58 protein-coding genes, 1 tRNA gene and 1 pseudogene (2 of these 60 running past the window's edge) are annotated in these 56,000 nt (G+C 62.8%); 32 read left to right on the top strand and 28 right to left on the bottom strand.

All coding sequences use genetic code 11. The features are described from left to right. The 3 genes from CG51_RS19005 to CG51_RS00850 all read right to left on the bottom strand — a co-directional run. A protein-coding gene (locus tag CG51_RS19005; RefSeq protein WP_051929957.1) for a hypothetical protein crosses the window boundary here: on the bottom strand, positions 1–65 show its beginning. It extends 868 nt beyond the left edge of the window; the window shows 65 of its 933 coding nt (coding positions 1–65); its start codon is at positions 63–65; the stop codon falls past the left edge of the window. A gap of 91 nt (positions 66–156) precedes the next feature. Then, complete coding sequence (locus CG51_RS00855; protein WP_035740832.1) at positions 157–1,515, bottom strand: TolC family outer membrane protein; 1,359 nt, start codon at positions 1,513–1,515, stop codon at positions 157–159. A 60-nt stretch (positions 1,516–1,575) separates the two neighbouring features. Beyond that, on the bottom strand, positions 1,576–2,229 hold the full coding sequence (locus CG51_RS00850; RefSeq protein ID WP_035740830.1) for a protein-L-isoaspartate O-methyltransferase family protein: 654 nt from the start codon (positions 2,227–2,229) through the stop codon (positions 1,576–1,578). A 320-nt stretch (positions 2,230–2,549) separates the two neighbouring features. Here CG51_RS00850 and CG51_RS00845 point away from each other — a divergent pair, with 320 nt between their 5' ends. From CG51_RS00845 to CG51_RS00830, 4 genes are all read left to right on the top strand, one after another. Beyond that, positions 2,550–3,653: an ABC transporter ATP-binding protein gene (locus CG51_RS00845; protein WP_035740828.1), complete on the top strand. Its 1,104-nt coding sequence runs from the start codon at positions 2,550–2,552 to the stop codon at positions 3,651–3,653. A gap of 79 nt (positions 3,654–3,732) precedes the next feature. Continuing rightward, positions 3,733–4,806: an ABC transporter substrate-binding protein gene (locus CG51_RS00840; protein WP_035740826.1), complete on the top strand. Its 1,074-nt coding sequence runs from the start codon at positions 3,733–3,735 to the stop codon at positions 4,804–4,806. Between the two features lie 107 nt (positions 4,807–4,913). Further along, on the top strand, positions 4,914–6,191 hold the full coding sequence (locus CG51_RS00835; RefSeq protein WP_084694967.1) for an ABC transporter permease: 1,278 nt from the start codon (positions 4,914–4,916) through the stop codon (positions 6,189–6,191). A gap of 9 nt (positions 6,192–6,200) precedes the next feature. Then, positions 6,201–7,121 (top strand): ABC transporter permease, encoded by a 921-nt coding sequence (locus tag CG51_RS00830; RefSeq protein WP_035740825.1) that lies wholly within the window; start codon positions 6,201–6,203, stop codon positions 7,119–7,121. Positions 7,122–7,201: 80 nt separating this feature from the next. On the opposite strand, the gene CG51_RS00825 is transcribed toward CG51_RS00830, so the two are convergent. The 8 genes from CG51_RS00825 to CG51_RS00790 all read right to left on the bottom strand — a co-directional run bounded on the left by CG51_RS00825 (position 7,202) and on the right by CG51_RS00790 (position 13,175). Further along, a complete protein-coding gene (locus tag CG51_RS00825) occupies positions 7,202–8,062 on the bottom strand; it encodes a D-amino-acid transaminase (protein ID WP_035740823.1) in 861 nt (286 codons plus the stop codon). 1 nt (position 8,063) lies between these two features. Then, complete coding sequence (dgcA, locus tag CG51_RS00820; RefSeq protein WP_035740821.1) at positions 8,064–9,029, bottom strand: N-acetyl-D-Glu racemase DgcA; 966 nt, start codon at positions 9,027–9,029, stop codon at positions 8,064–8,066. A gap of 2 nt (positions 9,030–9,031) precedes the next feature. After that, positions 9,032–10,033, bottom strand: coding sequence for an N-acetyltransferase DgcN (gene dgcN / locus CG51_RS00815; RefSeq protein ID WP_035740820.1), 1,002 nt, complete (start codon positions 10,031–10,033; stop codon positions 9,032–9,034). A gap of 78 nt (positions 10,034–10,111) precedes the next feature. After that, the gene (gene trhA / locus CG51_RS00810; RefSeq protein WP_084694989.1) at positions 10,112–10,792 is read right to left on the bottom strand and encodes a PAQR family membrane homeostasis protein TrhA; all 681 of its coding nucleotides are present in this window, start codon (positions 10,790–10,792) and stop codon (positions 10,112–10,114) included. A gap of 66 nt (positions 10,793–10,858) precedes the next feature. Continuing rightward, positions 10,859–11,293, bottom strand: a complete 435-nt coding sequence (locus CG51_RS00805; RefSeq protein ID WP_035740819.1) for a CoA-binding protein — start codon at positions 11,291–11,293, stop codon at positions 10,859–10,861. A 180-nt stretch (positions 11,294–11,473) separates the two neighbouring features. Further along, positions 11,474–12,019, bottom strand: coding sequence for a YHS domain-containing (seleno)protein (locus CG51_RS00800; RefSeq protein WP_051929956.1), 546 nt, complete (start codon positions 12,017–12,019; stop codon positions 11,474–11,476). 94 nt (positions 12,020–12,113) lie between these two features. Then, positions 12,114–12,917, bottom strand: a complete 804-nt coding sequence (rlmB, locus tag CG51_RS00795; RefSeq protein WP_035741257.1) for a 23S rRNA (guanosine(2251)-2'-O)-methyltransferase RlmB — start codon at positions 12,915–12,917, stop codon at positions 12,114–12,116. A gap of 174 nt (positions 12,918–13,091) precedes the next feature. After that, a tRNA-Tyr gene (locus tag CG51_RS00790) sits at positions 13,092–13,175 on the bottom strand. 153 nt (positions 13,176–13,328) lie between these two features. Between CG51_RS00790 and CG51_RS00785 the strand changes: the two genes are divergently transcribed. Continuing rightward, positions 13,329–14,288, top strand: coding sequence for a DMT family transporter (locus tag CG51_RS00785; protein ID WP_051929955.1), 960 nt, complete (start codon positions 13,329–13,331; stop codon positions 14,286–14,288). Here CG51_RS00785 and CG51_RS19335 read toward each other — a convergent pair. Then, positions 14,170–14,871 (bottom strand): thiamine diphosphokinase, encoded by a 702-nt coding sequence (locus CG51_RS19335; RefSeq protein ID WP_035740818.1) that lies wholly within the window; start codon positions 14,869–14,871, stop codon positions 14,170–14,172. The two genes, CG51_RS00785 and CG51_RS19335, sit on opposite strands and share 119 nt — an antisense overlap. A 141-nt stretch (positions 14,872–15,012) precedes the next feature. Here CG51_RS19335 and CG51_RS00775 point away from each other — a divergent pair, with 141 nt between their 5' ends. Beyond that, positions 15,013–15,804 carry a hypothetical protein gene (locus CG51_RS00775; RefSeq protein ID WP_035740817.1) on the top strand — a complete coding sequence of 264 codons (792 nt, stop codon included), beginning with the start codon at positions 15,013–15,015 and terminating at the stop codon, positions 15,802–15,804. A 6-nt stretch (positions 15,805–15,810) separates the two neighbouring features. Here CG51_RS00775 and CG51_RS00770 read toward each other — a convergent pair whose 3' ends face one another. Beyond that, positions 15,811–16,047 carry a DUF2842 domain-containing protein gene (locus tag CG51_RS00770; RefSeq protein ID WP_035740816.1) on the bottom strand — a complete coding sequence of 79 codons (237 nt, stop codon included), beginning with the start codon at positions 16,045–16,047 and terminating at the stop codon, positions 15,811–15,813. After that, positions 16,047–17,339, bottom strand: a complete 1,293-nt coding sequence (locus CG51_RS00765; protein ID WP_035740815.1) for an adenylosuccinate synthase — start codon at positions 17,337–17,339, stop codon at positions 16,047–16,049. Before CG51_RS00765 ends, CG51_RS00770 begins: the two co-directional genes overlap by 1 nt. 150 nt (positions 17,340–17,489) lie before the next feature. Here CG51_RS00765 and secG point away from each other — a divergent pair, with 150 nt between their 5' ends. The 13 genes from secG to CG51_RS00700 all read left to right on the top strand — a co-directional run bounded on the left by secG (position 17,490) and on the right by CG51_RS00700 (position 30,467). Next, entirely contained in the window at positions 17,490–17,864 is a 375-nt protein-coding gene (gene secG / locus CG51_RS00760) for a preprotein translocase subunit SecG (protein WP_035740814.1), read from the top strand. Between the two features lie 200 nt (positions 17,865–18,064). Then, the gene (gene pyrG / locus CG51_RS00755; RefSeq protein ID WP_035740813.1) at positions 18,065–19,708 is read left to right on the top strand and encodes a CTP synthase; all 1,644 of its coding nucleotides are present in this window, start codon (positions 18,065–18,067) and stop codon (positions 19,706–19,708) included. A gap of 168 nt (positions 19,709–19,876) precedes the next feature. Further along, complete coding sequence (locus tag CG51_RS00750; RefSeq protein WP_035740812.1) at positions 19,877–20,341, top strand: hypothetical protein; 465 nt, start codon at positions 19,877–19,879, stop codon at positions 20,339–20,341. A gap of 58 nt (positions 20,342–20,399) precedes the next feature. Then, a complete protein-coding gene (locus CG51_RS00745; RefSeq protein ID WP_035740811.1) occupies positions 20,400–20,846 on the top strand; it encodes a tellurite resistance TerB family protein in 447 nt (148 codons plus the stop codon). A gap of 137 nt (positions 20,847–20,983) precedes the next feature. Then, entirely contained in the window at positions 20,984–21,760 is a 777-nt protein-coding gene (locus CG51_RS00740; RefSeq protein ID WP_035740809.1) for an ABC transporter ATP-binding protein, read from the top strand. Positions 21,761–21,797: 37 nt separating this feature from the next. Next, positions 21,798–22,520, top strand: a complete 723-nt coding sequence (locus CG51_RS00735) for a transporter substrate-binding domain-containing protein (protein ID WP_035740807.1) — start codon at positions 21,798–21,800, stop codon at positions 22,518–22,520. Between the two features lie 62 nt (positions 22,521–22,582). Continuing rightward, positions 22,583–23,461 (top strand): ABC transporter permease, encoded by an 879-nt coding sequence (locus CG51_RS00730; protein WP_035740805.1) that lies wholly within the window; start codon positions 22,583–22,585, stop codon positions 23,459–23,461. Then, entirely contained in the window at positions 23,458–24,297 is an 840-nt protein-coding gene (locus tag CG51_RS00725) for an ABC transporter permease (RefSeq protein WP_035740804.1), read from the top strand. Before CG51_RS00730 ends, CG51_RS00725 begins: the two co-directional genes overlap by 4 nt. Before the next feature lie 3 nt (positions 24,298–24,300). After that, the gene (locus CG51_RS00720; RefSeq protein WP_035740801.1) at positions 24,301–25,635 is read left to right on the top strand and encodes a glutamine synthetase family protein; all 1,335 of its coding nucleotides are present in this window, start codon (positions 24,301–24,303) and stop codon (positions 25,633–25,635) included. Between the two features lie 58 nt (positions 25,636–25,693). Further along, positions 25,694–26,389, top strand: a complete 696-nt coding sequence (locus CG51_RS00715; protein WP_035740800.1) for a type 1 glutamine amidotransferase — start codon at positions 25,694–25,696, stop codon at positions 26,387–26,389. Beyond that, the gene (locus CG51_RS00710; protein WP_035740798.1) at positions 26,382–27,737 is read left to right on the top strand and encodes a glutamine synthetase family protein; all 1,356 of its coding nucleotides are present in this window, start codon (positions 26,382–26,384) and stop codon (positions 27,735–27,737) included. Before CG51_RS00715 ends, CG51_RS00710 begins: the two co-directional genes overlap by 8 nt. Beyond that, on the top strand, positions 27,734–29,035 hold the full coding sequence (locus CG51_RS00705; protein ID WP_035740796.1) for an NAD(P)/FAD-dependent oxidoreductase: 1,302 nt from the start codon (positions 27,734–27,736) through the stop codon (positions 29,033–29,035). Before CG51_RS00710 ends, CG51_RS00705 begins: the two co-directional genes overlap by 4 nt. 64 nt (positions 29,036–29,099) lie before the next feature. Next, the gene (locus tag CG51_RS00700) at positions 29,100–30,467 is read left to right on the top strand and encodes an aminotransferase (protein WP_035740794.1); all 1,368 of its coding nucleotides are present in this window, start codon (positions 29,100–29,102) and stop codon (positions 30,465–30,467) included. A gap of 42 nt (positions 30,468–30,509) precedes the next feature. Here CG51_RS00700 and phaR read toward each other — a convergent pair whose 3' ends face one another. From phaR to CG51_RS00685, 3 genes are all read right to left on the bottom strand, one after another. Beyond that, positions 30,510–31,055, bottom strand: a complete 546-nt coding sequence (gene phaR, locus CG51_RS00695; RefSeq protein WP_035740792.1) for a polyhydroxyalkanoate synthesis repressor PhaR — start codon at positions 31,053–31,055, stop codon at positions 30,510–30,512. A gap of 127 nt (positions 31,056–31,182) precedes the next feature. Further along, positions 31,183–31,647: a phasin family protein gene (locus CG51_RS00690; protein WP_035740790.1), complete on the bottom strand. Its 465-nt coding sequence runs from the start codon at positions 31,645–31,647 to the stop codon at positions 31,183–31,185. A gap of 117 nt (positions 31,648–31,764) precedes the next feature. Next, positions 31,765–33,519 carry a PHA/PHB synthase family protein gene (locus CG51_RS00685; RefSeq protein ID WP_051929982.1) on the bottom strand — a complete coding sequence of 585 codons (1,755 nt, stop codon included), beginning with the start codon at positions 33,517–33,519 and terminating at the stop codon, positions 31,765–31,767. A gap of 206 nt (positions 33,520–33,725) precedes the next feature. Here CG51_RS00685 and phaZ point away from each other — a divergent pair, with 206 nt between their 5' ends. Next, positions 33,726–35,054, top strand: a complete 1,329-nt coding sequence (phaZ, locus tag CG51_RS00680) for a polyhydroxyalkanoate depolymerase (RefSeq protein ID WP_035741252.1) — start codon at positions 33,726–33,728, stop codon at positions 35,052–35,054. Between the two features lie 47 nt (positions 35,055–35,101). On the opposite strand, the gene CG51_RS00675 is transcribed toward phaZ, so the two are convergent. Together CG51_RS00675 and CG51_RS00670 are read right to left on the bottom strand one after the other, a co-directional pair. Further along, the gene (locus tag CG51_RS00675; protein WP_035740788.1) at positions 35,102–35,839 is read right to left on the bottom strand and encodes an alpha/beta hydrolase; all 738 of its coding nucleotides are present in this window, start codon (positions 35,837–35,839) and stop codon (positions 35,102–35,104) included. Positions 35,840–35,901: 62 nt separating this feature from the next. Further along, positions 35,902–36,459, bottom strand: a complete 558-nt coding sequence (locus CG51_RS00670; protein WP_035741250.1) for a cysteine hydrolase family protein — start codon at positions 36,457–36,459, stop codon at positions 35,902–35,904. A gap of 146 nt (positions 36,460–36,605) precedes the next feature. Here CG51_RS00670 and thrS point away from each other — a divergent pair, with 146 nt between their 5' ends. Next, the gene (gene thrS, locus CG51_RS00665) at positions 36,606–38,570 is read left to right on the top strand and encodes a threonine--tRNA ligase (RefSeq protein ID WP_035740786.1); all 1,965 of its coding nucleotides are present in this window, start codon (positions 36,606–36,608) and stop codon (positions 38,568–38,570) included. A gap of 188 nt (positions 38,571–38,758) precedes the next feature. Next, a complete protein-coding gene (locus CG51_RS00660) occupies positions 38,759–38,965 on the top strand; it encodes a cold-shock protein (protein ID WP_035706451.1) in 207 nt (68 codons plus the stop codon). Between the two features lie 246 nt (positions 38,966–39,211). On the opposite strand, the gene CG51_RS00655 is transcribed toward CG51_RS00660, so the two are convergent. Continuing rightward, complete coding sequence (locus CG51_RS00655; RefSeq protein ID WP_428829758.1) at positions 39,212–39,535, bottom strand: arsenate reductase family protein; 324 nt, start codon at positions 39,533–39,535, stop codon at positions 39,212–39,214. After that, positions 39,532–40,446, bottom strand: a complete 915-nt coding sequence (gene thyX, locus CG51_RS00650; RefSeq protein ID WP_035740785.1) for an FAD-dependent thymidylate synthase — start codon at positions 40,444–40,446, stop codon at positions 39,532–39,534. Before thyX ends, CG51_RS00655 begins: the two co-directional genes overlap by 4 nt. A gap of 135 nt (positions 40,447–40,581) precedes the next feature. Between thyX and CG51_RS00645 the strand changes: the two genes are divergently transcribed. After that, on the top strand, positions 40,582–41,004 hold the full coding sequence (locus CG51_RS00645) for a VOC family protein (RefSeq protein WP_035740784.1): 423 nt from the start codon (positions 40,582–40,584) through the stop codon (positions 41,002–41,004). Between the two features lie 4 nt (positions 41,005–41,008). On the opposite strand, the gene CG51_RS00640 is transcribed toward CG51_RS00645, so the two are convergent. Together CG51_RS00640 and CG51_RS00635 are read right to left on the bottom strand one after the other, a co-directional pair. Continuing rightward, positions 41,009–41,509, bottom strand: a complete 501-nt coding sequence (locus tag CG51_RS00640; RefSeq protein ID WP_051929954.1) for a MarR family winged helix-turn-helix transcriptional regulator — start codon at positions 41,507–41,509, stop codon at positions 41,009–41,011. Positions 41,510–41,587: 78 nt separating this feature from the next. Then, entirely contained in the window at positions 41,588–41,854 is a 267-nt protein-coding gene (locus tag CG51_RS00635; protein WP_035741245.1) for a succinate dehydrogenase assembly factor 2, read from the bottom strand. A gap of 76 nt (positions 41,855–41,930) precedes the next feature. Between CG51_RS00635 and CG51_RS00630 the strand changes: the two genes are divergently transcribed. Next, positions 41,931–43,133 carry a pyridoxal phosphate-dependent aminotransferase gene (locus CG51_RS00630; protein WP_035740783.1) on the top strand — a complete coding sequence of 401 codons (1,203 nt, stop codon included), beginning with the start codon at positions 41,931–41,933 and terminating at the stop codon, positions 43,131–43,133. Positions 43,134–43,347: 214 nt separating this feature from the next. Beyond that, on the top strand, positions 43,348–44,706 hold the full coding sequence (locus CG51_RS00625) for a dicarboxylate/amino acid:cation symporter (protein ID WP_051929953.1): 1,359 nt from the start codon (positions 43,348–43,350) through the stop codon (positions 44,704–44,706). Positions 44,707–44,737: 31 nt separating this feature from the next. Here the strand turns inward: CG51_RS00625 and CG51_RS00620 are convergent, their stop codons facing one another. The 4 genes from CG51_RS00620 to CG51_RS00605 all read right to left on the bottom strand — a co-directional run bounded on the left by CG51_RS00620 (position 44,738) and on the right by CG51_RS00605 (position 47,694). Then, positions 44,738–46,093: an MATE family efflux transporter gene (locus CG51_RS00620; protein WP_035740781.1), complete on the bottom strand. Its 1,356-nt coding sequence runs from the start codon at positions 46,091–46,093 to the stop codon at positions 44,738–44,740. 62 nt (positions 46,094–46,155) lie between these two features. Then, positions 46,156–46,473: a TraR/DksA family transcriptional regulator gene (locus CG51_RS00615; protein ID WP_035740779.1), complete on the bottom strand. Its 318-nt coding sequence runs from the start codon at positions 46,471–46,473 to the stop codon at positions 46,156–46,158. 86 nt (positions 46,474–46,559) lie between these two features. Continuing rightward, positions 46,560–47,192 carry a peptidylprolyl isomerase gene (locus CG51_RS00610; protein WP_169742240.1) on the bottom strand — a complete coding sequence of 211 codons (633 nt, stop codon included), beginning with the start codon at positions 47,190–47,192 and terminating at the stop codon, positions 46,560–46,562. Continuing rightward, complete coding sequence (locus CG51_RS00605; protein WP_035740777.1) at positions 47,185–47,694, bottom strand: peptidylprolyl isomerase; 510 nt, start codon at positions 47,692–47,694, stop codon at positions 47,185–47,187. Before CG51_RS00605 ends, CG51_RS00610 begins: the two co-directional genes overlap by 8 nt. Before the next feature lie 158 nt (positions 47,695–47,852). Between CG51_RS00605 and CG51_RS00600 the strand changes: the two genes are divergently transcribed. The 3 genes and pseudogenes from CG51_RS00600 to CG51_RS20655 form a co-directional block, all read left to right on the top strand. Then, on the top strand, positions 47,853–49,046 hold the full coding sequence (locus CG51_RS00600; protein ID WP_035740775.1) for a phosphoglycerate kinase: 1,194 nt from the start codon (positions 47,853–47,855) through the stop codon (positions 49,044–49,046). 102 nt (positions 49,047–49,148) lie between these two features. After that, positions 49,149–50,036 (top strand): fructose bisphosphate aldolase, encoded by an 888-nt coding sequence (locus CG51_RS00595; protein ID WP_035740774.1) that lies wholly within the window; start codon positions 49,149–49,151, stop codon positions 50,034–50,036. A 225-nt stretch (positions 50,037–50,261) separates the two neighbouring features. Further along, positions 50,262–50,416, top strand: a pseudogene (locus CG51_RS20655) (pyruvate dehydrogenase (acetyl-transferring) E1 component subunit alpha); the annotation flags it as partial. A 283-nt stretch (positions 50,417–50,699) separates the two neighbouring features. On the opposite strand, the gene CG51_RS00590 reads toward CG51_RS20655, so the two are convergent. Next, positions 50,700–52,298, bottom strand: a complete 1,599-nt coding sequence (locus tag CG51_RS00590; protein WP_035740773.1) for an acyl-CoA dehydrogenase family protein — start codon at positions 52,296–52,298, stop codon at positions 50,700–50,702. A 170-nt stretch (positions 52,299–52,468) separates the two neighbouring features. Between CG51_RS00590 and CG51_RS00585 the strand changes: the two genes are divergently transcribed. The 4 genes from CG51_RS00585 to CG51_RS00570 form a co-directional block, all read left to right on the top strand. Continuing rightward, entirely contained in the window at positions 52,469–52,774 is a 306-nt protein-coding gene (locus CG51_RS00585; protein WP_035740772.1) for an FtsB family cell division protein, read from the top strand. A gap of 160 nt (positions 52,775–52,934) precedes the next feature. Beyond that, a complete protein-coding gene (pdhA, locus tag CG51_RS00580) occupies positions 52,935–53,924 on the top strand; it encodes a pyruvate dehydrogenase (acetyl-transferring) E1 component subunit alpha (protein WP_035740771.1) in 990 nt (329 codons plus the stop codon). 13 nt (positions 53,925–53,937) lie between these two features. Continuing rightward, complete coding sequence (locus CG51_RS00575) at positions 53,938–55,317, top strand: pyruvate dehydrogenase complex E1 component subunit beta (RefSeq protein WP_035740770.1); 1,380 nt, start codon at positions 53,938–53,940, stop codon at positions 55,315–55,317. An 11-nt stretch (positions 55,318–55,328) separates the two neighbouring features. Continuing rightward, a protein-coding gene (locus tag CG51_RS00570; protein ID WP_035740769.1) for a pyruvate dehydrogenase complex dihydrolipoamide acetyltransferase crosses the window boundary here: on the top strand, positions 55,329–56,000 show its 5' portion. 642 nt of this gene lie beyond the right edge of the window; the window shows 672 of its 1,314 coding nt (coding positions 1–672); it begins with the start codon at positions 55,329–55,331; its stop codon lies beyond the right edge, outside the window.

Below are 56,000 nucleotides of genomic sequence, written 5' to 3'. Positions count from 1 at the left end.
GCAAGAAGACGGCGGATCGCCGTCAGCACGTCTTCGATCTCGCCACGTTTACCGGAGTCAGACATATCGCCTCGATCCTTCTGTCCGCTAGACCATCGAGCCGCCCTACGTGGCTTGGCAAGCCCACGACTCACACGCCATGATGACAGGAAATAGTTACTTTTTCCCCATGCTCTGAAGCACGCGGTCAAGTTTCTGGCCTTGAATGGAAGTATAGGGAGCCTCGCGCACCGCATTGTAGTACGCGGCCGGATCGTACGTGGGGATACCGAGCTTCAGGTGATCCACAGTGAGAAGGCCCATCGCGGACAGCACCGAATAGGCAGCAACATATTGTTGCGACTGTGCCGAAATCCGGCTTGCCCGAGCGTTCAGCAGTTCCTGCTCCGCATCCAGGACGTCGAGCGTGGTTCGCGCACCGAAGCGGGCCTCCTCCCGGACACCATCATACGCGACCTGTGCCGCCCGGATCTGTTCGTCGATGGACGCCAAAGAGGCACGCGAAACCTGCAGTTGCGACCAGGCTGCGCCAACCTGGTAGGCCACGTTCACAGCCGATTGCTGAAGCGCAGCGCGCGCCTGATCGCGGCTGGCGATCGCCTGACGATGCAGGGATGACAATGCTCCCCCCTGATAGATTGGCTGGGTCAGCGAAAGGGTAAGGGCCGAGGCGTCATCCCCACTCTGATCCCGCGCGACGGAGCCGGTAGCAGAAACTGTCGGCAGGCGCTGCGCCGCCGCAAGGGAGACGTTCAGTTCCGCCACGTTAACCTGACGCTGCGCCTGACGCACATCTGGATGGGTACGGACGCCGACCGCCTTTGCATCATCCACCGATGCCGCGCTGCGGGGCGGCGTCGGGGGCGTGGCGAGACTGCCCGGGTACTGCCCGGTCGCGGCCTTGTAGGCTTCCCGCGCCGTGGTCAGATCGCCTTGGGCGCTGGAAAGTTGCGCGCGCGCCGAGGCCAGCCGAGCTTCGGCCTGCGAGACATCGGTGCGCGTGACCTCGCCAACCTCGAATCGATCCTGCGCGGCTCGAAGCTCCTCACCGATCACACGCACCGAATTCTGGTTCAGCGAGACATATTCAATCGCACTGCGCACGTTCATATAGGCCTGAACTGCATTCAGCAGCACCTGCTGCTCGACCCCGACCAACGCTTCGCGCGTGGCAAGCACCGATTCGCGCGCGATCTCGATCCCAAGACGGTGCCGGCCCGAATCATAGAGTGTGAGACTCGTGGAAAGTCCAATGGTGCTCGTAAGCCGCCGCGTCAGAACGGGATCGACCCAGCGCGACTGGGCTACGAAGGAAAGCGTCGGGCGCAACGCTGCGACGGCAGTAGCCACATCTTCGTCCGCTGCACGGAGAACGGCCCGGTTCTGCTCAAGAAGGTTGGAGTTGCGATAGGCCGCGATGAGCGCGTCCGTCAGCGTCTCGGCCCGAACTGAAGTAACGGACAAACCTGCCGCGAATAACGCCGCGAAAAACCTGACCTTCGATCGCCCTGCCATGTCCCGCCTCGTTCCTGATCTTTTTTTCATTAGTCAGGCGGTGTCCTGTCCAGATCCAGTCTAGAACACGAAACCCCGCTCTGCCGCAAAGCCCGGAAGGACAGGTGCGGAAGCATTGAAAGCATAGCGCCAAGTCATCTCGCCGTCGATCTTGTATCCGATGCGACAGACGCCAAGTGCGCGCTCCATGAACAGGCAACCGATACGGCCACCATCCTTGAGCTGGGCGAGGATCTTTTCCGGAACGTCTTCGACAGCTCCTTCGAGGATGATCACGTCGAAAGGCCCGTGTTTGGGAGAGCCTTCGGCAAAGTCACCCTTGACCATTACGGCGTTGTCCACGCCCTGCGCCGCAAGCAGATCCTGAGCATCGGCGGCGAATTCCTCATCCTGTTCGATGCCGACGACAGCTTCGGCAAGCCGTGCGATCACCGCGGTCGAATAGCCGAGACCCGCACCGATATCGAGCACGAGGTCACCTGCCCCGATGTCCAGAGCATCAAGGAGCTTGGCCAACGTGCGGGGTTCCAGCAGGAAGCGATCACGCCCGATATAGACGTTCTCGCCGACATAGGCGGCTTCGCGCAACGGAGAAGGAACATAGACCTCGCGCGGAACGCTCAGCATCGCATCGATAATCGGGTATTTCGTCACATCAGCTGGGCGGATCTGAGTGTCCACCATCACCGTGCGGCGGCTCGCGAAATCCGACATTGCCTGTTCCCGTCCAGTCCTGCGTCGGAGGTGTCTTGCCACAGAAAATCAGCGGCGGCAACAACGCCCGTTGTATCTCATTGTGGCCGAAACCTCGACCTTGAACTCGCCATAATCGTCGTATCGGGGCCACAAAGTCGGCGATTCTCTGGGCATAGTTTTGAATTATGCCGCAAGTTTATGCAGAAATGTCGAGAATTGACCGGGATTGTCGCAAACGACCTAGCGCCATAGCGCGCCGCTGGTCGTGATACGCACTCATGGCTCCGATGGAGCTATAGAAGAACGAGCGGCCCGAGCCGCCAGCCAGGGAGACTTACGTGGAACCAGCCCAGAGCCGCGACCGGTTCGTGGAGTTCGAGCACGTTCAGAAGAGCTACGACGGCGAAAACCTCGTCGTCAAAGATCTCAATCTCACGATCTCGGAGGGAGAATTCCTCACCATGCTCGGACCCTCTGGTTCGGGCAAGACCACCTGCCTCATGATGCTGGCGGGGTTCGAGACCGCGACTCATGGAGAGATCCGGCTGGACGGCCGCCCCATCAATACCGTGCCGCCGCACAAGCGCGGCATCGGCATGGTGTTTCAGAACTACGCGCTCTTTCCCCATATGACCGTGGCCGAGAATCTGGCCTTCCCGCTCGAAGTGAGGGGAATGGGAAAAGCGGAGCGGGAAGCAAAGATCGGCCGTGCGCTGGACATGGTGCAGATGGGCGCATTCGGGGCGAGGCGCCCGGCCCAGCTTTCGGGCGGTCAGCAACAGCGCATCGCCCTCGCCCGCGCGCTGGTGTTCGATCCGAAGCTCGTGCTGATGGACGAGCCGCTGGGCGCGCTGGACAAGCAGCTCCGCGAGCACATGCAGTTCGAGATAAAGCGCCTGCACCACGAGCTTGGGATCACCGTCGTCTATGTGACCCACGATCAGGGTGAGGCGCTGACCATGTCTGACCGGGTCGCCGTGTTCAACGACGGTCGCATCCAGCAACTCGCCCCCCCCGATGAGCTTTACGAACGGCCCAAGAACAGTTTCGTCGCCCAGTTCATCGGCGAGAACAACCGCCTTCCGGGAAGGGTCGAAAAGCTCGGCCCGGACAAAGCTCTCATTCGGCTCGCGACAGGCGAGGTAATCGACGCAACCCCCGTCAACCTGCGCCACGAAGGGCAGGAGACGCTGGTTTCCATCCGCCCGGAACGGGTGGAGTTCAAGCCGGAGATGATGCCGAAGGACGCCCACATGATCGACGCGGAAGTGATCGAGGTGATCTACATGGGCGACGTTCTCCGCACCCGGATGAAGGTCGCGGGGTCGGACGATTTCGTGATGAAATGCCGCAACACGTTGAGCCAGACAAAACTCTCGCCAGGGCAGCAACTCAGGATCGGCTGGGCACCGCAGGATGCGCGCGCACTCGATCCGGTCTGACTCCGGAAGCGGCAACGAACAGAACAAGGCGGATTTCCGTAGAAACCGCCGGATAACAGGGCAAACAGGGAGCCTGAAGATGAAGAAGATACTTGCGCTGACGACGGCGCTTTCGGCGGCGGGCCTTGGCACCGCACAGGCCGAGGTCGTGGTGATGAGCTGGGGCGGCGCCTACGGCATGGCGCAGACCGAGGCACATGTGAAACCCTTCGAGAAGGACACCGGCATCAAGGCGACGATGCTGGATTCCGACAACCCCGCCGCGCCAATCAAGGCGATGGTGGAGGCGGGCAACGTCACCGTGGACATCGCGTCGCTCGAATATTCCGACGCGGTGCGACTTTGCGACGAAGGGCTGCTGGAGGAGATCGACGTCTCCAAGCTCGCCGCCGCACCCGATGGCACCGCTGCCGCGGACGACTTCTTCGAGGGCGCCGTGACGGACTGCCTCGTCGCCACCGACGTCTGGGCCACCATCTATGCCTATGACGAAACCAAGTTCCCCGGCGAGAAACCCACGACCGCCGCCGACTTCTTCGACACTGCGAAGTTCCCCGGCAAGCGCGGTATGCGCAAATCGCCCAAAACGGTGATCGAACTCGCCATGATGGCCGACGGCGTGCCGGCGGCCGAGGTCTATGACGTACTGGCCACCCCGGAGGGGCTGGACCGCGCGTTCAAGAAGCTCGACACGATCAAGAAGGACGTCGTCTGGTGGGAAGCCGGCGCCCAGCCGCCGCAGCTTCTGGCGGATGGCGAGGTTTCCATGACGATGGCCTATAACGGGCGCATCTTCAACGCGGTGATCGGTGAGGGCAAACCCTTCGTCACCGTCTGGGATGGCATGCAGTACGAGTTCGAAGGCTACGTCATCCCGAAAGGTGCCCCGCATCTTGAAGACGCGATCAAGTTTCTCGACTATTCGACCTCGCCCGAGAAGCTCGCCGACATGACGCAATACATCAGCTATGGCCCGACGCGGAAATCCACCGCGACCATGGAGCGGACCTACAAGGACGGCAAGACCGTCATGGCCCCCTATCTGCCCACCACCCCGGCCAACATGACCAATGCGGTCGAGACGAACTTCGAATTCTGGGTCGATCACGACGCGGATCTTAAAGAGCGTTTCAACGCCTGGCTCATCAACTGACCTGAATAAACCCACCCGGCCCCGCCGCTGCGGGACCGGGCATCCAGTCTATCCGGCGGCGGGATTTCAGCGCACGCCTGCCGCCAATCCAGAGGCTTTGAAGCAAGATGGTCGAAACCACCGCGGTATATCCGCCCGGACGACAGCCCGACAGTGTCCTGCCGGAAGAGAGCGGCAAAGCGCTCAGACGCTCGCTGGCACGGTCGCAGAGGAGCGCGCGCCGCAAGGCACTGCTGCTCGTGCTGCCATTGCTGCTGTTCATCGTCGTCACTTTCGTGATGCCAATCGGCCAACTTCTGCTCCGCTCTGTCTATAACGACGGCTTTTCGGCCAACATGCCCACGGTCTCCGGCTGGCTGGACGATCACCCGGGTGCGGAACCCGACGAGAGCGCCTTTGCCGCGCTCGCCACCGACATCAGGAATGCGGGAGAAGCCAAGACCCTCGGCACCGTCGCCACGAGGGTGAACTACGACTTGCCCGGCACACGTTCGCTCTTCACCTCCGCGGGGCGCAAGTCGCGCGACTGGCAACCGCCCTACCATGAGACGATGGTGGCCGAGGATGCCAGATGGGGCGACCCCGTGCTCTGGGGGGTGATGCGTCAGGCCGCGCATCCCTATACCGCCAACTTCTATCTCGCCGCGATCGACATGCAGCGCAATGACGCCGGCGCGATCGAGCGCGTGCCGGAGGACCGCCGCATCTATGTGCCGCTCTTCCTGCGCACCTTCTGGCTCTCTGCCCTCATCACCGGCATCTGCCTGGTTCTGGCCTATCCCATCGCACATCTGCTGGCGACGCTGCCGCTTCGTAAGTCGAACCTTCTGATGATTCTCGTCCTGCTGCCCTTCTGGACATCACTCCTTGTCAGGACGACCGCGTGGATGGTGCTCCTGCAGGAACAGGGGGTGGTCAACAACATGCTCGTCGCACTGCGCATCATCAACGACGATCAGCGCCTGCCGATGATGTACAACCAGTTAGGCACGATCATCGCGATGACGCATATCCTGCTGCCCTTCATGGTATTGCCACTCTACTCCGTGATGCGGCCGATCAACCCTTCCTATGTCCGCGCGGCGCGAAGCCTTGGCGCGACGTCCTGGACGGCCTTCCGAAGGGTCTACTTTCCCCAGACCCTGCCGGGGATCGGGGCGGGGTCGCTGCTCGTCTTCATCCTTGCGGTCGGCTACTACATCACCCCCGCACTGGTCGGCGGGGCAAGCGGGCAGCTCATCTCCAACCTGATCGCCTATCACATGCAGGGCAGCCTGAACTGGTCGATGGCCGCAGCTCTGGCGGCGATCCTGCTGGCGGCGGTGCTGCTGCTCTACTGGCTCTACGACCGCCTGATCGGCATCGACAACATGAAGCTCGGCTGAGGAACGAAGATGGCCCTTCCCGTCTATGCAAGCCCGCTCGAACGCGTCTGGCACTACGTCTATCTGACGCTCTGCGCGCTCATCTTCCTGTTTCTGATCGCGCCGATCCTTGTCGTCATCCCCCTCTCGTTCAACGCAGAACCCTACTTCACGTTCACGGAGAAGATGCTGGCCTTCGATCCCCAAGGCTATTCGATGCGCTGGTACGACATGCTCGTGACCTTCGGCATGCAAGCCCCGGATGCTCCGCGGACGAGCGCCTTCTGGGCAGACGTTTGGCAAAACGCTACATGGGTGAAGGTCGCCAAGAACTCGATCATCGTCGGCTTCTTTGCGACGCTGGTCGCCACGACGCTCGGCACCATTGCGGCGCTTGGCCTTTCACGACCCGAAATGCCGTTCCGCCGGTCGATCATGGCGCTGCTTATCTCACCGATGATCGTACCGGTCATCATCACCGCAACGGGGCTGTTCTTCTTTTACTCGCGTATACAGATCCAGCAGTGGGGCGTGCCTTACCTCGGCCTTGTCCTGTCCCACGCGACGCTGGGGATCCCTTTCGTCATCATCACGGTGACGGCGACGCTGGTTGGGTTCGACCGGTCACTCACCCGCGCGGCGGCGAGCCTCGGTGCGTCTCCCGTACGAAGCTTCTTCAAGGTGACCCTGCCCATCATTCTGCCCGGGCTGATCTCCGGAGCGCTCTTCGCCTTCGTGACTTCTTTCGACGAGGTGGTGGTCGTGCTGTTCCTCGCCACTCCGGACGAGCAAACCATTCCCCGCCAGATGTGGAACGGTATCAGGGAGCAGATCAGCCCCGCCATTCTTGCCGTGGCGACCATTCTCATCGTGGTCTCCATCGGTCTTCTGAGCACGGTCGAACTCCTGCGCCGTCGGTCGGAGCGCCTCCGTGGCCTCAGCCCCGGCTAAAGACAGCGACCGGAAATGAAGCGGGACGCAAGCCATCGCCTGCGTCCCGCCCGAATTGTCGAAGATATGCCGCCCGAGGGTCAGAGCGCCGCTTTGCGCATCTCGTCGAGATAGATTTCCCGAAGGCGTGCTGCCACTGGCCCCGGTTTCCCGCCACCGATCACAGCCCCGTCGATCTCGACCACAGGCATGACAAAAGCGGATGCGGAGGTGAAGAACGCCTCGTCCGCAGCCTGCGCTTCCTCGATCGTGAAAAGCCGCTCCTCGACTTCCATCTGTGCCTCGGCTGCGAGACGGATCACTGCGGCGCGGGTGATACCATGCAGGATTTCTTCGGACAGGGGCCGGGTAATGATCCGCCCGCCTTTCACGATATAGACGTTGTTGGACGATCCCTCCGTCACGAAGCCATCCTCCACGAACCATGCATCGTCCACCTCCGCCTTCTTGGCCATCATCTTGGCCATGCTCGGATAGAGAAGCTGCACCGTCTTGATATCCCGGCGTCCCCACCGAATATCCGGGACGGAGATCACCTTCGCGCCGATCTTCGCCTGGGGACTGTCCGCCAAACCGGGTTTCGACTGGGTGAACAGCACCAGCGTCGGCGTTACACTCTTGTCGGGAAAGGCAAAGTCACGGTCGCCCGGATTACCGCGGGTGACCTGAAGATAGACCATGCCATCCTCCACCCCGTTGCGCGCGATAAGTTCCCGGTGGATCTCCAGAAGCTCATCGTCCGAAACGGGCGCGGCAATCTCCAGCTCCCCCAGCGAGCGTGCGAGACGCCTTGTATGACCGTCGAAATCCACCAGCTTACCGCCGAGGACGCTCGTCACCTCATAGACACCGTCCGCCATGAGGAAGCCACGATCAAAGATGGAGACACGCGCCTCCTCCTCCGGCAGATAGTCACCATTCACATAGACGATGCGGCTCATGTTACCCCCAAAGCTCGGCGTCGGACGGATGCACGCCCGTAGCGTCGTAAAGCAGCGGGCTGGCGCGGTCTTCGGCCAGAAGCAGCGGCCCGTCAAGATCGACAACAGCTGCGCCCTGCGCCACCAGCACAGCAGGTGCCATGGCAAGGGATGATCCCACCATGCAGCCGACCATGATGCCATAGCCCGCCGCATGCGCCGCATCACGCAGCGCCAGCGCCTCCGTCAGCCCGCCGGTCTTGTCGAGCTTTATGTTTACGAGATCGTATTTGCCCGCAATGTCGTCCAGCGAATGCCGGTCATGACAGCTTTCGTCGGCGCAGACCGGCAAAGGACGTGCCATTTCCGCCAGCATCTCGTCTGCGCCTGCGGGGAGCGGCTGCTCCACCAGTGCCACGCCGAGCCGTACGAAATGGGGGGCAAGGTCGCGATAGACATCCGCCGTCCAACCCTCGTTCGCATCGACGATGATCCGCGCTTCCGGGGCACCACGCCGCACTGCCTCGAGCCGGCCCATGTCATCGGCGGTGCCGAGCTTGATCTTCAGCAAGGGGCGGAAGGCGTTCCGGCGCGCCGCAGCCTCCATCCGCTCCGGCGTATCCAGTGACAGGGTGAAGGCGGTGATCATCGGCTCTGGCCTCGGCAGCCCCGCCATGTCCCAGACACGCCGGCCCGCATGTTTCGCCTCCCAGTCCCAAAGTGCGCAATCCACCGCGTTCCGCGCGGCGCCCGGCGGCAGCATGGCCTGCAGCTCCGTCCGGCTTACGGGGAGCGCAAGCCCCTCGATCTGCCGGGTCACGCTCTCCAGGCTTTCGCCGTAGCGGGCATAGGGCACGCATTCGCCCCGCCCGGTGATGCCATCCTTCTCCACCGTGACGGTCAGCACCTTGGCCTCCGTGCGGGAGCCGCGCGATATGGTGAACACCTCCGCCAGGCGGAAGGTATCGGGGGTTACGGTAAGCTTCATGGTCAGGACGCCATCAACGCATCGACCAGCCGGCCCGCACCATGCCGGAACGGATCGACCGTTGGCAGGCCCATCTGCTGCTCCACGTTCTGAAGATAACGCACGGCGTCCTCCTCACTCATGTGCTGGGTGTTGACGGAGATTCCGACGACCTTGCACTCCGGGTTGCCCACGCGAGCGAGCTGGAGCGACACGTCCCGCAGTTCCTCCAGGCTGGGCAGTTTGTAGCCCGGAAGGCCGCGCATATGCGGCCGCGTCGGCTCATGGCAGAGCACCAGCGCATCGGGCTGGCCGCCATGCACCAGCGCCAGCGTCACCCCGGAATAGGAGATGTGGAACAGGCTGCCCTGCCCCTCGATCATGTCCCAATGGTCCTCGTCATTGTCCGGCGTCAGGTATTCCACCGACCCCGCCATGAAATCAGCGACCACAGCGTCAAGCGGCACGCCCCCACCGGTGATCAGGATACCCGTCTGTCCGGTTGCCCGGAAATCGGATTTCAGGCCGCGCTCCCGCATTTCCTTGTCCATGGCAAGGCAGGTGTACATCTTGCCGACCGAGCAATCGGTGCCCACGGCCAGCATCCGCTTGCCGGAGCGCTTCTTGCCGTTGGCAATGGGATAGTCCACGACCGGAACCCGGACATCATGAAGCTCCCGCCCGAACCGCTCCGCGGCGGCAACCAGCAGCGGCTCATCCCGGAGCAGGTTGTGCAGCCCGGAGGCGATGTCGAATCCCTCCTCCAGTGCCTCGACCAACACCTTGATCCAGCTGTCCGAAATCACCCCGCCACGGTTCGCCACGCCGACGACCAGCGTCTTGCAGCCCGCCGCCTTCGCCTCCGCCAGGGTCATGTCGGGGAGTTTCATGTCGGCCTTGCAGCCCTCCATGCGGAACTGCGCCACGGCGAATTCGGGGCGCCAGTCGCGGATGCCCTGCGCCACCTTTGCCGCCAACGGGTCGGGTGCGTCACCAAGAAAAAGGAGGTAGGGCGTCTTTATCATGGGGAACCTCGGAGATTGAACACCCCCATGATGACGCGCCGCCCCGCAGGCGCAACCCCCGATCAGACAGGCATTCCGCTACCGGAAGCAGGCGAGAATGGCCGCATAGTGCATCGCCGCCGCCGTCACCACGAACCCGTGCCAGATCGCCGTCTGAAAACGCAGCTTTTCCCAAAGGAAGAATATGACGCCCAGCGAATAGACCACCCCCCCAGCCAGGATCAGCACCTGCGACAAGAGAGGAATACTCTGCATCACCGGGGCCGCGATCAGCAGACCGCTCCATCCCATCGAGAGGTAGAGGATCAGCGACAACCACCCATACCCAACGGGAAAAATCCACTTGCTCGCAACTCCGGCGATGGCCATCAGCCAGATCGCACAGAGCATCACCACGGCGGAATAATGGCTCGCACTCCGCTCAAGAAAAGGCGTGTATGTCGCTGCAATCAAAAGAAAAATTGATGAATGATCAAAGCGACGAAGAACCAGCTTCACCGCTCCTTCGGGCCAGAGGTTGTAGGCGAGCGAAACTGAGAGAGCCACAACCAGGATAAAGCCGTAGAGCGCGGCAGCCAGTTGCCCGCTCCACCCCGCGCCCGAGGCCGAGACGACGAGAACGACCGTACCAAGAAGAGCCAGCGCCACTCCGACGCCATGCACGACCCCATCCGCGATCAGCTCGTCACGGCGCGGCCGCAGGCGCGGCACACCACCGGGCAGACCGGAGGGCAGATCGGAGGGAGCGGACTCTGTCATCTGTGGCATGGCCTGAGTGTGCCAGTGATCGCACGCCCTGCCAAGCGACGCTTGTGTGACAGAATGTCAGCGTGCCGCGAGCAGGCGGGGAAACTCTATCGCGGGGCAGCGATCCTCCACCACATCGACACCCCTGGCGCGGGCAAGCACCGCCGCGTGGGGCGCGGTGACGCCAAGCTGCATCCAGACCGTCCTGAGATTGGGCAGGGCGGCGAGCGCCTCCTCCACCACGGCACCCGCAGCGTCCGAGCGGCGGAAGATGTCGATCATGTCGATGGCACCAGGATCGGGGATATCGGCAAGGCTGGCCACCACTGTCTCCCCAAGGATGGTTTCCCCTGCATGACCCGGGTTGACCGGCACAACCCGCCATCCCAGGCTCTGCAGAAAGCGGGCCACGCCATAGCTGGGACGCGTCGGATTGGGTGACAGGCCGACGACGGCGACATTTCGCGTATCGCGCAGGATGCGGGTGAACAGGGCGGATTCGCTCTGGACCATGACTGTGTCTCCAGAATAAAAAAGCGCCCAGTCACGAAGACCGGGCGCCAGTCGCGGAACGAGGGACAGTGAACCGAAGCACGGAGGTTCCGATTCCGCGCTTCTGACTGAGCAGATAGAGACCCTTTCCCGCTTTTAAAGGGGGGAGTCGCGAATCTGTGAACATATTCAGAACGAATGCTAATTTCCGGATGCGATGGATTGCTCCTCCGCTGTGGCAGTTTTGTCGATCCCGGTTGTCGCGGCGGCCCAGACCGTCAGTTCATCGGCGCTGCGGAACAGGTATAGACGCCCGTCCTGAATAGCGAAAATCTCGGGGTCGGAGGCTACTTTGCGGCCCCCGCTCTCCATCGCCCGACTGCACCATCCGCCGAACTGCGGTGCATAGGCGCGAGGATCCGCTTCGAAAGCCAGAAGATTTTCATGCGAGGCAAACAGCCAGATCGCACCTTTCCACTTCAGGGCATATTGCGTCTTGCCCTTCAGAGGATGCCCATCACTGAAATAGGATACCGGATCGCGGCCTGCGAGGGCGATGCCGCCGGGCGCAAAGATGCGGCGATTTGTCCCCGCGAGCGCGGGCACAGCCCCGGACAAGGCCACCATCCCGCAGGCACCCAGAAAGAACAGTTCCCGGCGACCTATCCGGCAACCCGTCGCGCGCGGGGCTCCGCGGCGGTCTGAAAGGCTGTGCGGCAAAGCGCCGGGTGCGGCGAGCACCGTCATGGCGCGCTCCTTCAGTCGGTCAGTTGTCCATCACAGATGACATGGTCCAAGGGCGCGGAAAACCCGCGCTCCCGCAACCGTGATGGCGCAAGGCCTACTCTCCCGAACCTGTGCCCAACCGGCCACGGTGACCAGCGGCATAGAGCGCCACCGCAGCCGCGTTGGAGACGTTGAGAGAGCCGAACTCCCCCGCCGCGGCAATGTGGACGATCACATCGCAGGTTTCCCGTGTCTTTTCACGAAGCCCCGGGCCTTCCGCGCCAAGCACCAGCGCCACCGGGCGGTCACCGAGATCGGAAAGCGCCGCATCCAGGGCGACAGTCGCCTCCCCGGCAAGACCGATCAGCGTGAACCCCATGTTGCGCAGCGTCTCCATCCCATCGGAAAGGTTACGGATGCGCAGATAGGGCTGGCGCTCCAGCGCGCCGGACGCACTTTTCGCAAGCGCTCCCGTCTCCGGGGCGGAGTGCCGTTGGGTGCCGATGACGGCCCGCGCACCGAAAACCTCTGCAGATCGCAGGATAGCGCCCACGTTATGCGGATCCGTTACCTGATCGAGGAGGACGACAAGCGGTGCCCCTTCTCCCGAAATGGCAACATCCTCCAGTCGGCCCCAGTCGAGAGGCTTCACCTCAAGGGCTGCGCCCTGATGAACGGAGCCCGGATCGATCGGAACGTCGAATTTTCTCGGATCGGCGATCTCCGGCGTCATACCGCTTTCGGCGATGGCATCCCCAAGCCGGTCCGCGGCGTTCTTGGTCACGACAAGCCGCAGCCGGGTGCGTCTGGGGTTGAGCAGCGCATCACGCACTGCGTGCAACCCGAATAGCCAGACGGTTTCCGCCGCAGCGGCCCGTTTGGCCCGCTCCTTATCAATGACCCAAGCCGGTTTTTTCATGACACGCCCCGCACAGACAACCGGTTGCAACCGGCGTTCAAAAAGCCCCCGGACCGCGTCCACGGCCTAATGATGAAAGAGGGAAACATGCACATATCCCATGCCAAAGGCATGGTCCATGCCACCTGTCGCGGAACCACCACTCCATTGATTTCCCGAAAAAATTTTTGGAAGTGGTGGGCGACCCTGGAATCGAACCAGGCATGGGTCTCCCCGGCGGAGTTACAGTCCGCTGCCGCACCTTGCAGCACGTCGCCCGACGCGAGGCGGGGATTACAGGAGCCCATGGATCCCGTCAAGGCGATTTTCCGGCCGAAGGCGACATTGTTCCGTCATGGCAAATGGCTCAAACCGTCACCGAATGTCGCAAATGAACAGCCAGCCTTTCACTAGGTCGCCTAAATAGGCGCGATGACACAGGATCGCACCTTTCTCGGCATCGCGCTGATGCTCGGCTTCTGCCTGACAGCCCCCATGATCGACGTGGCCTCCAAGATTGCCTCGCAGGCGGTGCCGGTGGGCCAGGTGACTGCCGCGCGCTTTGTCGTGCAGGCCGCGCTCATGGTGCCCGTTGTCATCCTGATGCGGGTGGAATGGCGCATGTCACGCCGCGTGCTCGGGCTGACGTTCTTCCGCGCCGCCGTCTCGATTCTCGCCACTTACGCCTTCATCGCCGCGGTTCAGGTCATGCCGCTGGCTGATGCGCTGGCCATCGCTTTCGTGGAGCCGTTCATCATCCTGCTGCTTGGCTGGGCGTTGTTCGGCGAAAGCGTGGGGCCGCGCCGGATCGCCGCCTGCGCGGTTGGTTTCGCGGGAGCCCTGCTCGTTATCCGGCCGAGCTTTGTGACCTTCGGGCCGGTCGCCTTCTTTCCTCTCATGACAGCGGTCTTTTTCGCGCTCTATATCCTCATCACCAGGAGCCTCGCCCGTCAGCAGCATCCGGTGGCCATGCAGGCGCATACGGCGCTCGCTGCCTGCGTTATGGCGATCCCTGCCTTGCTGCTCCCGCTGGACATTCCCGGCGTGCAGCTTGGTTTGGCATGGCCGGACAACGGAGCGGTCTGGATGGCGCTGGCAGGTGTGGGCGCCGCGGCCACCGTCGCACACATGCTGATGACCTATGCGCTGCGTTTCGCCGGATCGACAACACTCGCCCCCCTGCACTACTTTGAGATGATCGCGACGGTGTTCTTTGGCTACACGATCTTCGGTGATCTTCCCGACACCATCAGCTGGGCGGGAATCGCCATCATCACCGCTTCGGGCCTTTATCTGGTACACCGGGAACGTGTGGCTCAGCGGATAGCAGCGCCGACAGTGCCGCCCGCAATGCCTGTCGTGGAAGCAGCACCAGCATCCCTCGTCCCGTGAAGGACAGCCGCACGATCTCCCCATCGGTGCGATTGGAGGTGCCGACCCTGCCCGCGGGAGCAAAGTCGATACCGTCGATCGGCCAGACCAGCCCCTCGCTCCGCCCGCGGACCGGTGCGAGCGGATAGAGCGAGAGGCGCGTTCCCACGGGAAGGCGCAGCGTCAGTGTGGAGGGCGCGCAGAACACCACATCCTCCTCGCCAATCAGCAGAACGGGCACGGGGGCGCGGGTGAGCACCGTCAGCGCGGCGAGGGCGTGATCCAGCCGCCCGCCCAGAAACCCCAGCCCCAGCACGAAGGGAGCCGCCAGGCGCTGCAGGCACTTCTCGAAATCCGTGGTGTCCTGCTCGGTCACCTCCAGAACGGCGTTGCCCATCGCCTCCCGGCCCGCGGGACTCAGTGAGTCGAGATCGCCGATGACGAGTTCAGGACGGACACCCAAGGCCAGCGCCCTGTCCGCTCCGCCGTCGGCAGCAACGACGACCGGGGCGACGGAAAGCGCCAACTCAAGCAAAGGCAGCGAAATATCGGCACCGCCAAGCAAAGTGATGCCAGATGTTGCGGTAAGGACAGGTTCGGGCATGGGCTCATGTTGACGGGCCACGCCCGGACTGGCAATCTCTCGCGTCAGATTGACCGGTCCGGGCCGCGGCGGCAAGCCGCATTCGGACGGGCGGAACAGCTTGATCGGGAACAGCTCCCATCCAGCGGATATGGCGAAAGAATGACAACGAGCGGCAAGACCCTTTCCGTCACCTACGGCGATTTCTCCTGCCGTATCGAAGGCTATGAAGCTCCCACGCCGGTTCTCGCACAGGTGCTGGACGCTTTGCGGCAGGCCGCGGAAGAAAATCCCACGCTCGGCACGCGTGTCGTGGATCAGGCGGATTTGGCAGCCGTGGCGAAAGCGTTTCCGTCCACTGACATCTCTGTTTCAGAGGGCGTGCTGCGGCTGGCGGGTCCCATTGCGGAAGAGCGGGATCGCCACAGGCCCACCTACGGCCTTTCGGCTGAGGAAATCGCGGCATTCGCCGAGCCAAATATCGGCGAAAGCGCGAAGCCGGCCGCTCAGGCAGAACGCGCGCTGCAGGACGATCTGAGCGCCCCCCTTCTGCTTCTTGCGACCCAGCGGGTGGACATAGCCGCCCCGCCCCCGCCGATGAACCTGCCTCCCCTTAAGCTCATGCCTCATGAGCTTTCCATGACAAAGTACCCCGCCATTTCGGCGGACCGGCTGAAAAGCGTGCTCGCGGAGATTGCGCCGGCCAGCCTGACTGAGCGGATGGAAGCGATCGCGGCTTATCTGATGGCAGTGGAAGGTTGGAAGGATTTCACCCGTCCGGCGCTTCTGGATGCGCTGTCCAAATCAAGCAACGCACCCTATCCTTTTGAAGAGGAGCTGAAATCCTTCGGCGTCCTCGTGCGCGAAGGCCGCTTCCGGCGGCTCGGAGAAGGGCGTTTCGCCGTTGCCGAGGACTCCGCGTATTTCGATGAGTCCCACAGCAGCGTCGCCTGATCCCGCCTATTCCTCCGGCGCGTCGGGATCAGCGCGCCCGACTCCCAGGAATACTGCTCGGAACGGCAGTGCCCAGAGGATGCCCAGACCGACGTAGATCGCCAGTTCCACCCAGAACGGCTGGCGCCCGAAACGGGCGTCCAGCCAGTTCATCAACGTTACCGCGACGGCGATATAGAGCGGCACACCCACAAGCAGGATGAGCAGCGACAACCGCCGCCGGGCTTTGTACCCAAGCGCCATCAGTCCGCGAACGGATCGGTGACAAGGATCGTGTCGTCCCGCTCCGGGCTGGTGGACAGGAGCGCTACCGGACACTGGATCAGCTCCTCTATGCGACGGACGTATTTCACCGCCGCCGCAGGAAGTTCCGCCCAGGAGCGCGCTCCGGCCGTGGATTCCTGCCAGCCTTCCAGCTCTTCATAGATCGGCGTCGCGCGGGTCTGGAGCGCCGCTGCGGTCGGCAGGTGGTCGTATTTCACGCCATCCACCTCATAGCCCACGCAGATTTTCAGCGTGTCGAACCCGTCCAGCACATCGAGCTTCGTCAGCGCAATGCCGTTGACGCCGGAGATCGCGCAGGTCTGACGGACCAGAACCGCGTCGAACCAGCCGCAGCGGCGCTTCCGCCCGGTGACAGTGCCGAATTCATGGCCCCGCTCGCCCAGACGCTGACCGACCTCATCCTCCAACTCCGTCGGGAACGGGCCGGAACCGACCCGGGTGGTATAGGCCTTGGCGATTCCCAGCACGAAACCGATGGCGGAGGGGCCAAGCCCCGTCCCCGTTGCGGCCATCCCCGACATGGTGGTGGAGGAGGTCACGTAAGGATAGGTGCCGAAATCGATATCCAGCAGCGAGCCCTGCGCCCCTTCAAACAGGATGCGCTTGCCAGCACGGCGCTGTTCGTTGAGGATCTTCCACACCGGCTGCGCATAGGGGAGCAGTTTCGGCGCGATCTCCAGCAGCTTCGCCTTCAGCTCCGCGCGATCCACGGCAGGCGCGCCGAGACCCTGACGAAGTGCGTCATGATGGGCGAGCAGCCTGTCCAGCCGTGCCTCGAGCGTCTCCTCATCGCCAAGATCGGCCACGCGAATCGCCCGACGGCCGACCTTGTCCTCATAGGCCGGGCCGATGCCACGCCCCGTGGTGCCGATTTTTGAGGCGCCTGCCGCCTCTTCTCGGATCTTGTCGAGATCCTGATGCAGAGGGAGGATCAGCGGCGTGTTTTCCGCGATCATCAGGTTGTCGGTGGAAATCGCGACACCCTGACCGGAGAGCTTATCGATCTCGGAAAAGAGCGCCCACGGGTCCAGCACCACGCCGTTGCCGATCACGGCGAGCTTGCCCGGCCGCACGATCCCGGAGGGCAGCAGCGACAGCTTGAACACCTTCTCGCCGATCACGAGCGTATGGCCGGCATTGTGCCCCCCCTGAAAGCGCGCGATGATATCCGCCCGCTCCGAGAGCCAATCCACGATTTTTCCCTTACCCTCGTCGCCCCACTGGGCGCCGACGACGACGACATTGGCCATTTCAAGACTCCGCCTCTGGTCGATGCGGGGAGTCCTTACCCCGACCGCGCGCGCAAAACCACGCGAAAAACGCACGAGGGGCGAACAGGGTGACTTGCGACCCGTCCGCCATGCCTCTAGATAGGCGCGGAACGAAAGGCCGGCTGCCCCATGGAAAACATCCTGCTCATCATCCACCTCCTGCTCGCGCTGGCGCTGATCGTCGTCGTGCTGCTCCAGCGGTCAGAAGGCGGCGGCTTGGGCATGGGCAGCGGCGGCGGCGGAACCGGTGTCATGACCGGGCGACAGGCGGCAAATGCGCTGACCCGGCTGACTTGGGGTTTCGCGGTGGCCTTCCTCTGCACCTCGGTCGCACTGACGATCATTTCGGCGGAGCGGTCGGGTGGCGGTTCGGTTCTCGACCGGCTGGGCTCCGATCTCACCCCTCCGCCCGCGGCGAGCGAGCCTGCTCTTCCCGCGGATGGCGGCAGCCTTTTGCCGCCCTCGACCGGAAGCGCACCTGCCACGCCGCCCCGCGCGGACTGACAGGCTGAAAGTTCGATCCCGGCGGACGCCCGCGCGCCCGCCATCTCACTGTTACAACAACACAAGTTATCGGGGCTTCAGGAAGTCTTTCCGCAGGATATTGCGCACCCCCAAGGTTTTCGCTATATCCCAGGTCCCGTGATGCCGCGATTCTTGCAAGAACCGCGGTAGATTCTTATTGGAACCACGGGAGCAGCTTAATGGCACGTTACGTCTTCATCACGGGCGGGGTGGTCTCCAGCCTGGGAAAAGGGCTCGCCTCGGCTGCCTTGGGCGCGCTTCTTCAGGCGCGCGGCTACTCTGTCCGCCTGCGCAAGCTGGACCCCTACCTGAACGTCGATCCGGGCACCATGTCGCCTTTCGAGCATGGTGAAGTGTTCGTGACCGATGACGGCGCAGAGACTGACCTCGACCTCGGCCATTATGAGCGGTTCACCGGTGTCTCGGCCCGCAAGACCGACAGTGTCTCCTCCGGCCGCATCTATTCCAACGTGCTGGAGAAGGAACGGCGCGGCGACTATCTCGGCAAGACTATTCAGGTGATTCCGCACGTCACCAACGAAATCAAGGACTTCCTTCGCGTGGGCGAAGATGAGGTGGATTTCATGCTCTGCGAGATCGGCGGCACCGTCGGCGATATCGAGGGTCTACCCTTCTTCGAGGCGATCCGCCAGTTCGAGCAGGAGCGGCAGCGCGGGCAGTGCATCTTCATGCATCTCACACTACTGCCCTATATCGCCGCAAGCGGTGAGCTGAAGACCAAACCCACCCAGCACTCCGTGAAGGAACTGCGCTCCATCGGCATCGCGCCCGACGTGCTGGTCTGCCGGTCGGAGAAGCCCATTCCGCAGAAGGAGCGCGAGAAGATCGCCCTGTTCTGCAACGTCCGGCCCGATGCGGTGATCGCCGCGCCCGACCTCAAGACCATCTACGAGGCGCCGCTGGCCTATCACCGCGAAGGGCTGGATCAGGCAGTGCTCGACGCCTTCCAGATCGCCCCTGCCCCGCGGCCCGACCTCTCCCGCTGGGAGGATGTCATGGACCGGCTGGAGAATGCGGAGGGCGAGGTACGCATAGCCGTCGTCGGCAAATACACGCAGCTCGAAGATGCCTACAAATCCATCGCGGAGGCGTTGACGCATGGCGCCATGGCCAACCGCGTACGGGTCAAGGCGGAATGGGTCGACAGTGAGATTTTCGAGCGTGAAGACCCTGGCCCGTGGCTGGAGGACTTCCACGCGATCTGCGTTCCCGGCGGCTTCGGCGAGCGCGGCACCGAAGGCATGATCAACGCGGCCCGCTTTGCGCGGGAGCGGAAAATTCCCTATCTCGGCATCTGCCTCGGAATGCAGATGGCAGTGATCGAATCCGCCCGCAACCTTGCCCGGTTGAATGATGCGGGGTCGGAAGAGTTCGATCACGAAGCGGGAGAAAGGCGCTTTACCCCCGTAGTTTACCATCTCAAGGAATGGGTGCAGGGCAACCACCGGGTCGAGCGCAAGCTGGGCGACGACAAGGGCGGCACAATGCGGCTCGGCGCCTATACGGCCGTGCTGAAGCAGGGATCGCGCGTCGCGGGCATCTATGGCTCGCCGGAGATCGAGGAACGCCACCGGCACCGCTACGAGGTGGATATCCGCTATCGCGATCAGCTTGAGGGGCATGGGCTTGTGTTCTCCGGCATGTCGCCCGACGGGCGCCTCCCCGAGATTGTCGAATACGAGAACCATCCCTGGTTCATCGGTGTGCAGTTCCACCCGGAACTGAAGTCGAAACCCTTTGCGCCCCATCCGCTGTTCGCCGACTTCGTGCGGGCCGCGAAAGAGGCCGAACGTCTGGTCTGACGCCGCACCAAGGCGCGGGGGACGCCCCCCGCGACCCCCGGCGTCACCGGCAATGAAATGCTCCAGCCGATCAGAAAGCCGCCTGAAGGCAGACATCGGGCGCCTTCTTCCTTGCCCGACGCGCGAGAGCGGTTAGATTTCGCTCAACCAGACACATCGGAGCGCACAATGATCCGCCACATCCTTCTTCCCGCCTTTCTGCTCATGCTCGCGGGTTGTGGGCCGCTGATCAACGGTGGAGCAGATCCTGATCGTCTGCACTGCCTCGGCGAAGGGGCAGAAGGCCGCTGCCAAACCGTGTGGGACCGTGATCTGGGCGCCAGCTACCCGGCGGGCCGGTCGCAGCGTGGCTCTTATACTTCCGCACCCACCGTCACTGTTTCCCCGGAAACCGAGGCCAGGAGCGTGCCGGTGGTCCGTGACCGTTCAGGCGTCGCGGCCATCAGCCTGCCTGCCGCCTGCCTTATCGGGGACCGTGCCTATCCGCAGGGCTCACAAGCGATTCGGGCGCTGACAGGACAGTATCGCGGCATAGGCTTCATCAATCCGCAGCCGCTGAACGGGCAGAGCAAGCAGGAGATCTGCACCTGCTCCATGGCCGAGGGCGCGGGCCCCTACTGGGCCTGCATCTGACCCTGCGCCGCAGGATGTGATTCGCGAACACGCAGCACCGGACCTTATATCGACACTCATGCTCCAGGATCTCATCCGCCTTTTCACGGGCGACACCGATCGCCATTCCTTTGCCACGGACGATGTGCGTCTGGCGTTGACGGCGCTGCTCGTCCGTGTCGCACGCGTGGACGGCACCTATTCGGACGAAGAGAGTGACCGGATCGCCCGGATCGTCAGCACCCGCTTTGCCCTGGGCCCGTTCGAGGCTGCCTCCTTGCTGCGCGAGGCAGAGAAGCTGGAGCAGGTTGCCCCCGATACGGTGCGTTTCACCCGCGTCATCAAGGATGCCGTCGCCTATGAGGAACGCGAAGGCGTGATGGAGGCGCTGTGGGACGTGGCTCTGGCTGACGGGATGCGGAACCAGGAGGAGAATGCGATGCTGCGGCTCACTGCGAACCTGCTGGGCGTGAACGATCGGGACAGCGCGCTTGCCCGCCAACGGGTGGAAAGCCGCCACGGCTGACGGAGACTGCTCAGCCAAGGGGCATGACGGGGCATACTGCTTGCATTTTATGCGACCTATCGCCTCTGATGCTCGGGACTTGTTGCATTTCATCAGGAAAATCGTCCAACTATCGATCAAGCAACAGGACGACCCCCGTGACAACTGCGACATCGCCCGTCATCGAAATCATCAATCTCCACAAATCCTATGGCAACCTCGAGGTGCTGAAGGGCGTCAGTCTCTCCGCGCCGAGAGGGCATGTGGTCTCCCTAATCGGCTCCTCCGGATCGGGGAAGTCCACACTGCTGCGCTGTGCCAATCTGCTGGAGGACAGTCAGGAAGGTGAGATCCTGTTCGAACGGGAAGCCGTCCTGTGGCATGGGGAGGGGCCTCACCGCCGCCCGGCCTCCCGCCCGCAGGTGCTGAGGATCCGGACGAACCTGTCCATGGTATTCCAGCAGTTCAACCTGTGGTCCCACATGACGGTTCTCCAGAATGTCATGGAAGCGCCGGTTACCGTGCTTGGACAGCCCCGCGAGGCGGTGGAGGCGCGTGCGCGGCAGCTTCTGGACAAGGTGGGAATCGGCGACAAGGCCGACCGCTATCCCTCGCAGCTTTCCGGCGGGCAGCAGCAGCGGGCCGCCATCGCGCGGGCCCTTTGCATGGAACCGAAAGCCCTGCTCTTTGACGAACCCACCTCGGCGCTGGACCCGGAGCTGGAACAGGAAGTGATCCGCGTCATCAAGGCGCTGGCAGACGAGGGGCGTACGATGATCATCGTGACCCATGACATGCGGATGGCGGCCGACGTCTCCGATCATGTTGTCTTCCTCCATCAAGGGCGGGTGGAAGAGGAAGGATCGCCGGATATGCTTTTCGGTGCACCGCGAAGCGAGCGGTTGCGCCAGTTTCTTCGCGCGGGCGGTGAATAACGCTCGGCAAGCCCATAAGATAACAGGGAGTTTTACTATGAAGAAAATCGCAATGACCGCGGCTGTTCTGGCGTCTATGGCGGGATCCGCCTTCGCCCAGCAGGTAGTGCGGATCGGGACGGAGGGCGCCTATGCCCCCTACAACTTCATCAACGACAGCGGCAAGCTCGACGGGTATGAGATCGAGCTGGGCGGCGAACTCTGCAAGCGTCTCAGCCTGACCTGCGAATTCGTGCAAAACGACTGGGACACGATCATGGCGAACCTCAACTCGGGGAACTACGACCTGATCATGGCCGGAATGTCTATCACCGAAGAGCGGAAGAAGGACCGGCTGTTCACGCAGAACTACACGCCGCCCACCGTCTCCCTCTACGTCGCCGCCTCCGAGAATGTCGATGTGAAGAAGGGCATCGTGGCGGCCCAGACCGCGACGATCCAGGCGCAGCACGTGGCTGAATCAGGTGCCACGCTGGTTGAGTTCGCCACGCCCGATGAAACGGTCTCCGCTGTACGGAATGGCGAGGCCGACGCTGTTCTGGCCGATCTCGACTATCTCAAACCGATCGCTGAACAGTCGAACGGCGAGCTTGTCATTGTGGATCGTGTGCAGCTTGGCGAAGGTGTCGGTGCTGCATTCCGCATGTCCGACGCAGCGCTCCGTGACCGTTTTGACGGTGCAATCGCGGAAATGAAGAAGGACGGCTCCATCAACAAGCTCATCGTGAAATGGTTTGGCGACGACGCCGCCGTTTATTGATGCCCCCCGGGATCGGGGCATACCCGATCCCTCTCCCTAATTCCGGATAGTCCGAGCCGCCGATGTTCAGCTTCTGCGTCGATCCCGCTACACTCGACGGCCTTCAGTGGTATGCGTGCTACCTGACATCGGGCAAGCACCTGCTGTTTTACCGTTCCTTTCTGGTGGTGATCGCGCTTCTTCTCATCACCGCGCCGCTTGCGCTTGCGCTTGGCTTTGCGGGAGCGGTTGCCGCGCGGTCGCATTTCGCGCCGGTGAGCCTCATCGGCAAAGGCTACAGCGCCATGGTGCGCGGGGTGCCGGATATCGTGTTCTTCCTGTTCGTGCCGCTGATGATCGACCAAGGGCTCGAATGGATGCGTCACAAGATCAAATGCCCCGACTGGACCGAGCCCGTCCGGCGCGGGTCGGACTTCATCGTCTGCCCGGAGGCAAAGCTTCCGCTCGCCTCCTCGCCGCCGTGGATCCATGAGATCTATGGGTTTACGCTGGCGGTCGTCGCCTTTGCCATCGTCTTCGGGGCCTTCGCCGCCAACGTGATCTATGGCGCGATGAACTCCGTTCCCAAGGCGCAGCTGGAAACGGGCGAAGCCTACGGGATGAGCCACGGGCAGATCTTTCGCCGCATCCTTGTGCCGCAGATGTGGACCTATGCGATACCGGGCCTTTCCAACCTCTGGATGATCCTCATCAAGGCAACGCCGCTCCTGTTCCTGCTGGGGGTTCAGGACATTGTCTACTGGGCGCGCGAACTTGGCGCCTCCAAGACCTCGCATTTCGACTATCCGCATGGCGACTGGCGGCTGTGGTACTTCCTCGTCCTGCTCGCCTGGTATCTCCTGCTGACATGGATAAGCGAGCGGGTTCTCGCCCGTTACACGCGCCGGCTCGCCATGGGTCAGGCCACGCTCGCGGGTGAGCAGATCAGGAGAGCGGCATGACTTGCGGCGAGGCGTTTCAACTCTATGGCCTCCGCGCGTTGGGGTTCGGGGAACGGCGGCTCCCGACGGGAGAGATCGGGCTTTGCGAGCAGGTGGTCCTTATCGGATCCGGCCTGCTGTGGAATATCTATTTCGCAGCGCTCGCCCTGCTGATCGGGTTCTTCTTCGCCACAGGTCTTGCGCTTGCCAAGGCCAGCCCCCGGCGTTGGCTGTCGAAACCGGCGGATCTCTTCATCTTCCTGTTCCGCGGGTCTCCGCTCTTCATCCAGTTCTTCTTTGCCTACGAACTTTTCATGCTGCTGCCCAAGGTGGGCGTGGACATCCCGCTCGGTTTCACCACGCTCACCGTTGAAACGCGCTGGCTCACCCGGGCGTGGCTTGGCGCGCTCGTCGTGCTTTGCCTGAACACGGCGGCCTATTCCGGGCAGATATTCTACGGCGCGCTGATGGCGGTTCCGAAAGGCGATATCGAGGCCGCGGATGCGTATGGCTTCTCCAGCCGGCAGAAATTCACGCGCATCGTGTGGCCGACCATGCTGCGTCTCGCGTGGCCCGCCTATACGAACGAGGCGATCTTCCTGCTCCATGCCACGACGCTCGTCTTCTTTTCCGCCTTCCCCGCATGGCAGCAATCGGGTGACAGTCTCTATTATGCGAGCTACTTCGTTTCGAGAACCTTCAACCCGTTCGTGGCCTATCCGCTGGTCGGCCTCTACTTCATTGTGCTGACCCTGCTGGTGATCGGGCTTTTCGGGCTGGTGAACCGGCGGCTCAACCGGCATGTTCCACGGGCGGCGCGGCGACAACTGAGATTCAAGCCGCAATACGTCAGGTAAAGAATGCACGATTGGCTGCGCGAACACCCCGAAGTCAGAACCATCCGCGTGGCGGCGGCTGACCTCAACGGACAGGCGCGGGGCAAGCGCATTCCCCGCCGCTTCGCCGACCGCCTCGCCGAGGACGGGACGCGCTTTCCCCTCTCCGTGCTGTCGCTGGATGTCTGGGGAGAGGATGTTGAGGACAGCCCGCTTGTCTTTGACGAAGGCGATCCCGATGGCGTCCTGCTACCGACCGACCGTGGCTTCATGCCGATGCCGTGGCTGGAAGCGCCGACCGCTCTTCTACCCTTGTGGATGTTCCGTGAGGATGGCCGGCCCTACGACGGGGATCCCCGGCATGCGCTTGCCTCTGTGCTCAAGCGCTATGCGGCGGACGGCCTGCGCCCGGTAGTGGCGACCGAGCTGGAGTTCTACCTGATCGACGATTCCGGCAAGCGCCCCCAGATGCCCAAATCGCCGCGCTCGGGCAAGCGGCGGATCGGAGCGGAGACGCTGGCCCTTCGCGCGCTGGATGCTTTCGACCGCTTCTTCACCGATCTCTATGATGCCTGCGAGGAGATGGACATTCCCGCCGACACCGCCATTTCGGAAGCGGGTCTGGGCCAGTTCGAGATCAATCTCATGCATCAGTCCGATGCACTGAAGGCGGCGGACGACACGTGGCTGTTCAAGCTGCTGGTGAAAGGCCTTGCCCGGCGGCACGGTTTCGCGGCAAGCTTTATGGCCAAGCCTTATGAAGATTATGCAGGCAACGGGATGCACATGCATTTCTCCGTGCTGGACCGGCAGGGGCGCAATATCTTCGACAACGGGGGGCCGGAGGGTACCGCTGCGCTGAAAAGCGCGGTCGCCGGATGCCTTGCCGCGCTGCATGACTCGACGCTCGTGTTTGCACCCCATGCCAACAGTTTCGACCGACTGGTTCCCGGCGCCCATGCGCCGACTGCAATAAGCTGGGCCTATGAAAACCGAACCACCGCCATCCGTATTCCCTCCGGAAAACCGGTCGCGCGACGGATAGAACATCGTGTGGCGGGCGGCGACGTGAACCCCTACCTGATGATCGCGGGCGTTCTCGGCTCCGCACTCATCGGCATCGAGGATGGGATGACCCCGCCGCCGCCGCTCCTTGGCAACGCCTATGACAGCGCCTCGCCTCGCCTGCCCGCATCGTGGCAAGAGGCGATCGACGATTTCGAAACCTCTCCGTTGGTCGCGCGAATATTTCCCCAGGAACTTATCCGCAACTACGTGCTGACCAAGCGGCAGGAGGTGCGGTACATGGCAGAACTCGGGCCGGATGAGCAGATGGATCTCTATCTCGACACGGTGTGAGCCGCTTGCCGAAGGCGGCGAGCGGGGATAGCGTTGGCCCATTCCATCGAGGACTCCCATGCTCATCGGCATCCTGCAGACGGGCGACGCGCCCGACGCCATTCAGCCCGCTTCCGGCAACTATCCCGACATGTTCGAGCGACTGCTCACAGGCCGGGGGTTCGACTTTCGCACCTGGCGTGTGCTGGACATGCAATTTCCCACCTCTCCCCGCGATGCGGATGGCTGGATCATAACCGGCTCTCGCTTCGGCGTTTATGAGGACCATCCCTTCATCCCGCCGCTTGAAGCCTTCATCCGCGCAGTGAAGGAGGCGCAGGTGCCGATGGTTGGCATCTGCTTCGGACATCAGATCATCGCGCAGGCTCTTGGCGGACGGGTGGAGAAATTCTCCGGTGGCTGGTCGGTCGGCCCGCAGGATTACGACTTCGGCGACAGGACTGTGACTCTCAACGCCTGGCATCAGGATCAGGTGGTAGAGCGGCCGGAGGGAGCGCGGGTCGTCGGCTCCTCCGGTTTCTGCGACAATGCAGCGCTGGCCTATGGCGAGGATATATTTACCGTGCAGGCACATCCCGAGTTCGACAGCACGGTGACGCAGGGCCTTATCGACCATCGGAGCGGCAGCGTGCCGGACGACAAGGTCTCCGCCGCCCTTACCCGCCTGACGCAGGATGAGGCCGATACACAAAGCGGCTCCGCCCTTCTCGCCGACCGGATCGCCGATTTTCTTATGCAGAGGGCTCATGTCTGACTGGACCGAAAAGCTCCCGGAAGCCGCGCAACGTTACATTCAGGGTCGCCGGGTGGATGAAGTGGAATGCATCGTCTCCGACATTGCGGGCGTCGCCCGAGGCAAGGCGATGCCCGCGTTCAAGTTCGCCAAGCAGACCTCCTTCTTCTTGCCGAACTCGATCTTTCTCCAGACGATCACCGGGGATTGGGCCGATAATCCGACAGGTGCCTTCACCGAGCCGGACATGATCATGGCGCCGGATTTCTCCACCGCAACCGCCGCGCCGTGGACGGCCGATGTCACTCTTCAGGTGATCCATGACGCCATCGACCAGACGGGGGAACCGGTCGCCGCTGCGCCCCGCAATGTGTTGAAACGCGTCCTGCATCTCTACAAGGAAAAGGGGTGGACCCCGATCGTCGCGCCGGAGATGGAATTCTTCCTCGTCGCGCGCAACATCGACCCAAACATGCCGGTACAGCCGCCGATGGGCCGGTCGGGCCGTCGTGCGGCGGCCAAGCAGGCATATTCCATGTCCGCGGTCGATGAATACGGTCCGGTGATCGACGATATCTACGATTTCGCGGAGGCGCAGGGGTTCGAGATCGACGGCATCCTTCAGGAAGGCGGGGCGGGCCAGGTGGAGATCAACCTCGCCCACGGCGACCCGGTGCGGCTGGCCGACGAGATCTTCTACTTCAAGCGCCTGATCCGGGAAGCCGCGCTTCGCCACGACTGTTTCGCGACCTTCATGGCCAAGCCTATCGAGGGCGAGCCGGGATCCGCCATGCATATCCACCATTCGGTAGTGGATACCGCAACAGGACAGAACATCTTTTCAGATGCAAAGGGCGCGGAGACGGAGGCATTCCTGCATTTCATCGCCGGGATGCAGAACCACCTGCCTGCGGTCATTGCGTTGCTGGCGCCTTATGTGAACAGTTACCGGCGCTATGTCCCGGATTTCGCAGCACCCATCAACCTCGAATGGGGGCGTGACAACCGGACGACGGGGCTGCGCGTGCCAATCGCCGAGCCCTCCGGGCGGCGGATCGAAAACCGGCTCGCCGGCATGGACTGCAACCCTTATCTGGGGCTGGCCGCATCGCTCGCCTGCGGCTATCTGGGTCTCCTGGAACAGAAGATGCCGCGTCCCGAATGTCTGGGCGACGCCTATATGTCCGCCGACGAGTTGCCCTACAATCTCGGCGATGCGCTCGACCTGTTCGCTGAGGACGAGGGCGTGCGAGAGGTTCTGGGCCTTGGCTTCTGCTCCGTCTATGACTCGGTAAAGCGGAACGAATACAAGGAATTCCTTCAAGTCATCAGCCCGTGGGAGCGGGAGCACCTGCTGCTCAACGTATGAACCTTCTCACCGCCAATGACCGGCAGGGATCCTTTCCCCCCAGCTATTATGCTGCGACAGCCACGGAGCGGGAGCCCGCGCCCCCGCTTCAGGGCTCGCATCGGGCCGATGTCTGCGTCGTGGGTGGAGGCTATACGGGTCTGTCCGCAGCCCTGCATCTCGCCGAGCGAGGCTATTCCGTCGTATTGCTGGAGGCGCATCGCGCGGGTTTCGGCGCTTCGGGGCGAAACGGTGGACAGGTTGGCTCCGGCCAACGGCTGGAGCAGGACGAGCTTGAACGGCGCATGGGGCGAGACGATGCCCACCGTCTGTGGTCTATTGCAGAAGAGGCAAAAGCGCTGGTCCGCGACCTGATCGCCCGCCATGCAATGCCGGTCCGTTTCCATCCCGGCGTGGCCCATGCTTGCCGGACGGAGGCCGAAGTTCGTCATTCCCACACCATGGCGGAGAAGCTCGCCCACGACTATGGCTACGATCAACTGGAGCCGCTGGACCATGCGGGCATTCGGGCGCTGATCGGATCTGAGGGTTATATTGGCGGTGACATCGACCACGGCGCAGGCCATATCCACCCGCTGAACTTTGCCATCGGTCTGGCGCAGGCCGCAGAGTCGGCGGGCGTCATCTTATACGAGAATACCCTCGTCACCGGCATTGCCCGCGGGCAGAAGACGCGCGTCGTCACCGCGAACGGCAGCGTTACAGCGGATCATGTGATCCTCGCCTGCAATGGCTACCTCGGCGATCTGGTGCCGGAGATCGCGGCGCGGGTCATGCCGATCAACAATTTCATCGTCGCGACCGAACCGCTGGGGGATGCCGCGCGGGATATTCTGGCCCAGCCCATCGCGGTGGCCGATACACGCTTTGTGGTGAATTACTGGCGGCTGTCGGAGGACAACCGGCTGCTGTTCGGCGGAGGAGAGAGTTTCGGTTATCGCTTTCCCGATGTGATCACAACGGTGCGGAAGCCCATGCTTCAGGTCTATCCGCAGCTCCGTAACATCCGGATAGACTATGCTTGGGGCGGGACGCTGGCCATCACGATGACGCGCCTGCCCTGTTTTCTCCGCCTCGGGCCCAACCTGCTGTCGGCCTCGGGGTACTCCGGGCACGGCGTCGCGCTTGCGACGCTCGCCGGGCGGATAATGGCAGAGGCAGTGGCCGGTCAGTCGGAACGGTTCGACCTGATGGCGGGCCTGCCTACGCCCCGCTTCCCCGGGGGTGCCGCGTTGCGCCACCCTCTCCTTGCGCTGGCGATGACATGGTATGGTCTGCGCGACCGGTTGGGAGTCTGAGCTGCTGTTGAAGAAACGTGGCGCAGGGGCTAGCTTTCAGACGAGCCAAGGAAAGGACCGTGCAATGCGTGACGATGTGCCGAACAGCTGGGAAGCCCGGGCAGAAGAATACAGCCTATACGGTTTCACAGACCTCCCCTCCGTCCATAAACGCGGCACGGTCGTCCTCACGCATGGCGAGGGGCCTTATATCGTCGATACTCATGGTAAGCGGTATCTCGACGCCAATTCCGGCCTATGGAACATGGTCGCGGGATTCGATCATCCCGGGCTGATCGCCGCCGGGCAGGAGCAGTTCGCCCGCTTCCCGGGCTACCACGCGTTCTTCGGGCGCATGTCGGACCAGACGGTCATGCTGTCTGAGCGGCTGGTCGATGTTTCCCCCTTCCCGCGAGGCAAGGTGTTCTACACCAACTCCGGGTCGGAGGCGAACGACACCATGGTCAAGATGCTCTGGTTCCTTGCCCAGTCGGAGGGCAAGCCCGAGCGGCGGAAGATCCTGACACGCGTGAATGCCTATCATGGCGTCACAGCGGTCTCGGCCTCCATGACCGGCAAGCCCTACAATTCCGTCTTCGGGTTGCCGCTGCCGGGGTTCCTTCATCTCTCCTGCCCGCATTATTGGCGCTTCGGAGAGCAGGGCGAGACGGAGGAGCAGTTTACCCAACGCATGGCGAAAGAGCTGGAGGACACGATCCTCGCCGAAGGGCCTGACACAATCGCCGGGTTCTTTGCCGAGCCGGTTCAGGGCGCAGGCGGGGTGATCCCCCCCTCTAAAGGCTACTTTCAGGCAGTGCAGCCGATCCTGAAGAAGTACGGCATTCCGCTCATCTCGGATGAGGTGATCTGCGGGTTCGGCCGAACCGGAAATACCTGGGGGTGTGAGACCTACGACTTCGTGCCGGATGCCATCATCTCCTCAAAGGCGCTGACGGCGGGGTATTTCCCGATGGGAGCGATCATCCTCGGCCCGGATCTTGCCGATCGGATGCAGGCTGCTTCCGAGGCAATCGAGGAGTTTCCTCACGGTTTCACCGCCTCGGGCCATCCGGTCGGTTGTGCAGTGGCGCTGAAGGCCATCGACGTCATCATGAACGAGGGGCTGGCGGATCGCGCGCGTGAACTGACGCCGCGCTTCGAGGCCGGGCTTGCGCGGCTGGCGGAAAACCCGAACATCGGCGAATGGCGGGGCAAGGGTCTGATGGGCGCGTTGGAGGCCGTGAAGGACAAGGCGACCAAGACGCCGTTTGACGGCAAACTCTCCGTCTCCGAGCGGATCGCAAATACCTGCACGGATCACGGGCTGATCTGTCGGCCGCTGGGGCAGTCTGTTGTTCTCTGTCCTCCGTTCATCATGACAGAGTCCCAGATGGACGAGATGTTCGAGAAATTGGAAACCGCGTTGAAGCAGGTCTTTGCCGAAGTCGCGTGATCGGCGATTGCAGCCCGCCCGGAACGGGGCGGGCTGCCAGACTCACTTCCGGCCGGAAAGCCGCTCCTGAAGTTCGGCAAGTTGGCGCTTTATATCCGCCAGTTCGGAGGAAGTCGAAACCGGCTCCTCTTCCTTGGACGAGGCGGGCGCCCAACCCCGCATGAGCGTCTTCAGAAATGCTTGCTGTTGGCGCTGCATCGCCTCGAAACCTGGCATGGCCGACATCGGATTGGGATAGGTGGTCAGCCCCTCCATCATTCGTCCCGGCCCTTCGCGCAGCATGTCGAAGGACATGGCAAGGAATTGCGGCACGACGCTCTGCGCCTGGGTGGTATAACTGCGGACCAGATCGGTGAGCACCGTCAGAGGGAGGACATTCTCACCCCGGCTCTCATGTTCAGCGATGATCTGGAGAAGATATTGGCGCGTGAGATCATCCCCGGACTTGAGGTCAACGATCTTGACCTCGCGCCCGTCACGAATGAACCGCGCGATATCCTCCAGCGTCACGTAATCGCTGGTTTCGGTATTGTAGAGCCTGCGGCTCGCATACCGCTTGATCAGCAGCGGCTTCTCATTCTCTGCCACTTTCCATCCCCCCGTCACTTTCTATCCCGAATCTAGGCCAGAGATTTCCAAAAAGAAACCTGCCTCGTTCCTCCAAATGAAAAAGGACGGGCCATGGCCCGTCCCCACTGACAAATCGTCGTAACGATCAGGACTTTACAGCCGTCGGTGCAGCTTTCGAAGCGCGAGCAGCGGCAGCCGTGGCTTCGGTCGTGGCCTTTTTCACCGCAGCGGTCGCGTCTTCCGAAATATCCTTGCCAGCAGCAAGCATCAGCTCGACAGTTTCCATCTGCACCTTCTTCGCCACTTCGGCAAAGGCCGCCAGATTTTCGGCAGCCATTTCCGCCGAGGAAGAAGCAAACTCGGACAGCGCCTTGGAGTAATCACCCGGCTCTTCCTTGACGCGAGCGAGTTCGCCGACCTTCGCGATCGACTCCTTCGTCCAGCGGCTGGAGATTTCCGTGGATTTCTCTGCAGCTTCGAGCACGACCTTCGTCATCCGCTCGCCCAGAGCAGCCTGGGTCTTGAATGCTTCCTGGAACGCATGGGCGTCCACCGGAAATGCCGACATCATATCCTGCACCATCTTGGTGAAATCCTGAGTTTTAGCCATTTTTCCCTCCACAAATACTATACTGCGCGCTGAGCCCAAGGTAGGTGCTGCACCGCAGCATTTCAAGATTTTTCTTGCTGCGATGCAGAACATTTAAAAGGCTGTCAGCTCAGGGAGTTATTGGCCTGCGGGTAGCTTGGAACGCACATATTCCCCCGGAGCCTCACCAAGAACAGGGTGATTGCCCGTCCCTGGAAGGCGCGCATCCACGTCCGCTCCCGCGCGCTGGCGAAGCCAGCCTTCCCAGCTCGGCCACCAGCTCCCGGAATGGCGCTGCGCGGAGGAACGCCACTGCTCCGAAGCGCCTTCGGGTGCGACACCGAGGTAATGTCCGTACTTGTCCTTGCCAGGCGGATTGATGACCCCTGCGACATGTCCCGATTCAGCGAGAACGAAGGTCTTGTCGCCGCTGCCCATACGGGAAATGCCCGCGAAGCTGGCCTTCCATGCCGCGATGTGATCCGTTTCGCAGGCCACGGCGCAGAGGGGCACCGTCACATCGGAAAGAGTCAGAACCTCTCCGCAAAGCCGGATGCCCTCCTCCGCGAATCGGTTCTCCTGACAGAGCCAGCGCAGGTATTCGGTCGCCATCCGGGCAGGCAGATTTGTCGAATCTCCGTTCCAATACAGCAGGTCGAAGGCCGGAGGAGCATCACCCATCATGTAGCTGCGGATTGCCGGACCGTAGACCAGATCATTCGCCCGCAGATAGGAAAAGGTCCTGGCCATGAAATAGGCGGCCAGATAGCCCTTCTCATAGGCTTGCCGTTCGATAGCATCGACGAAATCGTCGGACAGAAAGGCCGTGAATTCCCCTTGGTCGGAGAAATCCGTGAGCGTCGTCAGGAAGGAGGCCGACTTCACCGGATTCAGCCCCCGCTTGCGGAGCAATGCCAAGGTCAGCGCCAAGGTCGTACCAGCAATACAGTAACCGACCGCATTCACCTGTTCTTCACCGGTGATGTCGCGCACGGTCTCGATCGCCCTCAGGAAGCCCTCTTCGATGTAGGTGTCCAGCCCGGCATCCGCGAGCGACTCGTCCGGGTTGACCCAGCTCACGACGAAAACCGTATACCCCTGCTCCACCACCCAGCGGATGAAGGAATTCTGCGGCTTGAGGTCAAGAATGTAGTATTTATTGATCCACGGAGGAAAGATGAGGAGCGGAAGCTGCTTCACCTTCTCCGTCTTGGGCGAATACTGGATGAGTTCGAAAAGCCGATTGCGGAAGACGATGGAACCCTCTGTGGTGGCAAGGTTTTCGCCCACCTGAAAAGCCCGCCGGTCCGCCAGCGTCACCAGAAGCTCCCCCTCGTTCGCCTCCAGATCGGCAACGAGGTTTTCCATTCCCTTGACGATCGATTCACCGTCGGTCGCTACCGCCCGCTCCAACGCGTCAGGGTTGGTGCCGAAGAAATTCGTTGGCGACAACATGTCGAGCATCTGGCGGGTAAAGAAGTCGACCCTCTGCCGCTCTTTTTCGTCAAGCTGCATGTCGGCCACGGCCTGATGCGCTGCCTCCACCGAAATCAGATACTGTTGCTTTACGTAATTGAAGAACGGATGGCTGTCCCAAAGCGGGTTCGCAAAGCGGCGGTCCCGCGGCCCGCGATCATCGGGCGGCGTAAAGCGACCGCTGTTAAGCGCCTGCTGTGCGTCCATGTAATGACGGACGGCTTTGCCCCAGTAGCCGATCTGATGCTCAAGGATCCGACCGGGATTTTGCATCATCTCCGCCACGTAGCCCGCCGCGGCCTTCATGAAGAGATCGCCCCCAGGGGCTGAAAGCCCGGGATCCATGGGCCTGCGGCGGGCGAGTGCCGCAATCATGCGCTGACGGAGTTCCTCCACCCGCGCGAGGCTTTCGTTCATGCGTTCGAGGTGGTCGGCTGGCGTCAGTTCCGGTGGGGTTTCCGTTAGGTCATCCTCCCCCGTCGGCTTGCCGCTCCGCGAGCGACCACGCGTTCCCGTTGTCATCTCCCTGGCTCCCCCCTAGACTTACAGGAAGCATAGCGTCGCCCAAACTGGGGGGGAAGCGACGAATTGCCCCAGGCTGCACTTGGCAGGAGAGCGCGATGATAAAGACAATGACCGGCTACGACATGATGGAGACCTTGCGCAACACCAGCGAGTGGCTGGGTGCAACGGCCCGTGCCATGGCGAGCTACCCCGCCCTCGCCCCCGTCCCGAACCCCGCGCTCGCCCTGATGGCGGCCTGGGGGGAGGTGGCGGAGCGGAGCTTCTCCCGGATGGTTGTGAAGCCGGACTGGGGAATTCGCACCGTCACGGGCGCGGACGGCACCGATCTGGTGGTGGAAACAGCTGTCGTTGCGCGGCGACCCTTCTGCGACCTCGTCCATTTTCAGGTCGAAGGACGGGAGCAGATGTCACGGCGCGTGCTTCTCGTCGCGCCGATGTCCGGCCACTACGCGACTCTGTGCCGCTCAACCGTGGCGAGCCTGCTGCCCGACTGCGAGGTCTATGTCACCGACTGGCGCAATGCCCGCGACATTCCGGTGTCCGAGGGCAAGTTCGACGTTGAGGATTTCGCCCTTACCCTTGTGGACTTCATCCGCCACCTCGGGCCGGATATTCACTTGATCGCCATCTGCCAGCCCGCCCCGCTGGCGCTTGTCGCGGGGGCTTGGCTCGCGCAGCATGAGCCGGAGGCCCAGCCGAAGTCCATGACACTCATCGGTGGCCCGATCGATCCGGCAGCGAAACCGACCGAGGTGACCGATTTCGGCGACAGCGTCACCATGGGCCAACTCGAGCGGTTGTTCATAGAACGTGTCGGCTTCAAATATCCGGGCGTGGGGCGGCTGGTCTACCCCGGCCTGCTTCAGCTCTCCTCCTTCATCGCGATGAACCGGGAACGTCATACGGAGGCGTTCACGAACCAGATCCTCGCCGTCGCACAGGGCACCGCCAGCGACCACGATCAGCACAATCGTTTCTATGATGAATATCTTGCGGTCATGGACATGACGGCGGAATTCTATCTCTCCACGGTGGAGCGCATCTTCAAGGACCGTGAGGTGGCGCGGAATGTCTTCACTATCGAAGGCGAACACGTGGATATCGGCAAGATCGACAGGACCGCGGTCATCGTCGTCGAAGGAGAGAAGGACGACATCTCCGCCCCTGGCCAGTGCAAGGCCGCGCTCGACCTGCTCACCGGCCTGCCGGAGGAGATGAAGGGTTATTACCTGGAACCGAACGCCGGCCATTATGGCATCTTCGCAGGCTCCTCCTGGCGCAAGAACATCCGCCCCTATGTGCTTGATTTTCTGGATCGCGCCGGCAAGCCGCAGGATGAAAAGCCAAAGGCCGCACCGCGCCGCAAGGCAAGCGTGGTCTCCCCCTCCGCCGGCAGCGGCGCGGCGCCGGACACGGTTCCGGTTTGAGAGAGGATCAATGGATTGCCGGGCGGCATCTTGAGCCCGGCAGCCTCCTACCCGAGCACCTCGCCTATGGACGCGGTAATGAGGGCGAGGCATTCCGGCGTCGAAAACCGGTGATCGGCACCTTTGACCAGCGTCAGCCGGATGTCCCCGCCCTTGGCGTGTTCAAGCACCCGCATCCCCCGCTCCCATGGCACGGTTTCATCGGCTGTCCCATGCAGGAGACGGACGGGAAACGGCAGCGGCAGCGGGCTTCGGAGGATCAGCCGGTCCCTGCCATCCTCTATGAACCGGCGGCTGATGCGATAGGGTCCATCATAGTCTGAGGGCTGCTCGACATAGCCGCGAGAAAGTAGCAGCTCCCGCTCTGCATCGCTCATCCCCCCCCACATGTCATCCTCGGTGAAATCCGGGGCGGCGGCGATTGTCACCAGCCCCGCCACGCGCTCCGGCATCGACCGCGCCAGCAGCAGCGCGATCCAACCGCCCATGGATGAGCCGACGAGGATCTGCGGCCCTTCCGTCATCCGATCGATCACATGGGTTGCATCCTCGAACCAGTCGCCGATCGCCCCCTCCTCGAAGGTGCCGGAAGACTGGCCGTGGCCCGAATAATCAAAGCGCAGAAAGGCCCGGCCCTCGCTTTCCGCCCAATCCTGCAGGTAGAGTGCCTTCGTCCCCGTCATGTCGGATCGCAGGCCACCCAGAAACACCACGCCCGGCCCGCGACCGGGGATGCGGTTGTAAGCGAGCCTGCGCCCCTCCGGCGTAAGCAGATAGTCTTGCATGGCAGCTTCCTCCGAAACCTTCCAGCGTCGTGATGCCAGCCACACCGACCTGCCGCAAGCTCTCAGGCCGAAACAAGGCCTGCTGCCTCACCCGCCGTGACGACGGAAGCGTAACCAAAGGCCAAAGCTGCGAGAAAGGCCGTCTGCACCTCGTCGGCAGACACTTCCCGGCCACGGAATTCCAGCGCCCGCGTGGCGCAGGCATCCCCCGCGACTGTCACCCGATAACCAAGATCGGCGGCTGCTCGAACGGTCGCGTCGATGCACATGTGCGTCATCGCTCCCACGATCACCAGATGCTCCGCGCGCCAGCCCTCCAGCACTTCATGAAGACCCGTGCTCCGAAAGCTGTTGGGGAAGTTCTTCACGATGATGGCCTCCCCCCGCTCGGGTGCGAGCGCCGGATGGATCTCCGCCCCCGGCGTTCCGGGAGTGAAGAAGGGCGAAGGCTCCCGTGTCGATTCGTGGCGAATGTGGATCACGGGCTCTCCTGCCGCACGAAAGGCGGCGAGAAGACCCGCGGCACGCGCCGCCGCCTCCTCCACTCCCTCCAGCGGCCAGCGTCCGCCGGGAAAGTAGTCGTTCTGCATGTCCACGATCAGCAAGGCCACTTCGCCCATCATCTCTCCTCCTATGTTGTGCCCCTCATAGCATGGCAGGTGCCTTTCGCCATGCGGTTGACATCCCGCGCGGCGCGGCCCTAGAGAGACGGGATAACCCGCAACCGGGCGTTCCGTGGGCGCCAGACCGACGAGGAGAGCCTTTCATGGCCCAGATTTCCCTGTCCTTTCCCGATGGATCGAAACGCGACTACCCTGCCGGCACCACGCCGGGCGAGGTCGCGGCCTCCATCTCCAACTCCCTGGCCAAGAAGGCGATCTCGGCCACGGTGAACGGCGCTCATTTCGACCTGCAATGGCCGATCGAGTTCGATGCCGCCATCGAGATCCATACCATGCAGGATCAGCCCCAGGCGCTGGAACTGATCCGGCACGACCTTGCGCATATCATGGCGCGCGCGGTTCAGGAGCTGTGGCCAGAGGTGAAGGTCACCATCGGGCCGGTGATCCAGAACGGCTGGTATTACGACTTCGACCGGGAGGAGCCCTTCACTCCGGAAGATCTCGGCGCGATCGAGAAGCGCATGAAGGAGATCATCGCGCTCCGCGATCCCGTGAAGACCGAGGTCTGGGACCGCGCGCGCGCCATCGCCTACTACGAGGACCGCCACGAACCGTTCAAGGTCGAGCTGGTCGAGGCGATCCCGGAAGAGCAGAAGATCCGCATGTACTGGCACGGCCACTGGCAGGATCTCTGCCGTGGTCCGCATCTCCAGAACACCGGGCAGGTGCCGCCGGACGCTTTCAAGCTGATGTCCGTCGCCGGGGCTTACTGGCGCGGTGATTCGAACAACAAGCAGCTCCAACGCATCTACGGTGTCGCTTTCCGCAACCGCGACGACCTGAAGGCCTATGTCACCATGCTGGAGGAAGCGGCGAAGCGCGACCACCGGCGGCTGGGCAAGGAGATGGACCTGTTCCATCTTCAGGAAGAAGCGCCTGGCATGGTGTTCTGGCACCCGAACGGCTGGACGATCTATCGCACGCTGGAAGACTACATGCGCCGCAGGCTCGCCCGTGCGGATTACCGCGAGATTCGCACGCCGCAGGTGGTGGACCGCGTGCTTTGGGAGAAATCCGGACACTGGGAGGCCTACCGCGAGAACATGTTCATCGTCGAGGTGGACGAGGATGACCACAAGGAACGGCGCATCAACGCGCTGAAGCCGATGAACTGCCCCTGCCACGTGCAGGTCTACAATCAGGGCCTGAAGTCCTATCGCGACCTGCCTCTCCGGCTCGCGGAGTTCGGCTCCTGCCACCGGTTCGAATCTTCGGGTTCGATGCACGGGCTGATGCGGGTGCGCGGCTTTACCCAGGACGACGCGCATATCTTCTGCACCGAGGATCAGATCGAGGCGGAATGCGCGAGCTTCATCGCGCTGCTGGCCTCCGTCTATCGCGACCTCGGCTTCGAGAAGTTCGACATCAAGCTCTCCACCCGGCCCGATGTGCGAATCGGCTCGGACGAAACCTGGGACAAGGTGGAGAACGCGCTCGAATCGGCCATCCGGCATGTCGGCGTGCCCTATGTCGTCGATCCGGGTGAAGGTGCATTCTATGGGCCTAAGCTCGACTTCAAACTGACCGACGCCATCGGGCGGGAGTGGCAGTGCGGCACCTTCCAGGTCGATCCCAACCTGCCCACGCGCCTCGGCGCGGAATACGTGGGAGAGGACGGTGGCAAACACCGTCCCTACATGCTGCACCGGGCTATCCTTGGGTCATTCGAGCGGTTCATCGGCATCCTGATCGAAAACTACGCGGGCAAGCTGCCGTTCTGGATTGCGCCCCGGCAGGTGGTGGTCGCCTCTATCGTGTCGGATGCCGACGATTATGTGATTGAGATCGTTGAATCTCTGCGCGCTGCCGGACTTCGGGCGGAAGCAGATACCCGCAACGAGAAGATTAACTATAAGGTGCGCGAGCATTCGGTGGGCAAAGTGCCTGTGATTCTGGCGATCGGGATGAAGGAAGTGGAAGAACGGACAGTTTCTCTCCGTCGTCTGGGCGAGAACCGGAGCGAGTCACTGACACTTGACGCGGCGGTGGAGCAACTTGCCAGAGAAGCCCTCGCGCCCGACCTTGCGGCCCCCCCGGTGCAGAGCTAAAAGCCGCGCGCCCAACGACCTTGTGCAGAAACCGTCTTGATTTTGGCGGGGGATGAGTCATTCCTTCTGTCCGTGACAACGGACTTTCTGCGACCGCCTCCTGATGACCCAGGCAGCCGGAGACTTGGAAGACCCGGCAGCACGGCCCGCCGCAGTCCCGCGTCGGGAGTTCTAAAAGGAGAGACGGAATGCCGACTGGCACCGTGAAATGGTTCAATACGACGAAGGGCTATGGCTTCATCGCCCCGGACGATGGCGGCAAAGATGTGTTCGTGCATATCTCGGCCGTTGAACGTGCCGGGCTGAAGGGCCTGAACGACAACCAGAAGATCGGCTACGAACTTCAATCCGGCCGCGACGGGCGTTCGTCGGCTTCGGACCTGCGCCTGCTCTAACAGCGCCACCATCATTCGGGCGGCCCGGAACACGCGTCATGCGGTTTCGGGCCGTTCCCATTTGTGGATTGCGATCCGCGGCCAGGGGCAAAGCCGATACCGACCACGGGCCTCCCTCAAGTGGAGGAGCAACCCGCGAGGCTTGCTCCCCTGTGACAGAGGCTCGTCGGGAAACCCTTAGCCTTCCGTCAGCGCGGCAGGCAGGTAACCCATGGATGCCCGCTCTTGGGTTGAGGCGGCCAATCGTCAGAGCCAGAGCTTCCGCACGTCCTCCTGCCAGCCAAGGGTCAGGCGATCCCCTGCCTCTATCACTGGCCGTTTCATGAGGGCCGGATGCTCCGAGAGGAGCGCTTGCGGAGACCGGCTACGCTCCTCCTCCGACAGGCCGCGCCAAGTCGTCGAGGCCCTGTTGACGAGCTTGTCCCCGAAGGCTGTCAGAAAGCGCCCGATCTCCATGTTGGAGAGCGGTTGCTTGCGAATGTCGTGAAAGGTGACCTCTCCCCTCTCCCGCAGGCTCGCCAGCGCCTTTCGGCAGGTGTCGCAGGTGGAAATGCCGTAAAGGGTGATCACTCCGCCTCTCCCCAGACGGCGGCGAACTCCCGCCATTCGCCCTTGGACATGCCGGAGGTTTCCTGGGTGACCGTCTCCCCCCGCAGGCGGCGCTGCAACACATCGACGCCTTTCGCCGAAAGCTGAACTGCACCCATGCGGTAATCCTCGAACGCCGCATAGGCATGCGGAACCCAGTCCGCAACGATGCGGCAGATCGCATCGGCATAGACCCGGATTTCATATTGCGCGTGCGAATCGGCGCGAAGCCGCAGGAAGTGGAAGAGGTTGTGCAGGTCGGTCTTCCAATACCACTGGGTATAGATGTTTGCGGGCAGGTTCATGCGGGCCAACTCGCGGGCGAGACCCTGCTGCCCCTCCTCGCTCAACATCGCCTCGTAATGGTCATAGGCGCGGCCCGCGTCTTCCTTGAGCAGGGAGAGCACGCGTGCGGCCTCCTCCCCCTCCAGCACCTGATCGCGACCCTGATGGTTCTTGCGCGACTGCGCGGCCAGATGCTCGGGCGCGGGAATGTAGAACTCCCTGTCCAGGATCGAGTAACGGCCGGAATACTCATTCACATTGGCCGTCCGGTGCCGGATCCACTGTCGCGCCACGAAGATCGGCAGCTTCACATGCAGCTTGACCTCGCACATCTCGAACGGGGTGGAGTGCCAGTGGCGCATGAGATAGCGGATCAACCCCGCATCGTCCCGCGTGGCCTTGGTCCCCGCGCCATAGCTCACACGGGCGGCCTGCACGATGGCGGCGTCGTCGCCCATGTAATCCACCACGCGCACGAAACCATGGTCGAGCACCTCATGCGCAAGGTAGAGGTGTTTCTCCATCCCGTCCGACACAGCGCGCAGTGTCTCGCGCGGTGTGGCGCGCAGCGCATCGATCTGAGATTGCTGGTCGGGATTAATCGGCATGATGGGGGCTCCGATAGAATGGCCACAAGATATGGTGGGAACTCGGAGACCATACCCCCCGTAACGCGCCCCGGCAAGCCGGCTTCCAGACCAGAGCCGACTGCGCTAGCTTCATCCAAAACGCAAGGAGACGATATGAAGTATCTGCATACGATGGTCCGCGTGCTGGATCTCGAAAAGTCGATGGCCTTCTATGAACTGCTCGGGCTGCGGGAAATCCGGCGCATCGACAATGACAAGGGACGGTTCAGCCTGGTCTTCATGGCCGCGCCGGGAGATGAACAGGCGCCGATCGAACTGACCTGGAACTGGGACGGCGACACGGACCTTCCCTCCGACAGCCGCCACTTCGGCCATCTTGCCTACGAGGTGGAGGATATCTACGCGCTCTGCCAGAAGCTGATGGATCAGGGCGTGACCGTCAACCGGCCGCCGCGCGACGGTCACATGGCCTTCGTGCGCAGCCCCGACAACGTTTCCATCGAGCTTCTTCAGGCGGGCGCTCCGCTGGCGCCGGCGGAACCGTGGGCATCCATGCCGAATACCGGGCACTGGTAAGCGCTCAGTAGATATAGCGGATCTGGTCCGTCCAGTACCGCTCCATCCGACGAAGCGCCTCTGCTGTGGAGCGCAGCCCCTGCGCGTCCACCCGGCCCCGCGCCTCCAACCCGTCCACATGACGGGCGAAAAGGTCCTCCATCGCTCTTCGCACCTCACGCCCCTTCGGCGTGAGGCTCACCCGCACAGAACGCCGATCCATCTGCGAGCGCTGATGGTGCATGTAGCCCATCTCAACGAGCTTCTTCAGATTGTAGCTCACGTTGGAGCCTTGGTAGTAGCCGCGGCTTTTCAGTTCCCCCGCCGTCACCTCGTTCTCGCCGATGTTGAACAGCAGCAGGGCCTGCACCGCGTTGATCTCCATCACCCCGACCCGCTCGAACTCATCCTTGATGACATCGAGCAGCAGGCGGTGCAGCCGTTCGATCAGGCTCAGGATATCGAGATAGCCGGTGAACGGCAGGTCATCGGTGGGGGGCTGGGGCAGTTTCTGGACGATGGTCATGTCTCGCTCCGTCTGTCGTATTTGCAGCAGAATGAACAAGAAATACCAATATCCGGTTAAGGAGACGTCCGCCCTGTGTCAGCCTCGAAACCGCGTGTGAGCATGGGCGGCGATCCGATCGAGCAGCGGCGAAAGCGGCTCCGGCGCCCCACCCGAGACGACCCAGCGGTAGAGATCCTGATCGTTCTCCTCCAGCAGGTCTTCCAGCAGGTCGAGATCCTCCGGTGAAAGCTCCTCAAGAGCGCCATCCGCCCAGGGGCCGAGAATCAGGTCCATCTCCTTCATCCCGCGCCGCCATGACCGCATCCTGAGGCGTTTCAGCCGGTTTTCACGGGTCTCGGTCATGATCATCCTCTTCGGCCTTGATCGGACGCACGGCGCGCCCTAAAGCGGGCCGACCCTTCCCAGCCGGAGCCCCGCCATGCCCTTCCTGTCGGAAACGCTCGACCGCGTCAAACCCTCCCCCACGATCGCCGTATCAAACCTTGCGCGCGAGCTTGCGGCGCAAGGCCGCGACATCATCGGCCTGTCGCAGGGGGAGCCGGATTTCGACACGCCCGAGAACATCAAGAACGCCGCCAAGCGCGCGATTGACGAGGGCAAGACCAAATACACCGCCGTCGACGGCATCCCCGAACTCAAGAAGGCGATCTGCGCCAAGTTCGAGCGGGAGAACGGCCTGAGCTACAAGCCATCGCAGATAACGGTGAGCACGGGCGGCAAGCAGGTGCTCTACAACGCGCTGGTCGCCACGCTGAACGCGGGCGACGAGGTCATCATCCCCGCGCCCTACTGGGTGTCCTATCCCGACATGGTCCTGCTTGCAGGCGGCGAGCCGGTGTTCATCGAAGGTCCGATGCAGACCGGCTACAAGATCACCGGGGAACAGCTTGAAGCCGCGATCACGCCCAAGACCAAGTGGTTCATCTTCAACTCGCCCTCCAACCCTTCCGGCGCGGGCTACAGCCGGGAGGAGCTGAAGGAGCTGACCGACGTGCTGATGCGCCATCCGCATGTCTGGGTGATGACCGACGACATGTATGAGCATCTGGTGTTCGGCGACTTCAAGTTCGTCACTCCCGCCGAGGTGGAGCCGGGGCTTTATGACCGCACCCTGACCTGCAACGGCGTGTCGAAGGCCTATGCGATGACCGGATGGCGGATCGGCTATGCCGGCGGGCCGGAAATGCTCATCAAGGCGATGAGCAAGGTGCAATCACAATCGACCTCCAACCCGTGCTCGATCAGCCAGTGGGCTGCCGTGGAGGCGCTGAATGGCTCGCAGGACTACATCGCGGAGAGCCGCCTTGCCTTCGAGCGGCGCCGTGATCTTGTGGTCAGAATGCTGAACGAGGCGGACGGGATCACCTGCCCGGTGCCGGAGGGCGCGTTCTACGTCTATCCTTCCGTCGCGGGCTGCATCGGCAAGACTTCCCCCGCCGGGGCGGAGATCGTGGACGACGAGACCTTCGCCACCGCGCTGCTGGAGGAAAAGGGCGTGGCCGTGGTGTTCGGCGCGGCCTTCGGCCTGTCCCCCAACTTCCGCGTGAGCTACGCCACCTCCGACGCCGTGCTCGAAGAAGCCTGCACGCGGATCAAGGATTTCTGCGCGTCCCTGCGCTGAGAGCACGTTGGGTGGATTTCCACCCAACGTCCGATCTGTATTGGGTGGACTTCCACCCAACCCCTCTGGGGCCGGTTGGTTTTGACCGCCGGCCCCAATTGATTCACCCCCCTCAGGCGCGCATGCACGCTGATATCCATTTCCGTCGCCAGACGGATGGGACCGGCAAGGACGAGGAACCTGGCCGACCCGCGACACGCATGGGAGGATCAGCATGCAACCGACAACCACGGCTCCGGCGGAGCCGCTTCCTTTCTATCGCCACCTGTATTTTCAGGTGCTCGTGGCCATCGTCGCGGGTATCTTGCTTGGCCATTACTGGCCCCTGTTCGGCGAACAGCTGAAACCCTTGGGTGATGCCTTCGTCCGGCTGGTGAAGATGATCATCGCTCCGGTAATCTTCCTGACCGTTTCCACCGGCATCGCCGGAATGACGGATATGAAGAAGGTCGGGCGCGTCGCGGGCAAGGCGATGCTCTACTTCCTGACGTTCTCCACGCTGGCGCTCATTATCGGTCTCGTCGTTGCGAACACGCTGCACCCCGGGACTGGCCTGCATATCGACCCGGCCTCGCTCGACGCTTCCGCCGTGCAGCAGTACGCGGCAAAGGCTCATGATTCGACCGTCACCGGGTTCTTGATGAACATCATCCCGACAACGTTGGTCGGCGCCTTCGCGGATGGCGACATCCTTCAGGTGCTGTTCATCTCCGTGTTGTTCGGGCTGGCGCTGGCAGCAGTGGGCGATCTGGGCCGACCAGTGACCGATTTTCTTCAACAGCTCACCGTTCCGGTGTTCAAGCTGGTGGCCATCCTGATGAAGGCGGCGCCCATCGGCGCCTTTGGCGCGATGGCCTTCACCATCGGCAAGTACGGCATCGGCACGGTGGTGAACCTGTTCTTCCTGGTCGCGGTCTTTTACATCACCGCGCTGATCTTCGTGCTGGGCGTCCTGGGCGCAGTCGCGCGGTACAACGGGTTCTCCATCCTGAAGTTGATCGCCTACCTGAAGGAGGAGCTGCTGCTCGTCCTCGGCACTTCCTCCTCTGAAGCGGCGCTGCCCTCGCTCATGGAGAAGATGGAGCGTGCGGGCGCCTCGCGTTCCGTGGTCGGTCTGGTCGTGCCGACGGGTTACTCGTTCAACCTCGACGGCACCAACATCTACATGACTCTGGCCGCGCTATTCATTGCGCAGGCTATGGACATCCACCTGAGCTGGGGGGAGCAACTTCTGCTTCTGGCAGTGGCTATGCTGTCGTCCAAGGGCGCTGCCGGGATCACGGGCGCAGGCTTCATCACCTTGGCGGCCACACTTTCGGTCGTGCCCTCGGTGCCCGTGGCCGGAATGACGCTGATCCTCGGCGTCGACAGGTTCATGTCGGAATGCCGTGCGCTGACCAATTTCATCGGCAATGCCGTTGCCACCATCGTCGTGGCGCGCTGGGAGAACGAACTGGATACGGAGAAGCTGAGCGCTGCCCTTGGCGGACGTCCCGGCAAAGGGGATGGGCGGCCCCTCCCTACTGGACACATGCCGCCGGGCCTGAAGGACGCGGTGCTAGCAGAAGACTGAACATCAGGGGGCGCGCCATCGGCGCGCCTTCTCATTCCCGGCGGAGCGCGCGCGTCCAGAATCGCAGCAGAAGCAGGATCGCGGCCAGGATCAGGCCCACGGCAAGGCCATACCAGATCCCCTGCGGCCCCAGGCCGAAATGGAAGCCTAGCAGATAGCTCGCTGGCACACCGACGATCCAGTAGCTGAGCCCGGCGATGAACATCGGCACCCGCGTATCCTGCACCCCACGCAACAGGCCCAGCGCCATAACCTGCGCCGCATCGCCGAACTGGAACACCGCCGCAGCGGCCAGAAGCGCGGTTCCGATGGCGATGATCGCCTCCCGATCAGTCTCGGAGGGAGAGAGGAACAGCTCTATCAACGGCCCGGGAATGGTCAGGATCGTCACGATGATGCCCACACCGCAGATCGCGGAAAGGCAGAGCGCCACAACCGCGCCGCGCCGCAGTTCCGGCCAGTTCCGCTCACCCAGAAAGCGACCGGTGCGAACGGTGGCCGCGTTGGACAGGCCCACATGCAGCATGAAGGCAAGCGCGGTCAACTCCATCGCGATGCCATGCGCAGCGAGCGGCTTCGGCCCGATCCAGCCCATCATCACCGCCGCAGCCGTGAACAGGCTGGATTCTGCCAGACTGGTCAACCCGATCGGCCAGCCGAGCCAGAAGACACGGCCGAATGCCTGCCAGTCGGGCTTCCAGATCCGCTGGAACAACCGGTTGTGGCGCAGTTCGGGGAGCCATGCCGCATAGCCGGCCAGCAGCCCCATCGTCACGAGCTGCACAAGGGCCGACGCCGTCGCCGCCCCCGCGATGCCCAGTGCGGGAAAGCCCCAGTTGCCGAAGATCAGCGCCCAGTTCGCCACGATGTTCACGGCAAGCCCTGTCAGGGTCACCCAGAGCACCACCTGCGTCCGCCCCAGAGCTGCGAGATAGCTGCGCAGCACCATGACCACCAGCGCCGGGATGATCGCCGGTCCGACGATGCGGAGGTAGGTCTGTGCCAGCTCGGAAACCGCCGGATCCTGCCCCAGCAGCCCGAAAAGCGGCCGCGACCAGAACATGACGGGGAGCAGGAGGATGCCGTAGAGGACAGACAGCCACATCCCCATCCGCGTCACACGACGAGCGGTGGTTTCATCCCCGGTGCCCGCGGCCTCCGCCACCAGAGGCATCACGGCCTGCGCAAATCCGGCGCCAAAATAGAACAGCACCACGTAGGATGCGGTGGCCAGCGTCGCCGCCGCCAGCGCGGTGACATCATACCACCCGAGCATAACCGTATTGCTGACATGCAACGCCACCTGCGCGACATTGCTGCCGATCAGGGGGATACCAAGCGCAAGCAGCGCCTTGACATGCGAAAGGATCGGGATGCGGTCTGACATGGCAAGGGCCTCCGTATCGGAGGCCCGTGATCAGAGCAATCGTCTTTGTGCGGCGCTGTACCTCAGCGCGCGTCGTCCTTGCAGAACGGTGTCGCTGGAATGAGGTCGAGCCTGTCTTCTGAGATGCGCTTCCCGCAGACGGTGCAGTATCCGTATTCGCCCTCGTCCAGCCGTTTGAGGGCCGCCTTGATCATGCGGATCTCGTTCACCGCAGATTCGCTGAGACCGGTGAGCACTTCGTCGCCCTGTCGTTCGGACGCTTGATCTTCCCAGTCGTCGCTGTCTTCGGAGCCGATTTCCTCGTCGATATCCTCGACGCGGTCTTCGAGTTCGGCCAGCCGTTCATCAAGCTGAGTACGGCGTTCGGCATCCGATTTCATCTGGCTCTCCCTTCTCAGAATTCCGTCCTGATAACGCATCAGGACGGGTTTCGGTTCAAAAGGCCAGCATCGAATGACCGTGTGGCCTATTTCTCCACTGTGACCTTGGCCATCCAGTCAGGATCGGTCACGACACCGTTGCGGCCGCTGTTGCCGCGCTTGATCTTGTTCACGACATCCATGCCTTCGACCACCCGGCCAACGACGGTATACTGGCCGTCAAGATGCGGAGCGTCATCGAACATGATGAAGAACTGACTGTTCGCCGAATTGGGATCCTGCGAACGCGCCATGCCGACCGTGCCGCGCTTGAACGGCTGGTTGGAGAATTCCGCGGGCAGGTTCGGCAGGTCGGAACCGCCCATCCCCGCTCGCGAGGTATCGCCAGCATGCTTGCCGAACTGCACATCGCCGGTCTGGGCCATGAAACCCTCGATGACCCGATGGAACACGACGCCGTCGTAATCTCCGGCCTCGGCCAGCGCGACGATACGTTTCACATGTTCGGGCGCCACATCGGGGAGCAGGTCGATCACCACGCGCCCCTTCGCCTGACCGTCCACCTGGATCACCAGATCCGGGCCGGGACCATCCTCCGCCGCCGCATCCGCCCGGCCCAGGAAGGTCGCGCCGATGCTGAACGTACCGAAGGTCGCAAGGGCGACGGCAACCGCCGCCCCGAAGAACATCCCGCGCCGGACGAGGTCGTTCTCAGCCATCCGCAGCGACCTTGACGGAGATCATGCGGTCCGGCTCTGCCGGCGGCTCGCCGCGCTTGATCTTATCGACATTCTCCATCCCCTCGATCACGCGGCCATAGACCGTGTATTGACCGTTCAGGAAATGGTTGTCCTTGAAGTTGATGAAGAACTGGCTGTTGGCCGAGTTCGGGTCCATCGCGCGGGCGGCGCCCAGCGTTCCGCGATCATGCGGCAGGCGGGAGAATTCCGCCGGAAGATCCGGCAGGTCCGACCCGCCGGTACCCGCGCGCCGCAGGTTGAACGTCTCGACGGTCGCGTTGCCGTTCTCCACATCGCCCGTCTGGGCCATGAACCCGTCGATCACGCGATGGAACACGACACCGTCGTATTTGCCCGCGCGGGCGAGTTCCTTCATGCGTTCCGCATGTTTGGGAGCGACATCAGGGAGAAGTTCAATGACGACGGGGCCGTCCTTCAGCTCGATGATAATTGTGTTTTCCGGATCCTTGATCTCGGCCATGGCCTGTCCTCCTTGGCTTTGGGCGCAACCTAGTAGCTGGAACCCGCAAGGAAAAGGGTAAAGCGTCGTCTCCGGTCATCGGCACAGACATATGGGCGAGTTGACGCACACCACCCCTTCGGGCGAAATACCGCAGCGACCACTGCGAGGAACAGCACATGGCTTGGAAAACGCTCGACGATTTCGACCTGAAAGACAAACGCGTCCTCATCCGGGTGGACGTGAACGTCCCGGTGGCGGACGGCAAGGTGACCGATGCCACGCGAATCGAAAAGATCGCGCCCACCATCCGTTCCGTGCTGGAAAAGGGCGGCAAGCCGATCCTGCTTGCGCATTTCGACCGCCCGAAGGGAAAGGTCGTGCCGTCGATGTCGCTCAAGGTCATCAAGCCGGCGATGGAAAAGGCATTTGGCACCAAGGTCGTCTTCTCGGAGGATAGCACCGGGTCCCGCGCGGAGGAGGCGATCGAGAAAGTCCGCCCTGGTGAGGTCGTGATGCTCGAAAACACCCGCTTCCACGAGGGGGAAGAGAAGAACGACCCGGCCTTCGCCCGGGAGCTTGCCCGGCTGGGCGACATCTACATCAACGATGCCTTCTCCGTCTCTCACCGCGCCCATGCCTCGGTCGAGGCAATCACGAAGCTTCTCCCCTCCGGCGCGGGGCGGCAGATGGAGGCGGAACTGAATGCGCTTGCCGCGGCGCTCGGAGATCCGAAACGGCCGCTGGTCGCGATCGTTGGCGGAGCGAAGGTGTCCACCAAGCTCGATCTGCTGGGCAATCTGGTGACCAAGGTGGACCATCTCGTCATCGGCGGCGGGATGGCGAACACCTTCCTCGTTGCTCAAGGCAAGCAGATCGGCAAATCCCTTGCCGAACCTGACATGGCCGAGACCGCACGCGACATCCTTGCCCGTGCGAAGGCGGCCAATTGCACCATCCACCTGCCGGTCGATATTGTCGTGTCACGTGAGTTCAAGGCCAACGCGCCACATGAAATCCTGCCCGCCGACGACTGCCCGGCGGATGCGATGATCCTGGACGCCGGGCCGCAGACGGTGAAGGAATTGGAGAAGGTGTTCGACACCTGCCGGACGCTGATCTGGAACGGCCCGCTCGGCGCATTTGAACTCCAACCTTTCGACAAGGCGACGACCGAAGCCGCACGCTATGCGGCCAAGCTGACGCGAGAAGGAAGCCTTGTTTCCGTCGCGGGTGGCGGCGATACGGTGGCCGCGCTGAACAAGGCCGGAGTGGCGGGTGACTTCACCTATATCTCCACCGCTGGCGGGGCGTTCCTGGAGTGGATGGAAGGCAAAGAATTGCCGGGGGTCAAGGCGTTGGACATGGTCTGACGCCTCCGGTCAACCGTTAGCGCCACCAGAGATTGCGGGGCCGCGGCGCTCCGGCTAGACCTGAAAATGACGCCCCCCAAAGTCATTTTCAGGGATATGACCATGCCGAATGCTAAACAGGCCGAGCAGATCAAGAAGGGCGCGGGGTTCATCGCCGCGCTCGACCAGTCTGGCGGATCCACCCCCAAGGCGCTCCGGCTCTACGGTATCGAAGAAAGCGCCTATTCGGGCGAAACCGAGATGTTCGACCTGATCCACGCCATGCGTGCGCGGATCATCAAATCCCCCGCTTTCACCGGTGACAAGGTCGTGGGTGCGATCCTGTTCGAACAGACCATGGACCGCGATATCGACGGCACGCCGACCGCGACATATCTTTGGGAAACCCGCAGCGTGGTGCCGTTCCTGAAGATCGACAAGGGGCTTGAGGCGGAAGCCGATGGCGTGCAGCTCATGAAGCCGATGCCGGGACTGGACGCACTGCTTGACAGGGCGGCAAAGGCCGGGATCTTCGGCACCAAGGAACGCTCCGTGGTGAACGCGGCGAACCCTGCAGGGATACAGAAGATCGTGGACCAGCAGTTCGAGGTGGGTGAGCAGGTTCTGGCCCATGGGCTTGTCCCGATCCTTGAACCGGAGGTGACGATCTCCATCGCCGACAAGGCGGAAGCGGAATCACTGCTGCGCGACGCGCTGCTCAAGGGGCTGGAGACCGTTTCCGCGCCGGTGATGCTGAAACTCTCGCTGCCTACCGTTCCGAACTTCTACAAGCCGCTGGTCGATCATCCGAAAGTGCTGAAGGTCGTCGCGCTCTCGGGCGGCTACAGCCGGGAGGAGGCGAACGCCAAGCTGGCGCAGAATACCGGGATCATCGCCTCCTTCTCCCGCGCGCTGACAGAGGGCCTGTCGGCGGAGCAGGCCGATGCGGATTTCGACCGTGTTCTCGGTGAGACCGTGCAGACCACCTACGAGGCGTCCATCGCGGGCTGAGCCCTCACGATGGATCATGAAGGCCCCCTTCCCGGGGGCCTTTTTCATGCGCCAAAAGGCTGCTGAAAGAGCGCTGAAGTATCATGCCATGCGGCGGGAATCAGAAAACGCGCCGGAAACGCCCCGAAATATATGGACTTCCGGCTGGATCTCGTCAGATGGCGAAACGATTTCCACTCCCACAAGCCAAAAGCCTTTTTCAGCAACGTGTAAAGTTCTCTATTCTTATTGGCCTGCGGCATGGGTGCGAAAGGTCTTCAGGACCGACTGGCCGGCCGCGAGTACGCTACGACAAAGGCACGGGCGGCTCCCTGCGCATGTCCTCCAAGGAGCGCCATTTCTACGATGGCCATGGCATCGTGGGAGCGCAGGTGACGATCCTTATCAGTCTGCTGAAAAAGCGGGCACCGACCCGGACTTGCGTCGAAAGACAGAAAATCTGTCCGTTCACGCGGTAAAACTGGCGGTTTCCGGGGCGCATCTCAACCGTATGGGAAGGGCCTCCGCCTCAGAGGAGTCGTGGAATGCTCTTTCAGCAGTCTCTTATGCTCTGAAAAGCTGAAATCTGCCCTGTGAGGATCCCCATTGTGGAGATTGCCGCCTGGGTCTCGGATTGCGGTCAGTTTCCAACCCCGCAGGCCTGAAAGACTTTCCGGCAGCCTGCTAAAGCCAATCCAGGATGCCCCCGGTGTCGAGACCGGAAACGCTACCCGGAATCCGGCCGCTCTCCCCCTCCACCCGCGTCATCATATATCCGTCGGAAACCGACGCATCGCCTGCGCGAAGGAGCAGGCTTGCCGTCAGCAGCACGGCCAGCCGCTCGACGAACCAGCGCGCCTCCGCCTCCTCCGGCAGCCCCGGCCAGCGTGCTTCATGGGCGGTCAGCGCCCTGTCATAGCGGGAATCGCCGCCCCGCGCGGCCTCCAGTTCTGCCTGCAATGCCGCAGCCGCAGCCGGTTCTCGGGCCAGCGTCCGCAGGATGTCGAGACAGATGACATTGCCGGACCCCTCCCAGATGCCGTTCAGCGGAGCCTCGCGGTAAAGAAGCGGCAGGACGGTATCCTCGACATAGCCCATGCCGCCCCTGACTTCCAAAGCCTCGCCGACCACCATGGGGCAGCGTTTGTTGGCGATGAACTTGGCCAGCGCCACCCCGATCCGGGCAAAGGCGGTATCATCTTCATCGAACGCCCGCGCAACGCGAAAGCCAAGCGCCACGGCACCCAGCCAGTCGAGCGTGAGATCCGCCAGAACGGCGCGCATCAATGGCTGGTCGATGAGCCGCCGTTGAAAGGCCCGCCTCCCCGAGACCCAGTCCCGCGCCTCCACCAGCGCGGCCCGCATCAGGCCCGCGGGCGCCAGTGCCGTATCCAGCCGCGTGTGATGCACCATCGCGATGATGGTTGCCACGCCCCGCCCTGGCTCCCCCACTGGCTCCGCGAACGCCCCTTCGTATTCGATCTCCGCCGAGGCGTTAGAGCGGTTGCCGAGCTTGTCCTTCAGCCGCCGCAGACGAATGGCGTTCCGCCCGTCCTCCAGCCAGCGGGGAACGAGAAAGCAGGTCAACCCCTCCGCCGCCTGCGCAAGCGTAAGGAACCCGTCCGACATCGGCGCGGAGCAGAACCACTTGTGCCCCGTGAGCCGCCAGCCTTCGCCCGTCCGCTCCGCTCGGGTCGAGGAACCGCGCAGGTCCGACCCGCCCTGTTTCTCCGTCATCGCCATGCCGAGCGTCAGACCCGCCTTCTCTCTCGCCGGCAGCAGGCGGGGATCGTAGTCGCGGGATCGAAGGCCCGGCAGCCAGCGCGCCGCAATATCTGGCGCCGCACCGAGGGCCGCCGATGCGGCATACGTCATGGTCATCGGGCAACAGGTGCCGGGTTCCACCTGACTGTGAAGATAGGCCAGTGCGGCATGGCTCACGTGCCCGCCACGCGCGCCCTCCCAGGGAAGTGCCGCATAGCCCGCCCCCAGCCCCAGCCGCAGGAAATCGTGATACGCGGGATGGAAGTGCACCTCATCGCAGCGCCGTCCGGCGACATCGTAAAGCCGTAGCTCGGGCGCGGCGCGGTTTGCGTCCCGCGCCGCCTCCCGCCAGACCAGGCGTCCGAGTTCGCTACCGTGGCCAGCAAGAAGCTCCGCATCACCCGCCTCGCGTTTTACGGCGGCACGCAGGGCAGGATCGTCCCGCCAAAGATCCCTGTCGCCCGGCGGGCCGGGCTGGTTCTCCACCTCATGCGTGGGCAGATGGCCGACAGGTTGCATGGCTTCCTCCCCCAACCAGTCCGTGAAGCCTAGGCGATCCGCCGCGTGGAGCAAGGCCGCAACGCGCACAGATGGTTGCATTCCGCCGTGCCTGTGCGACACTTGAGGGGGAAAACGTCCATGAGAGACGCTATGACGAACCCCGGCACGACGCCCGGTGGAGGGACAGGATGATAAACGGCCAGCGAAAGCGCCCCCCGCTCGGAGCGGTGATGTATTTCGTGGTCGCGGGCACACTGGCGACCTATTTTACCTTTGCCGCCGTTCAGGGGGATCACGGCGTGTTCAGCCGGGTTCAGATCATGGCCGAAGCGGAAAAGCTCACCGAGGAGCGTGACCGGCTGAAGTCGGAGGTGAACGAGTTGCGCAATCGCACGCGAAGGCTCTCCGATCAGTATCTCGACCTCGACCTGCTCGACCAGCAGGCGCGCGACGTGCTGGGCTATACGCGGCAGGACGAGATCGTCATCCGCTGAACCAGCGGGAAATCAACTTGCTGGCGAACGGGAACCAGGGGGCGGTCTGCCCCCTTTTGCTATTTCAGGACAGGTCGCAAGGCGGGGCGGCACATGCCCGACTTGCCATCTTGCGAAAATGGTTTAATGGTGAACTATTACCCAGAGGGAGCAGTTGCGCATGGCCGCCAGGAAACCCGCCGAGAAGCCCAACGTGTCCAAGGACGAGCTTCTCCACTACTACCGGGAGATGCTGCTGATCCGCCGGTTCGAGGAGAAGGCGGGACAGCTTTACGGAATGGGCCTCATCGGAGGCTTTTGTCACCTTTACATCGGGCAGGAGGCCGTTGTCGTCGGCCTGGAGGCCGCCGCGGAGGAAGGCGACAAGCGCGTCACCTCCTACCGCGACCACGGGCACATGCTGGCCTGCGGGATGGATGCGAAAGGGGTCATGGCGGAACTGACAGGCCGGGAGGGGGGCTACTCCAAGGGCAAGGGCGGTTCCATGCACATGTTCTCAAAGGAGCGCCACTTCTACGGCGGGCATGGCATCGTGGGCGCGCAGGTGCCGATCGGTGCAGGCCTTGCCTTCGCTGACAAGTATCTGGGCAACGACCGCGTCACCTTCGCCTACTTCGGTGACGGCGCAGCCAACCAGGGCCAGGTCTATGAGACCTACAACATGGCCGAACTTTGGAGCCTGCCGGTCGTTTTTGTCATCGAGAACAACCAGTATGCGATGGGAACGAGCGTCAAACGCTCCACCAAGTCCAAGACTCTGTTCGGCCGCGGTGAGGCTTTCGGCATCCCCGGCGAACAGGTGGACGGCATGGATGTGCTTGCCGTGCGGGCCGCGGGCGAGAAGGCCGTCGCGCACTGCCGCGCGGGGAACGGGCCTTATATCCTCGAAGTCATGACCTACCGCTACCGCGGCCATTCGATGTCGGACCCCGCGAAATACCGCACGCGTGAGGAAGTGCAGAAGATGCGCGAAGAACGCGATGCCATCGAACACGTGCGCGAGCTGCTGCTGACAGGCGGCCATGCGACGGAGGACGACCTCAAGGCCATCGACAAGGAGATCAAGGGCATCGTGAACGAGGCCGCCGAATTCTCCAAGGAAAGCCCGGAGCCCGATCTCTCCGAACTCTACACCGATATCTACGCCTGAGGGGAAAGACAGAATGGCAACCGAGATCCTGATGCCCGCCCTGTCTCCCACGATGGAGGAAGGCACGCTCGCGAAATGGCTGATCAAGGAGGGGGACGAGGTGTCCTCCGGCCAGATCATCGCGGAAATCGAAACCGACAAGGCCACGATGGAATTCGAGGCCGTGGATGAGGGCACGGTCGGCAAGATCCTCATCCCCGAGGGCACCGCCGGGGTAAAGGTCAACACACCCATCGCAGTGCTCGTGGTGGAAGGCGAAAGCGCCGAAACCGCGACACCTGCCGCGGCGAAACCGGAGACGCCCGCCGAAGCGAAGGCTCCGGCCGAAGCGAAAGCCACATCCGCCGTGGAGGCCGCGCCGCATCCGCAGAAGGCAGCCGATACCACGCCGGACTGGCCGGACGACACGCCGATGAAAACAATGACGGTGCGTGAGGCACTCCGCGAGGCCATGGCGGAGGAAATGCGCGGCGATGACACCGTCTTCCTGATGGGCGAGGAAGTCGGCGAATACCAGGGCGCCTACAAGATCAGCCAAGGGCTTCTGGACGAATTTGGCGCGCGACGCGTGGTGGATACTCCGATCACGGAGCACGGCTTTGCCGGTATCGGCGTCGGCGCGGCCTTCGGAGGCCTGAAGCCGATCGTGGAATTCATGACATTCAACTTCGCCATGCAGGCGATCGATCAGATCATCAACTCCGCCGCCAAGACGCTCTACATGTCGGGCGGTCAGATGGGATGTCCGATCGTGTTCCGCGGCCCGAACGGCGCCGCCGCCCGCGTGGCGGCCCAACACAGCCAGGACTATGCTGCATGGTATGCGCAGATCCCCGGCCTGAAGGTCGTGCAGCCCTATTCCGCGGCCGATGCCAAGGGCCTGCTCAAGTCCGCGATCCGCGACCCGAATCCGGTCATCTTCCTTGAAAACGAAATCCTTTACGGCCGTTCTTTCGAGGTGCCGGACATCGAAGATTTCACCATCCCGTTCGGCAAGGCGAAAATCTGGCGGGAGGGCACGGATGTCACCATCGTCTCCTTCGGCATCGGGATGAGCCACGCCCTGGCCGCGGCGGACAAGCTGGCGGAGGAAGGCATCTCGGCGGAAGTCATCGACCTTCGCACGCTGCGGCCGATCGACTACGACACGATCCTCGCCTCCGTGCAGAAGACCAACCGCTGCGTGACGGTGGAGGAAGGTTTCCCCGTCGGATCCATCGGCAACCACCTGTCGGCCTATATCATGGAGAACGCGTTCGACTGGCTCGACGCACCCGTGATCAACTGCGCAGGCAAGGACGTGCCCATGCCCTATGCCGCTAACCTTGAGAAACTGGCGCTGATCACCGCGGACGATGTCGTCGCGGCGGTCAAGAAGGTCACCTACCGCTGAAGGGGGAGAGAATGGCGACTGAAATCCTGATGCCCGCCCTGTCTCCCACGATGGAGGAGGGGACGCTCGCGAAATGGCTGGTCAAGGAGGGGGATACCGTCTCCTCCGGAGACATCCTCGCGGAAATAGAGACCGACAAGGCCACGATGGAATTCGAGGCCGTGGACGAGGGGGTCATCGGTAAGATCCTCGTCCCGGAAGGTACCGCGGGCGTGAAGGTGAACGCACCCATCGCGGTGCTGGTGGAGGAAGGCGAGAGTGTGGAGGATGCGCCCGCATCCAAGGCCATGCCCAAGGCGGAGGAGGCCCCGAAGCAGGCTGCCGCTGCGCCCGAGGCGCCTCCCCAGGCCGCCGAAAAAGCGTCCGCGCGGGCAGAGGGAGAGCGGATCTTCGCCTCCCCCCTCGCCCGCCGTATCGCTGCGGAAAAGGGCATCGATCTTGCCGCCCTCTCCGGCTCCGGCCCGCATGGCCGTATCGTGAAGGCGGACGTGGAGACGGCAAAACCCGGCCAGCCGACGCGCGCCCCCGCAGCGGAGACGACGGCATCCGCACCGGAGCAGAAGCCCGAACCGCAGAAAGCGGCCATGGCGACCGGCGCCTCTGCAGACATGGTCAAGAAGCTTTACGCTGACCGCGATTATGAGGAAGTCACGCTCGACGGGATGCGCCGGACCATCGCGGCG

Source organism: Haematobacter missouriensis (assembly GCF_000740775.1).
GTDB classification, from domain to species: Bacteria; Pseudomonadota; Alphaproteobacteria; order Rhodobacterales; family Rhodobacteraceae; genus Haematobacter; species Haematobacter missouriensis.
This window is presented reverse-complemented; position numbering and strand designations above follow the sequence as displayed.

Coding starts and splice junctions, on each gene's coding strand:
- CG51_RS00720 (WP_035740801.1), top strand. CDS start 24,301: ATGCACGATTGGCTGCGCGAACACCCCGAAGTCAGAACCATCCGCGTG.
- CG51_RS00600 (WP_035740775.1), top strand. CDS start 47,853: ATGGCTTGGAAAACGCTCGACGATTTCGACCTGAAAGACAAACGCGTC.
- CG51_RS00730 (WP_035740805.1), top strand. CDS start 22,583: ATGTTCAGCTTCTGCGTCGATCCCGCTACACTCGACGGCCTTCAGTGG.
- trhA (WP_084694989.1), bottom strand. CDS start 10,792: ATGACAGAGTCCGCTCCCTCCGATCTGCCCTCCGGTCTGCCCGGTGGT.
- CG51_RS00595 (WP_035740774.1), top strand. CDS start 49,149: ATGCCGAATGCTAAACAGGCCGAGCAGATCAAGAAGGGCGCGGGGTTC.
- CG51_RS00745 (WP_035740811.1), top strand. CDS start 20,400: ATGCTCCAGGATCTCATCCGCCTTTTCACGGGCGACACCGATCGCCAT.
- CG51_RS00610 (WP_169742240.1), bottom strand. CDS start 47,192: ATGGCTGAGAACGACCTCGTCCGGCGCGGGATGTTCTTCGGGGCGGCG.
- CG51_RS00615 (WP_035740779.1), bottom strand. CDS start 46,473: ATGAAATCGGATGCCGAACGCCGTACTCAGCTTGATGAACGGCTGGCC.
- rlmB (WP_035741257.1), bottom strand. CDS start 12,917: ATGAAAAAACCGGCTTGGGTCATTGATAAGGAGCGGGCCAAACGGGCC.
- CG51_RS00685 (WP_051929982.1), bottom strand. CDS start 33,519: ATGAACGAAAGCCTCGCGCGGGTGGAGGAACTCCGTCAGCGCATGATT.
- CG51_RS00725 (WP_035740804.1), top strand. CDS start 23,458: ATGACTTGCGGCGAGGCGTTTCAACTCTATGGCCTCCGCGCGTTGGGG.
- CG51_RS00840 (WP_035740826.1), top strand. CDS start 3,733: ATGAAGAAGATACTTGCGCTGACGACGGCGCTTTCGGCGGCGGGCCTT.
- CG51_RS00765 (WP_035740815.1), bottom strand. CDS start 17,339: ATGGCCAATGTCGTCGTCGTCGGCGCCCAGTGGGGCGACGAGGGTAAG.
- CG51_RS00575 (WP_035740770.1), top strand. CDS start 53,938: ATGGCAACCGAGATCCTGATGCCCGCCCTGTCTCCCACGATGGAGGAA.
- CG51_RS00775 (WP_035740817.1), top strand. CDS start 15,013: ATGACAACGAGCGGCAAGACCCTTTCCGTCACCTACGGCGATTTCTCC.
- CG51_RS00785 (WP_051929955.1), top strand. CDS start 13,329: ATGACACAGGATCGCACCTTTCTCGGCATCGCGCTGATGCTCGGCTTC.
- CG51_RS00850 (WP_035740830.1), bottom strand. CDS start 2,229: ATGTCGGATTTCGCGAGCCGCCGCACGGTGATGGTGGACACTCAGATC.
- CG51_RS00585 (WP_035740772.1), top strand. CDS start 52,469: ATGATAAACGGCCAGCGAAAGCGCCCCCCGCTCGGAGCGGTGATGTAT.
- CG51_RS00855 (WP_035740832.1), bottom strand. CDS start 1,515: ATGGCAGGGCGATCGAAGGTCAGGTTTTTCGCGGCGTTATTCGCGGCA.
- CG51_RS00690 (WP_035740790.1), bottom strand. CDS start 31,647: ATGGCTAAAACTCAGGATTTCACCAAGATGGTGCAGGATATGATGTCG.
- CG51_RS00735 (WP_035740807.1), top strand. CDS start 21,798: ATGAAGAAAATCGCAATGACCGCGGCTGTTCTGGCGTCTATGGCGGGA.
- CG51_RS00710 (WP_035740798.1), top strand. CDS start 26,382: ATGTCTGACTGGACCGAAAAGCTCCCGGAAGCCGCGCAACGTTACATT.
- CG51_RS00605 (WP_035740777.1), bottom strand. CDS start 47,694: ATGGCCGAGATCAAGGATCCGGAAAACACAATTATCATCGAGCTGAAG.
- CG51_RS00830 (WP_035740825.1), top strand. CDS start 6,201: ATGGCCCTTCCCGTCTATGCAAGCCCGCTCGAACGCGTCTGGCACTAC.
- thrS (WP_035740786.1), top strand. CDS start 36,606: ATGGCCCAGATTTCCCTGTCCTTTCCCGATGGATCGAAACGCGACTAC.
- CG51_RS19335 (WP_035740818.1), bottom strand. CDS start 14,871: ATGCCCGAACCTGTCCTTACCGCAACATCTGGCATCACTTTGCTTGGC.
- CG51_RS00705 (WP_035740796.1), top strand. CDS start 27,734: ATGAACCTTCTCACCGCCAATGACCGGCAGGGATCCTTTCCCCCCAGC.
- CG51_RS00750 (WP_035740812.1), top strand. CDS start 19,877: ATGATCCGCCACATCCTTCTTCCCGCCTTTCTGCTCATGCTCGCGGGT.
- CG51_RS00625 (WP_051929953.1), top strand. CDS start 43,348: ATGCAACCGACAACCACGGCTCCGGCGGAGCCGCTTCCTTTCTATCGC.
- pdhA (WP_035740771.1), top strand. CDS start 52,935: ATGGCCGCCAGGAAACCCGCCGAGAAGCCCAACGTGTCCAAGGACGAG.
- CG51_RS00660 (WP_035706451.1), top strand. CDS start 38,759: ATGCCGACTGGCACCGTGAAATGGTTCAATACGACGAAGGGCTATGGC.
- CG51_RS00715 (WP_035740800.1), top strand. CDS start 25,694: ATGCTCATCGGCATCCTGCAGACGGGCGACGCGCCCGACGCCATTCAG.
- CG51_RS00700 (WP_035740794.1), top strand. CDS start 29,100: ATGCGTGACGATGTGCCGAACAGCTGGGAAGCCCGGGCAGAAGAATAC.
- CG51_RS00770 (WP_035740816.1), bottom strand. CDS start 16,047: ATGGCGCTTGGGTACAAAGCCCGGCGGCGGTTGTCGCTGCTCATCCTG.
- CG51_RS00675 (WP_035740788.1), bottom strand. CDS start 35,839: ATGCAAGACTATCTGCTTACGCCGGAGGGGCGCAGGCTCGCTTACAAC.
- CG51_RS00640 (WP_051929954.1), bottom strand. CDS start 41,509: ATGACCATCGTCCAGAAACTGCCCCAGCCCCCCACCGATGACCTGCCG.
- CG51_RS00620 (WP_035740781.1), bottom strand. CDS start 46,093: ATGTCAGACCGCATCCCGATCCTTTCGCATGTCAAGGCGCTGCTTGCG.
- CG51_RS00805 (WP_035740819.1), bottom strand. CDS start 11,293: ATGGTCCAGAGCGAATCCGCCCTGTTCACCCGCATCCTGCGCGATACG.
- CG51_RS00645 (WP_035740784.1), top strand. CDS start 40,582: ATGAAGTATCTGCATACGATGGTCCGCGTGCTGGATCTCGAAAAGTCG.
- thyX (WP_035740785.1), bottom strand. CDS start 40,446: ATGCCGATTAATCCCGACCAGCAATCTCAGATCGATGCGCTGCGCGCC.
- CG51_RS00590 (WP_035740773.1), bottom strand. CDS start 52,298: ATGCAACCTGTCGGCCATCTGCCCACGCATGAGGTGGAGAACCAGCCC.
- CG51_RS00635 (WP_035741245.1), bottom strand. CDS start 41,854: ATGACCGAGACCCGTGAAAACCGGCTGAAACGCCTCAGGATGCGGTCA.
- CG51_RS00825 (WP_035740823.1), bottom strand. CDS start 8,062: ATGAGCCGCATCGTCTATGTGAATGGTGACTATCTGCCGGAGGAGGAG.
- secG (WP_035740814.1), top strand. CDS start 17,490: ATGGAAAACATCCTGCTCATCATCCACCTCCTGCTCGCGCTGGCGCTG.
- CG51_RS00800 (WP_051929956.1), bottom strand. CDS start 12,019: ATGACGGTGCTCGCCGCACCCGGCGCTTTGCCGCACAGCCTTTCAGAC.
- pyrG (WP_035740813.1), top strand. CDS start 18,065: ATGGCACGTTACGTCTTCATCACGGGCGGGGTGGTCTCCAGCCTGGGA.
- CG51_RS00670 (WP_035741250.1), bottom strand. CDS start 36,459: ATGGGCGAAGTGGCCTTGCTGATCGTGGACATGCAGAACGACTACTTT.
- CG51_RS00835 (WP_084694967.1), top strand. CDS start 4,914: ATGGTCGAAACCACCGCGGTATATCCGCCCGGACGACAGCCCGACAGT.
- dgcA (WP_035740821.1), bottom strand. CDS start 9,029: ATGAAGCTTACCGTAACCCCCGATACCTTCCGCCTGGCGGAGGTGTTC.
- CG51_RS00630 (WP_035740783.1), top strand. CDS start 41,931: ATGCCCTTCCTGTCGGAAACGCTCGACCGCGTCAAACCCTCCCCCACG.
- dgcN (WP_035740820.1), bottom strand. CDS start 10,033: ATGATAAAGACGCCCTACCTCCTTTTTCTTGGTGACGCACCCGACCCG.